Origin of the sequence: Cystobacter fuscus DSM 2262, from assembly GCF_000335475.2 — a bacterium.
GTDB classification, from domain to species: domain Bacteria; phylum Myxococcota; class Myxococcia; order Myxococcales; family Myxococcaceae; genus Cystobacter; species Cystobacter fuscus.
Window position 1 is genome coordinate 346,029 of record NZ_ANAH02000071.1, and the last position, 51,085, is coordinate 397,113.

General features: G+C 69.5%; 44 protein-coding genes and 5 tRNA genes. 22 read left to right on the forward strand and 27 right to left on the reverse strand.

Going from position 1 to position 51,085, the window contains the following annotated elements; all coding sequences use genetic code 11:
• The first annotated feature begins 446 nt into the window (after positions 1-446).
• Both D187_RS56625 and D187_RS46830 read left to right on the forward strand, forming a co-directional pair.
• Positions 447-881 (forward strand): PaaI family thioesterase, encoded by a 435-nt coding sequence (locus D187_RS56625; protein WP_002627240.1) that lies wholly within the window; start codon positions 447-449, stop codon positions 879-881.
• Positions 878-1,750 carry an alpha/beta fold hydrolase gene (locus tag D187_RS46830; protein ID WP_002627241.1) on the forward strand — a complete coding sequence of 291 codons (873 nt, stop codon included), beginning with the start codon at positions 878-880 and terminating at the stop codon, positions 1,748-1,750. The genes D187_RS56625 and D187_RS46830 overlap by 4 nt, the downstream gene beginning before the upstream one ends.
• 4 nt (positions 1,751-1,754) lie before the next feature.
• Here the strand turns inward: D187_RS46830 and D187_RS46835 are convergent, their stop codons facing one another.
• The 9 genes from D187_RS46835 to D187_RS46870 all read right to left on the reverse strand — a co-directional run bounded on the left by D187_RS46835 (position 1,755) and on the right by D187_RS46870 (position 9,360).
• On the reverse strand, positions 1,755-3,443 hold the full coding sequence (locus D187_RS46835; protein ID WP_002627242.1) for an AMP-binding protein: 1,689 nt from the start codon (positions 3,441-3,443) through the stop codon (positions 1,755-1,757).
• A 9-nt stretch (positions 3,444-3,452) separates the two neighbouring features.
• Positions 3,453-4,280 (reverse strand): acyl-ACP desaturase, encoded by an 828-nt coding sequence (locus D187_RS46840; protein WP_002627243.1) that lies wholly within the window; start codon positions 4,278-4,280, stop codon positions 3,453-3,455.
• A 19-nt stretch (positions 4,281-4,299) separates the two neighbouring features.
• The gene (locus D187_RS46845) at positions 4,300-5,175 is read right to left on the reverse strand and encodes an SAM-dependent methyltransferase (RefSeq protein WP_002627244.1); all 876 of its coding nucleotides are present in this window, start codon (positions 5,173-5,175) and stop codon (positions 4,300-4,302) included.
• Positions 5,172-5,429 carry an acyl carrier protein gene (locus D187_RS46850; protein ID WP_002627245.1) on the reverse strand — a complete coding sequence of 86 codons (258 nt, stop codon included), beginning with the start codon at positions 5,427-5,429 and terminating at the stop codon, positions 5,172-5,174. Before D187_RS46850 ends, D187_RS46845 begins: the two co-directional genes overlap by 4 nt.
• Positions 5,430-5,691: 262 nt before the next feature.
• Entirely contained in the window at positions 5,692-6,210 is a 519-nt protein-coding gene (locus tag D187_RS46855; protein ID WP_002627246.1) for a YkgJ family cysteine cluster protein, read from the reverse strand.
• A 77-nt stretch (positions 6,211-6,287) separates the two neighbouring features.
• On the reverse strand, positions 6,288-6,953 hold the full coding sequence (locus tag D187_RS46860; protein ID WP_002627247.1) for a hypothetical protein: 666 nt from the start codon (positions 6,951-6,953) through the stop codon (positions 6,288-6,290).
• 45 nt (positions 6,954-6,998) lie between these two features.
• Positions 6,999-7,727, reverse strand: coding sequence for a sensor histidine kinase (locus tag D187_RS51425; protein ID WP_245592003.1), 729 nt, complete (start codon positions 7,725-7,727; stop codon positions 6,999-7,001).
• Complete coding sequence (locus tag D187_RS51430; RefSeq protein WP_002627249.1) at positions 7,636-8,562, reverse strand: PAS domain-containing protein; 927 nt, start codon at positions 8,560-8,562, stop codon at positions 7,636-7,638. Before D187_RS51430 ends, D187_RS51425 begins: the two co-directional genes overlap by 92 nt.
• A gap of 21 nt (positions 8,563-8,583) precedes the next feature.
• Complete coding sequence (locus tag D187_RS46870) at positions 8,584-9,360, reverse strand: TerB family tellurite resistance protein (RefSeq protein ID WP_002627250.1); 777 nt, start codon at positions 9,358-9,360, stop codon at positions 8,584-8,586.
• A 53-nt stretch (positions 9,361-9,413) separates the two neighbouring features.
• On the opposite strand from D187_RS46870, the gene folD reads away from it, so the two are divergent.
• Positions 9,414-10,259, forward strand: coding sequence for a bifunctional methylenetetrahydrofolate dehydrogenase/methenyltetrahydrofolate cyclohydrolase FolD (gene folD, locus D187_RS46875; RefSeq protein WP_002627251.1), 846 nt, complete (start codon positions 9,414-9,416; stop codon positions 10,257-10,259).
• Complete coding sequence (locus tag D187_RS46880) at positions 10,259-11,191, forward strand: ADP-ribosylglycohydrolase family protein (protein WP_002627252.1); 933 nt, start codon at positions 10,259-10,261, stop codon at positions 11,189-11,191. The genes folD and D187_RS46880 overlap by 1 nt, the downstream gene beginning before the upstream one ends.
• A gap of 46 nt (positions 11,192-11,237) precedes the next feature.
• Here D187_RS46880 and D187_RS46885 read toward each other — a convergent pair whose 3' ends face one another.
• The 3 genes from D187_RS46885 to metF all read right to left on the reverse strand — a co-directional run bounded on the left by D187_RS46885 (position 11,238) and on the right by metF (position 13,508).
• Positions 11,238-12,137 (reverse strand): alpha/beta fold hydrolase, encoded by a 900-nt coding sequence (locus D187_RS46885; protein WP_002627253.1) that lies wholly within the window; start codon positions 12,135-12,137, stop codon positions 11,238-11,240.
• Positions 12,138-12,240: 103 nt separating this feature from the next.
• Positions 12,241-12,639: a hypothetical protein gene (locus D187_RS46890; protein WP_002627254.1), complete on the reverse strand. Its 399-nt coding sequence runs from the start codon at positions 12,637-12,639 to the stop codon at positions 12,241-12,243.
• Positions 12,636-13,508 carry a methylenetetrahydrofolate reductase [NAD(P)H] gene (gene metF / locus D187_RS46895; RefSeq protein WP_002627255.1) on the reverse strand — a complete coding sequence of 291 codons (873 nt, stop codon included), beginning with the start codon at positions 13,506-13,508 and terminating at the stop codon, positions 12,636-12,638. Before metF ends, D187_RS46890 begins: the two co-directional genes overlap by 4 nt.
• 109 nt (positions 13,509-13,617) lie before the next feature.
• Between metF and gcvT the strand changes: the two genes are divergently transcribed.
• From gcvT to gcvP, 3 genes are all read left to right on the forward strand, one after another.
• Positions 13,618-14,700 carry a glycine cleavage system aminomethyltransferase GcvT gene (gene gcvT, locus D187_RS46900; RefSeq protein ID WP_002627256.1) on the forward strand — a complete coding sequence of 361 codons (1,083 nt, stop codon included), beginning with the start codon at positions 13,618-13,620 and terminating at the stop codon, positions 14,698-14,700.
• A gap of 13 nt (positions 14,701-14,713) precedes the next feature.
• The gene (gene gcvH / locus D187_RS46905) at positions 14,714-15,103 is read left to right on the forward strand and encodes a glycine cleavage system protein GcvH (RefSeq protein WP_002627257.1); all 390 of its coding nucleotides are present in this window, start codon (positions 14,714-14,716) and stop codon (positions 15,101-15,103) included.
• A gap of 81 nt (positions 15,104-15,184) precedes the next feature.
• Positions 15,185-18,082, forward strand: coding sequence for an aminomethyl-transferring glycine dehydrogenase (gene gcvP, locus D187_RS46910; protein ID WP_002627258.1), 2,898 nt, complete (start codon positions 15,185-15,187; stop codon positions 18,080-18,082).
• Positions 18,083-18,101: 19 nt separating this feature from the next.
• Here the strand turns inward: gcvP and D187_RS46915 are convergent, their stop codons facing one another.
• The 4 genes from D187_RS46915 to D187_RS46930 all read right to left on the reverse strand — a co-directional run bounded on the left by D187_RS46915 (position 18,102) and on the right by D187_RS46930 (position 24,358).
• Positions 18,102-19,478 carry a sensor histidine kinase gene (locus D187_RS46915; RefSeq protein ID WP_051256840.1) on the reverse strand — a complete coding sequence of 459 codons (1,377 nt, stop codon included), beginning with the start codon at positions 19,476-19,478 and terminating at the stop codon, positions 18,102-18,104.
• Between the two features lie 149 nt (positions 19,479-19,627).
• Positions 19,628-22,318: a methionine synthase gene (metH, locus tag D187_RS46920; protein WP_002627261.1), complete on the reverse strand. Its 2,691-nt coding sequence runs from the start codon at positions 22,316-22,318 to the stop codon at positions 19,628-19,630.
• 22 nt (positions 22,319-22,340) lie between these two features.
• Positions 22,341-23,405, reverse strand: coding sequence for a homocysteine S-methyltransferase family protein (locus tag D187_RS58590; RefSeq protein ID WP_002627262.1), 1,065 nt, complete (start codon positions 23,403-23,405; stop codon positions 22,341-22,343).
• Positions 23,402-24,358, reverse strand: coding sequence for an ArsR/SmtB family transcription factor (locus D187_RS46930; RefSeq protein ID WP_002627263.1), 957 nt, complete (start codon positions 24,356-24,358; stop codon positions 23,402-23,404). Before D187_RS46930 ends, D187_RS58590 begins: the two co-directional genes overlap by 4 nt.
• Before the next feature lie 109 nt (positions 24,359-24,467).
• Between D187_RS46930 and D187_RS51435 the strand changes: the two genes are divergently transcribed.
• The gene (locus D187_RS51435) at positions 24,468-25,277 is read left to right on the forward strand and encodes an alpha/beta fold hydrolase (protein WP_002627264.1); all 810 of its coding nucleotides are present in this window, start codon (positions 24,468-24,470) and stop codon (positions 25,275-25,277) included.
• Positions 25,278-25,287: 10 nt separating this feature from the next.
• Here the strand turns inward: D187_RS51435 and D187_RS46940 are convergent, their stop codons facing one another.
• The 5 genes from D187_RS46940 to D187_RS46960 all read right to left on the reverse strand — a co-directional run bounded on the left by D187_RS46940 (position 25,288) and on the right by D187_RS46960 (position 32,359).
• The gene (locus D187_RS46940; RefSeq protein ID WP_245592004.1) at positions 25,288-26,190 is read right to left on the reverse strand and encodes a cation diffusion facilitator family transporter; all 903 of its coding nucleotides are present in this window, start codon (positions 26,188-26,190) and stop codon (positions 25,288-25,290) included.
• 19 nt (positions 26,191-26,209) lie between these two features.
• Complete coding sequence (locus D187_RS46945) at positions 26,210-27,337, reverse strand: energy transducer TonB family protein (protein WP_002627266.1); 1,128 nt, start codon at positions 27,335-27,337, stop codon at positions 26,210-26,212.
• A 235-nt stretch (positions 27,338-27,572) separates the two neighbouring features.
• A complete protein-coding gene (locus D187_RS46950; protein ID WP_002627267.1) occupies positions 27,573-29,333 on the reverse strand; it encodes a SpoIID/LytB domain-containing protein in 1,761 nt (586 codons plus the stop codon).
• A 62-nt stretch (positions 29,334-29,395) separates the two neighbouring features.
• The gene (locus tag D187_RS46955) at positions 29,396-30,124 is read right to left on the reverse strand and encodes a glutathione S-transferase family protein (RefSeq protein ID WP_002627268.1); all 729 of its coding nucleotides are present in this window, start codon (positions 30,122-30,124) and stop codon (positions 29,396-29,398) included.
• Positions 30,125-30,133: 9 nt separating this feature from the next.
• A complete protein-coding gene (locus D187_RS46960) occupies positions 30,134-32,359 on the reverse strand; it encodes a molybdopterin-dependent oxidoreductase (protein ID WP_002627269.1) in 2,226 nt (741 codons plus the stop codon).
• 319 nt (positions 32,360-32,678) lie between these two features.
• Here D187_RS46960 and purL point away from each other — a divergent pair, with 319 nt between their 5' ends.
• Complete coding sequence (gene purL / locus D187_RS46965; RefSeq protein WP_043435246.1) at positions 32,679-36,575, forward strand: phosphoribosylformylglycinamidine synthase; 3,897 nt, start codon at positions 32,679-32,681, stop codon at positions 36,573-36,575.
• 186 nt (positions 36,576-36,761) lie between these two features.
• On the opposite strand, the gene D187_RS46970 is transcribed toward purL, so the two are convergent.
• Positions 36,762-36,833 (reverse strand) — tRNA-Cys (locus tag D187_RS46970).
• Between the two features lie 173 nt (positions 36,834-37,006).
• Here D187_RS46970 and D187_RS46975 point away from each other — a divergent pair.
• The 3 genes from D187_RS46975 (at position 37,007) to fdxA (ending at position 38,982) form a co-directional block, all read left to right on the forward strand.
• A complete protein-coding gene (locus D187_RS46975; RefSeq protein WP_002627272.1) occupies positions 37,007-37,366 on the forward strand; it encodes a rhodanese-like domain-containing protein in 360 nt (119 codons plus the stop codon).
• 102 nt (positions 37,367-37,468) lie between these two features.
• The gene (gene asd / locus D187_RS46980) at positions 37,469-38,557 is read left to right on the forward strand and encodes an aspartate-semialdehyde dehydrogenase (RefSeq protein ID WP_002627273.1); all 1,089 of its coding nucleotides are present in this window, start codon (positions 37,469-37,471) and stop codon (positions 38,555-38,557) included.
• Between the two features lie 89 nt (positions 38,558-38,646).
• Positions 38,647-38,982 carry a ferredoxin FdxA gene (fdxA, locus tag D187_RS46985; protein ID WP_002627274.1) on the forward strand — a complete coding sequence of 112 codons (336 nt, stop codon included), beginning with the start codon at positions 38,647-38,649 and terminating at the stop codon, positions 38,980-38,982.
• Between the two features lie 66 nt (positions 38,983-39,048).
• On the opposite strand, the gene D187_RS46990 is transcribed toward fdxA, so the two are convergent.
• Both D187_RS46990 and D187_RS46995 read right to left on the reverse strand, forming a co-directional pair.
• Complete coding sequence (locus tag D187_RS46990; RefSeq protein ID WP_002627275.1) at positions 39,049-39,816, reverse strand: hypothetical protein; 768 nt, start codon at positions 39,814-39,816, stop codon at positions 39,049-39,051.
• A gap of 136 nt (positions 39,817-39,952) precedes the next feature.
• A complete protein-coding gene (locus tag D187_RS46995; protein WP_002627276.1) occupies positions 39,953-41,005 on the reverse strand; it encodes a hypothetical protein in 1,053 nt (350 codons plus the stop codon).
• A 118-nt stretch (positions 41,006-41,123) separates the two neighbouring features.
• Between D187_RS46995 and D187_RS47000 the strand changes: the two genes are divergently transcribed.
• Positions 41,124-41,597 carry a GNAT family N-acetyltransferase gene (locus D187_RS47000; protein ID WP_002627277.1) on the forward strand — a complete coding sequence of 158 codons (474 nt, stop codon included), beginning with the start codon at positions 41,124-41,126 and terminating at the stop codon, positions 41,595-41,597.
• A 38-nt stretch (positions 41,598-41,635) separates the two neighbouring features.
• On the opposite strand, the gene hrpB is transcribed toward D187_RS47000, so the two are convergent.
• From hrpB to D187_RS47015, 3 genes are all read right to left on the reverse strand, one after another.
• Positions 41,636-44,200: an ATP-dependent helicase HrpB gene (gene hrpB / locus D187_RS47005; protein ID WP_043435446.1), complete on the reverse strand. Its 2,565-nt coding sequence runs from the start codon at positions 44,198-44,200 to the stop codon at positions 41,636-41,638.
• 45 nt (positions 44,201-44,245) lie between these two features.
• Entirely contained in the window at positions 44,246-45,313 is a 1,068-nt protein-coding gene (locus D187_RS47010) for a hypothetical protein (RefSeq protein ID WP_002627279.1), read from the reverse strand.
• An 83-nt stretch (positions 45,314-45,396) separates the two neighbouring features.
• On the reverse strand, positions 45,397-46,101 hold the full coding sequence (locus D187_RS47015) for an HAD family hydrolase (protein WP_002627280.1): 705 nt from the start codon (positions 46,099-46,101) through the stop codon (positions 45,397-45,399).
• Between the two features lie 205 nt (positions 46,102-46,306).
• Here D187_RS47015 and D187_RS47020 point away from each other — a divergent pair, with 205 nt between their 5' ends.
• The 9 genes from D187_RS47020 to D187_RS47060 all read left to right on the forward strand — a co-directional run bounded on the left by D187_RS47020 (position 46,307) and on the right by D187_RS47060 (position 51,011).
• The gene (locus D187_RS47020; RefSeq protein WP_002627281.1) at positions 46,307-46,699 is read left to right on the forward strand and encodes a DsrE family protein; all 393 of its coding nucleotides are present in this window, start codon (positions 46,307-46,309) and stop codon (positions 46,697-46,699) included.
• Between the two features lie 125 nt (positions 46,700-46,824).
• Complete coding sequence (gene cglB / locus D187_RS47025; protein ID WP_002627282.1) at positions 46,825-48,087, forward strand: adventurous gliding motility lipoprotein CglB; 1,263 nt, start codon at positions 46,825-46,827, stop codon at positions 48,085-48,087.
• 68 nt (positions 48,088-48,155) lie between these two features.
• Positions 48,156-49,109, forward strand: a complete 954-nt coding sequence (locus D187_RS47030) for an ATP-grasp domain-containing protein (protein ID WP_043435249.1) — start codon at positions 48,156-48,158, stop codon at positions 49,107-49,109.
• A 75-nt stretch (positions 49,110-49,184) separates the two neighbouring features.
• Positions 49,185-49,634, forward strand: coding sequence for a hypothetical protein (locus tag D187_RS47035; protein ID WP_002627284.1), 450 nt, complete (start codon positions 49,185-49,187; stop codon positions 49,632-49,634).
• 6 nt (positions 49,635-49,640) lie between these two features.
• Positions 49,641-50,459 (forward strand): 23S rRNA (guanosine(2251)-2'-O)-methyltransferase RlmB, encoded by an 819-nt coding sequence (gene rlmB / locus D187_RS47040; RefSeq protein ID WP_043435448.1) that lies wholly within the window; start codon positions 49,641-49,643, stop codon positions 50,457-50,459.
• A gap of 128 nt (positions 50,460-50,587) precedes the next feature.
• A tRNA-Thr gene (locus D187_RS47045) sits at positions 50,588-50,660 on the forward strand.
• 86 nt (positions 50,661-50,746) lie between these two features.
• Positions 50,747-50,829: transfer RNA gene (locus tag D187_RS47050), tRNA-Tyr, on the forward strand.
• An 8-nt stretch (positions 50,830-50,837) separates the two neighbouring features.
• Positions 50,838-50,913, forward strand: a tRNA-Gly gene (locus tag D187_RS47055).
• A gap of 22 nt (positions 50,914-50,935) precedes the next feature.
• Positions 50,936-51,011: transfer RNA gene (locus D187_RS47060), tRNA-Thr, on the forward strand.
• Positions 51,012-51,085: the final 74 nt, after the last annotated feature.

Sequence of the window (51,085 nt, forward strand, 5' to 3'; positions counted from 1 at the left end):
AGCGGGCGTGCACGCCCGTGCGGAGGGACGATAGTGCATGACTCGAAGAGGTCTGTCAAAACGGTTTTTCGTGACAGAGTTCCTCGATCCGATGTGCTTTGAAAAAGCGCACTGCTGCTGTCAATCATTTGCCTCGCGTGAAGCATTCTGTCGTTTGTGTCTGGCTTGTGGAGTGTATGTGTCTGTCCGTCATGCACAGATCAGAAGTTCTCCGCCGATACGTGCCTCGTGCGTCACCAGCTCCACGGCCCTGTCGTGAGGGGACAGCTCCTCGGCGACGAGCCATGCCTGGACGCGGTCACCGTCCCATCCGGCGTCGACGAACGGCGGCCGGGAGGACCGCCGCGCGCCTTCTGCCCACGGCCGTGCACGGTTGCAGCGCCCCTCGAAAAAAACACCTATACTGGGCGTCCTCTTCACGTTCACTCGCCTCCGGGGGAGAGCCGATGACGTCCGAGTCACCCAACGAGTTGTACTTCGCCTCACTGCGCAGGCTCTTCGAGCGCACGCCCGCGCTGAGCTTCGTGAAGCAGACCCTCGAGGAGCTGACACCGGGGCGGGCGCGGCTCGCGCTCGAGCCGGATGACCGTCACAACAACGGCGCGGGCTGCATCCACGGAGGCCTCATCGCGACCGTGCTCGACAGCGTGGGCTGGTTCGCCTGTGCCACCCGGAGCGAGGGCTATTGGCTCGTCACGGCGGAGTTCAAGGTGAACTTCCTGGAGGTCGCCGCTCGTGAGCGGGTGATCACCACGGGTGAGCTGCTCAAGAAAGGCAGTGAGCTGTTCCACGCCCGGATGGATGCGCGGACCGAGCGCGGCCGGCACGTGGCGACCGCCCTGGGCACCTACACCCTGCTGCCGCGGAAGTTCCGGCCATGAGCGCGAGCGGACAGGTGCTGTTCATCGAGGGCCCGGGCCCTCGCCTCGCCTGTGAGGTGCTGGGAGCGGGACCGGGCGCGCCGACGCTCCTGTTCGCTCACGGCAACAGCAGTCACCGCGGCGTGTGGCGGCCGGTCGCGCGGCTGCTCCTGCGTGAGTTGGACGTGCGCGCCGTGCTCCTGGACATGCGCGGGCACGGGGACAGCGAGCATGTCCATCCGCCCGCCTACAACCCGGCCGATCACGCCACGGACCTGGAGCGTGTCGCGCGCCACCTCGCGCCGTCACGCCTGGCGGTCATCGGGCACTCGGCGGGCGCTCTCGCCGTCACGGCCTTCGCGGCACGCTGTGCGCGCGGGGAGGCGGACTGCCCGCGCCCCTCGGCGCTCGCCTGGGTCGACATCGATCCGCGAGTGCCCTCCTGGCAGGTGGAGTTCTTCCACGCGCGGGCCGACAGCATCCGGCGGAGCCACGCGGACGCGGACACGGCGATCCGCCAGCTCATCCGTGGCATCCAGAAGACGAGCGTGGGCGTGACCGAGGCGGCCCTGTGGGACTTCATCGCCACGGGCCTGAAGCAGACGTCCGAGGGCTTCTCGGTCAAGTTCGATTCCCAGACCTATGCCACGTGGAGCCCGGGGGATCTCCGTCCGCTCCTTCCGCTCGTGGACATCCCGGCGCTGCTCATCCGCGCGGCGGACAGCATCGTCACCAGCGAGCAGGGCATGGCCGAACTCCAGGCGGGCTTTCCGCGCTCCACCCGGGTGGACATTCCGGGCGGAACCCACTTCGTCCCGCTCGACCACCCCGAGGAGCTGGCGCGGGCCCTGGCCGGGTTCCTCCACCAGGAGTGGTTGTCCCGGGGGTGATGGCTCAGAGGCGCAGCTGGAACAGCAGGGACGCATCCCCCGGGCCCTGGCTCCTGCGCTTCATGACGTGGCGCTGCAACTTGCCGCTCGTCGTCCGGGCGATGGAACTCTTCTTCACGAGCAGCACCTCGAGGCTCGCGAGGCCCACCTTGCGGCGGACCACCTTGCCGATCTCCCGGGCCAGGCCCTCGAGCTCGGTGGGCTCCCGCAGCCCCGTCTCGGCCAGGCAGATGATGCGCTCCTCGCCCAGGGGCCCGCCCACGAAGGCGACACAGCCTCCCCGGTGGACGCCCTCCAGGGGACGGACCACGGCCTCGATGTCCTCGGGGTAGTAGCTCTCTCCCGCCTGTTTGAGCACGTCCTTCGCCCTGCCAACCACGTAGAGGCGGCCGTCCTTCTGGTAGCCGAGGTCTCCCGTGCGCAGCCATCCCTCCTGGAAGATCTCCGCCGTGAGCCTCGGGTTGCGGTAGTAGCCCCGCATGACGGCCGGTCCGAGGAGCTGGATCTCTCCCACCCGGTCCTCGCCCTGCACCGCTCCGTCCTCTCCCACGATGCGCAGCTGGAGGCCCTCCACGGGCCGGCCCAGGGCCACCACGCCCCGGCTCCCCGGCGCCGAGCGCTCCACCCGCCGCACCTCCCGGTCATTGCCCAGGGCCGCGCGATCGACCCAGTCCACGTGCACCGGCTCACCCACCGCGGGGAAGGTCGCGGCGAGCACCGCCTCCGCCAGCCCATAGACGGGGTAGAGCGCCTCGGACCGCAGTCCGGCGGGGGCGAACTTGTCGGCGAAGGCCTCCATCAGCCGCGCGTCCACGGCCTCCGCGCCGTTGACGGCCAGGCGCACCGAGGACAAGTCGAGCGCCGCGACCTCTCCGGGCTCCACGCCGTCACACAGCCATGCATAGGAGAAGTTCGGTCCGGTGTAGATGGTGGCCTTCACCTTGGAGAAGTAGGCCAGCCAGCCCGAGGGATCCTTGATGAAGGAGTAGGGCGACCAGATGTGCGCCTGACAGCCATTGAAGAGGCTCGTGAGCAGGATGCCCACCAGCCCCATGTCGTGGAAGTGGGGCAGCCAGCCACAGAACACGTCCTCGGAGTTGAACCCTCCACTCGCCACGATGGAGCGCAGCCCCGCGAGGGCATTGGCGTGGGTGATGGCGACGCCCTTGGGCGCGGCGGTGCTTCCGGAGGTGTATTGGATGAACGCCAGCTCCTGCGGCTCCGGCTCGAGGGGCTCCGGGCCCTCGCCCGCGCCACCTTCCGCGACGAGCTCCTCGCTGGACAGCAGGAGCAACCCCTCGGGTGGCTGCCCCGCGCCGAGTAGCTCCATCAGCGACGTCTCGACACACAGCCACTGGATGTCCCCATCCTTCAGGATGGGCGCGAGGTGCTCGAAGTAGCCCGAGAGATCCCTGCCGCCCGTCAGGGCCAGGGGAACCGGGACGCCTCCCGCACGCTGGACGCCGAAGAAGGACAGCAGGAACTGGGGGCCCGTCTTGAGCAGCAGGCCCACGGGCTGCCCGCGCTGGAGCCCCCGCGCTCGCAGCCGCCGCGCCACGACCTCGCTGCGCGTGTCCAGCGCCTCGTAGCTCAGGAAGGCGTGTTGCGCGGGATACGCATAGCCCCGCGTGGGAAACGCGCTCCGGGTCCAGCGCAGTGCTTCCACCAGCGTCGAGATGTGCTCAGGTGTCATGGCCCGCTCCTAGGTGGCGCGGACCGCTCGCACCCAATCCGCCAGTTTCTGGGATGCACTGGATGCGTCCGCGGCCCTCTGCACGACGCGCAGCAACTCCGCGTAGGCGACGGTGTGATCATAGCCGCCCGCCGCGTCACTGACTTCCAACGACCACCGCCAGTAATTGTCGAGCTGCTCGGCCAGCGGCATCTTGAAGGACTGGAGCGCCTCCTGGATCGCCGGGAGGATGTCCTGTCCCAGCTCCTCGATGTAGGCCTCGAGGATGCTCGCGTAGAAGGCGAAGTGCCGGGCCTCGTCCTTCTGGATCCGGTTGAGGAGCACCTTGAGCACGGGCTCGTCCACTGACCGGCCCAGCATCTGGTAGTAGAGCTGGGTGGCCTTCTCCTGGATGACGGTGTACGTGAAGATCTGGACGGGAAGCTCACGCGGGAAGTGCCATGTCTTGCGGCCTTGCTGGCACAGCTCGGCGTGAAGGGCTTCCTCGCTCTGGATGCCGGCGCGCACCTGGTAGCGGCCAAAGAGATCCGCGTGCCGGTCCTCCTCCTGGGCCCAGCGCATGAAGAACCGGAAGAGCTCCCGGTTGTGCATGAACTGGCTGGGAGAGACCGAGTCATCGGTGGGAAAGTGTTTCAGCACGTCCTGGATGTAGCCCGGGACGTGATCCTCGATGAGGGTGACGAAGCGGATGGCCGAGCCCTGGGCCTCGGTGAGGCGGTCCGCCTGGAGTTGCTCCCAGGGGATGTCCACCGCTCCCCAGGGTCTGGTCTCCCACCGATCGATGTAGTCGGTGACGAGCCGGCGCATGCGCTGTGGCTGGATGTGCGTCTTGTTCATAGGCCCCCCCGGGACGCCGCTAGCGGCGCTTCGATGCGACCAGCGCGTATTGCTTGCTGGTGTAACCCCAACCCGCGTTCGAGATCTCGAAGTACTTGAGCAGCCGCTCGGACAGGTTCGGCTCGATGGCGTCGAGTGCCTGGCTGTTGCGCCGCGCGTTCTCGCTCCACAAGTCAATCGTCCGGGAGTACTCCGCGGTGAGATCCACCAGCCCGCGCAGCGAGAAGCCCGCGTCCTCGAAGTATCGCACGTAGTCCGAGACGGGGAGCAGCTCCGCCCAGCCGAAGGTGTCCTGGAGCACGAACTTCGTGCCGGGCCGGGACTCGAACTCCCGCCGCTTCGCCGCGTTGCCGAAGCAGGTCTCGGAAAGATAGACGTTGCCGGTGGGCTTGAGCAGCGACCAGGCCTTGGCGATCGTCCCCGGCTTGTCCTGGAAGTGGGTGATGGAGCCAACGAAGCTCATGCCCTGGAAGGCGCCCGGGGGAAGTGAGACCTCGTGGAAGTGGCCGACCTCGACTCGTACCTTCCCGGCGACGCCGAGATGCTCCGCGCGCGTGCGGATGTAGTCGGCCTGGCGCGGAGCGGGCGTCACGCCCACCACCTCGCAGCCATACTCCCGCGCCAGGAAGCAGACGAGACTGCCCCAGCCACACCCCACGTCGAGCACGCGCTCTCCGCCCTGGAGTCCGAGCTGCCGGGCAATGAAGTGCATCTTCTTGTGCTGCGCCGTCTCGAGATCCTCGTTGCCCTCTGGAAACAAGCCCGGGCTGTACTTCATCGAGGGATCCAGGAAGAGCTGGAAGAGACGTGGATCCTGATCGTAGTGCGTGTTGGTGACCCCGTGAGACCAACCTTCCCCCGCCCGAGGCGTCTCATGCTGGTCGGTGGTGTTCACAGCGCTTGCCGCTCCTCGACCAGCTTCGACACCGCGCCCGCCAGTTCCTCGATGGTGTTCACCCGGAACACGACCTGATCATCCAGCCGGACGTCGAACTTCTTCTCCAGGCTGGCGACGATGCGGAGGATCTTGATCGACTCGACTCCAGGCAGATCCCGAAGATTGGTGGACGACTCGATTTCGCCCTCGGGCAGATTGAGCGTGCTACGCACGATCTTCTTGATGGCGTCTTCGATACCCGGCTGGATCATGGGTGGAAAAGGTATGGAAATAAATACCGCCATGTCAAGCTATACACGTTTTGCAGATTAGTGCTCACCCGCGAGGAGGAGGTGTATGTCAGCCACCTCACAGGGATGGTCCCAGCGGATTTCCGCTCGTATTGGAGTTGGGAATGGCATTGGACTCCAGTACGATACAGCGGGGCTTGTCGACCGTGAGCTATCGGAGCAGCGCCACGGCCAGCGGGAAGACGGTCTTCATGGGAGACATTGGCCGGGTGAGCGGAGTGCCTCAGCCGGGGTGGGCGGAGAACCATTGGAACAACGAGAGCGGGGGACCACTCAGCCGCTCCAGGGTGGCCTCCACGGCGTCGTGGTTGCCCCAGAGGATGTCCCCCTCTCCGTGCTGCTCGAGCAGCGCCTGGATGAAGTGGCACCAGGTGCCCACGCCCCGGCTGACGTAGAAGCCATACGTGCGGCAGGCCAGGGGCCGGTGTGTGTACACCCGGCACCCTCCGGACTCGCGATCCAGGAAGGGACAGGTATAGGGCCGCCGCGTGCCCTCCAGCTCGGCCACCCGCGTGCGGATCTCCTCCCGCGCGGCGGGGGCCAGGGCCTGGAAGGCCTCCCAGAGGTAGGTCCATTCCCATTCGGAGACGGTCAGCGGCTCCGCCAGGTGGCGGCAGCAGTGATCGCACCCCTTGCGGCAGGGCCACCCGTCATGGCCCTCGGAGATGGAGGAGGCCCGCGCGTCGACACGCCGGTAGACGTCCTCCAGGGTGGCTCGTTGTTCCTCGGTGAGTGGCTTCATGGACCGCGCATCATGCCCCACGCCAGGACATCGCCGTCAGGGCTCGCCGCGCGCCATGCGGACAGGAATGTCGCGTGTCAGAAGCGGCCCGCCAGTCCGAGCATTCCCCCCCGCGTGTCGAGGGACAGGAGCGGTTGGACGCTCGGGCGCGCGGCGGACAATTCGTAGCCCAGGGAGGCGCCCACCATGGCGAGCAGGGGAATGGCGATGAGGGATTCGCCTCGACCGGTCTGGGCGATGAGGACTCGCGAGCCGAGGTACCCCGCCGCGAGCCCCAGGCCTCCGCCCAGGAGCGAGGCCCACAGGCGGCCATCTCCCCCCACAACCTCTCCGCCCCACCAGACGCCCACGGGATAGCCCACCGCCATGCCCGCCATGGCGCCGAAGAGGAGCGCGTAGAAACAACCGCCTTCCGTGGCGTACAGGACGCCCGTGGCCTGGCACAGCCCGAATCCCCCGATTCCCGCCACGAGCCCTCCCGCCGCGGCCGTCGCCACACCCGCTCCTACCTCCGCGAGCAGACGAAGCCCCAGGGGCGCCCGGCCTGGCGTGAACACCCAGCCGGTCGACTCCTCCATCGAGGGCGCGTGCTCATCGCCCTCCAGGGTGAGGCTCCTTTCGGTGGGGGAGGGCGCCTCGGCGGCCAGGGGCGCATCCCCGGCGGCGAGGCCCGCTCGGGGCGCGAGCAGCAGGAGAAACAGCAGCAGGGCGGACATCGGGACACGGGAAGAGAGAAGGGTCATGGTGCGCGCTCTTTGCAACGCCTGGACCAGGGCCCGGCTCCGGGGTCAGCCCTCGCGCGGCAGGCGCACGGCGAAGAGGGTGCCCTCGCGCGCGGTGGAGTTCACCTGGATGCTGCCCGCGTGCGCGCGCACGATTTGATCCACGATGTACAGGCCCAGGCCCACGCTGCGGCTCGTCTTGTCGGGGCCCCCCACGGCGCGTTGCAGGGGTTGAAAAAGCCGGGGCAGCGCCTCGGCGGAGATGGGCTCCCCCAGGTTGTGCACCTCCAGCCGGACGTCCTCGGGCCCGCCCTGGTTGCGCACCGTCACGACGCTGTTCGCGGGGCTGTACTTGAGCGCGTTGCCCACCAGGTTGCCCACCAGTTGCGCGAGCCGGTCCCCGTCCCACTCCCCCTGGCCATCTCCCCGTGTCTCCAGTCGCAGCTCCCGCTCGGGGTGCGTCGCCTGCAACTCCTCCACCGCCGCGCGCACCACCTCGTGCACGTTCACCGGCTCGCGCTCGATCTTCAGTCTTCCGCCCAGGCGCGCCTGAGTGAAGTCCAGCAGGTCGCGCACCATGCGCACGGCGCGCTCGGTGCTCGAGTGCAGCCGTTCGAGGCTCTTGACGGTGCGCGCGTCCAGATCCTCGCGGCGCAGCAGTTGCCGCACGCCCAGGAGGATGGCGCTCAGGGGGTTGCGCAAGTCATGGCTGACGATGCCGATGAGGTGCTGCTCGAAGTCCCGGCGGCCCCGCTCCTCCTCGGCCAGCCGTTGGGCCTCCTGTCGCAGGCGCACCTGCTCCGTCACCTCGAAGTGATGCCAGCTCGGGGAGGGCCTCCAGCGCTTTCATGCCCACCACGTCCCGGCCCACGAGCTGGTGGTAGACGGGATTGGCCGTCTCGAAGACATGGTCGGGGCCGCGCAGGTAGCACACGGCCACGAGCGTCTGCGCGGCGAGCGCGTCCATCATCGCGGCGCGCGCCTGCTCGGACTCCTGGGTGCGCTGGAGCAGGGTCTCCACCTGCTGGCGGGTGAGCACTCCCTCCGTCACCTCCGTGGCGACGGTGATCACGCCCTCGATGTGGCCCCGCTCATCGCGCAGGGCGTCGTAGACGATGTTGAAGTACGCGGTCTCCAGCGCTCCGTCCGTGCCCCGCGCGAGCCGGACCGCCTGCTCCTTGGCCACGAAGGCCACGCCCGTGGTCATCACCTCGTGGATCAGGTCGTCCAACCCCACGCCCTCCAGTTCTGGCAGCGCCTCCAGCAGGGGCTTGCCCACCACCTGCTCGGGGAGGCGCCCGCAGAAGCGGCAGAACTGGGGGTTGGCCAGGTCGATGACCATCTGCTGGCCCCGGATGATGCCAATGGCCACGGGCGCCTGCAGGAAGGCGGCATTGAGGCGGGCGCGCTCTTCCTCTCCCGGGAACCGGTGGCGCCGAGGGTCCCGTCCCTCCTCGCGCCGCGCGCGCTTGCTGGCGGGCGTGCTCCTCCACCGCCTCGGCGGTGGCCGTGGCCACGAAGCAACAGGTCGCTCAGCAGGCCGTACTCGCGCACCAGCTCGCCCAGTGTGAAGCCCACCCGGAAGCGCTGGGCGCCGTGCTCGCGCCCGACGTCTGGGGGGAGCCTCCACCCGGCCGCGCCTCGCGGGGACTCAGCCGCCGCGCAGCTGGCGGATCTTCTCGTAGGCCTCGCGAATCTCCTGGAAGCGGCGCGACGCCTGTTCGACGGCCCCGGGGCCGAGATGGGCGACCCGGTCCGGGTGGTGGATGGCGGCGAGCTGGCGGAAGGCCCGCTTCACGTCCGCGTCGGTCGCCTCGGGGGTGAGGCCCAACCGGGTGTAGTGCGCCTGGGCCTCGCCGAAGTGGCGCGCGGTGACGGAGCGTATCTGCGCCTCGGACAACCCGAGCCCCTGGGCGATCCGGCGCAGTGTCTCCTGCTCGGCGCGGTGCAGCTGGCCATCCACGAGCGCCAGTCCGTACAGGGCGTCGAGCAGCAGCAGCCGCGCCGACATGGTCAGCTCGTCGCGGCACGCGGCGGCGGAATCCTCCAGGGTGGGCGGACGGGCGAGGTGTTCCTTGAGGTAGCGGCGCACGAGCTCGAGCGACTCGGGGCCGTAGCGCAGCTGCTCGGCGAAGTACTCGCGCACCACGCGCACCTCGTCGCGCACCAGGTCGCCATCGGCCCGGGCCACCTCGATGAAGAGGGCGCACAGGTGGCGGGCGAAGTGTTGCTGGGCGGCCAGTTCCCGGGGCTCGGCAGGGGCGGGCGCGCTCGTGCCGGCCGCGCGGGGAGGAGGCTGGAGCAGCCCGTCGAGCTGATGGCCCACCAGGACTCCGGCGAGCACGAGCACGACGACGGGCCAGAGGCCGCCGATCAGCAGCCCCACGCCCAGCCCAAGCATCGCTCCGAGAACTTTTCCAGGTGCCACGCGTGCGTCACTCCCTAGACCGGCGGGAAGTTTCGCATAGAGTCCGCCGCGCTATGGGCCAGTTGATCGACGGAAAAGCGGTGGCGGCGAGGGTGCGCGCCGAGGTGAAGCAGGAAGTGGAGCGGCTCAAGGCCGAGCGCGGCCTGGTGCCGGGGCTGACGGTGGTCCGGGTGGGGGAGGATCCCGCCTCGAAGATCTACGTCACCGGCAAGAAGAAGGCGGCCGAGGAAGTCGGCTTCAACTCGTGGGAGGAGCACCCGGACGCGAGCATCACCGAGGAGGAGTTGCTGTCGGTGGTGGAGCGGCTGAACGAGGACCCCGCGGTCCACGGCATCCTCGTGCAGTTGCCCCTGCCCAAGCACATCGACGCGGAGCGGATCATCTCGGCGGTGCGTCCGGAGAAGGACGTGGACGGCTTCCATCCGATGAACGCGGGCAAGCTGTCGCTCGGCAAGCCGGGGCCGCGGGCGTGCACGCCCTTCGGGGTCATGCGGCTCTTGCGCGAGGTGGGGTGTGACCCCGCCGGCAAGCGCGCCGTGGTGGTGGGGCGCAGCAACATCGTGGGCAAGCCCATGGCGTTGATGCTGTTGCAGGCGGACGCGACGGTGGTCATCTGCCACCGCAAGAGCAACCTGGCCGAGGAGGTGTCACGGGCGGACATCGTCGTGGCGGCGGTGGGCGTGCCCGAGCTCATCAAGGGCGAGTGGATCAAGCCCGGCGCGGTGGTCATCGACGTGGGGATGAACCGGATGCCGGATGGGAAGCTCAAGGGGGACGTGGAGTTCGCGGCCGCCCTGGAGCGCGCCTCGTTCATCACCCCGGTGCCCGGCGGCGTGGGGCCGATGACGATCGCCATGTTGATGCGCAACACCCTGGACGCGGCCAAGGGAGGAGCTTGATGCCGACGCGGCGCGAGCGGCTAGAAGGCGGGCTGTATGGGTTGCTCATCGGGGATGCGCTGGGCGTGCCCTACGAGTTCCATTCTCCGGACCGGATTCCCCCGCCCGCGCTGATCGAATTCACGCCTCCGGCGGACTTCTCCCGGGCGCATGCCCAGGTGCCGCCGGGGACGTGGTCGGATGATGGCTCGCAGGCGTTGTGCCTGCTCGATTCGCTCCTGTCCCGGGGGATGCTGGACCTGGAGGACCTCGGGCGGCGGCTCGTGAACTGGTTCGAGCGGGGCTACCTGGCGGTGGACGGCGAGGTGTTCGACGTGGGCATCCAGACGCGCACGGCCCTGTCGAACCTGCGCGAGGGAGCGCCCGCCCTCAAGGCGGGTCCGGCGGGCGAACGGGACAATGGCAATGGCTCGCTGATGCGGGTGATGCCGCTGGCGCTCTGGCACCGGGGAGATGATCAAGCGCTGGCGCGCGACGCCATGCTCCAGTCCCGGGTGACGCACGGGCACGTGCGCTCGCAGGTGTGCTGCGCGCTCTACTGCCTCTGGGCGCGGCGGACGTTGGAGGGTTCTTCGCGGGCGTGGGCCGATGCGTTGGCCTCCTTCCGGGCGCTGTACCCCGAGGGCCTGGAGCAGCGCACGGAGCTGGAGTCATCGGTGCGGCCGGACGTGCCCTACCGGGGCAAGGGGACGGGGTACGTGGTGGATTGTCTGCTCTCGGCGCGCGATTGCCTGGAAGCGGACTCCTTCGAGCGGGCGGTGAAGGCGGCGATCGCGCTCGGGCATGACACCGACACGACGGCGACGGTGGCGGGAGGCATCGCCGGGCTGCGCGAGGGAATCGACGCCATCCCCAGCCGCTGGCGCAACGCCCTGCGTGGCCAGGAACTGGTGAAGCCCCTGCTCGACAAGCTCCTCGCGTCCGCGGCCTGAGTGCCCGGTCTCCCCACCCCCGTGGGGAAACCTTCCCTCCCGGGATTCAGGGGGCGGGGGTGGTGCTCAGGAAGTTGCGGATGAGCTGGCTGACTTCCTTGGGCTTCTCGAGGGTGGCCCAGTGGGTGGCCTCCGCGAGGCGCTGGATGGAGATCTGCGGCACGAACTCGCGCAGTCCCCGCTGTCCGTCCGGCAGCAGGTAGGTGTCCTGCTCGGCGTGGATGAAGAGCACGGGCTTGTTCACCACGAGCTGGTCCGGCCGCATCCCCTCGGTCAGGTTGCTGCCGCCCACGTGGCCCTGGTGATCCGGCGGGCCCATCTTCGCCGCCCGGTAGTAGTTGAGCGCGCCGGTGATGGCGCCCGGCTGCTTCCAGGCGCTGACCCACTCGGCCATGTCATCCTCGGACAGGATGGCGCCGTGCGCCCGGGCGTCGTTGAGCACGGCCTGCCGGGCCCACGCGTAGTCATCGCCCACGATCTGCCCTTCGGCCTGGGGCGTCTGGAAGACGAGCATGTACTGGGCCGCCAGTTGCTGGCGGGGGTTCTCGCGCAGCTCCCGGTCGAACAGGGCGGGGTGGGTGATGTTGATGGTGACGAGCCGGTGCACGTACTCGGGCAGACGCAGCACGAAGCTCCAGCCCACCAGCGCGCCCCAGTCCTGGGAGACGATGTTCGTCTTCTTGAGGCCCAGGTGCTCCAGCAGGCAGCGCAAGTCCTCGACGAGGTGCCGGATGTGGTAGGCCTCGACCTCCTTGGGCTTGGAGGTCAGGTTGTAGCCACGCATGTCCGGGGCGATGACGAAGTAGTCCTTGCCCAGATCATGAATCTGCTTCTTCCAGACACCCCAGTACTCGGGGAAGCCATGGATGAAGAGGATGGGCTCCCCCGCACCATGCGTGACGTAATGCATGCGGATGCCGTTGATGTCCGCGTAGTGATGATCCATGGACCACTCTCCCCATCGGGTGAATGCCCCGCGAGAATAGGGCGCGGGGCGGGGGAGAGAAAGATCGCTTTCGCGGTGACCGGGAGCACCCGACAAGCGCACTTCAGGTGAAGTGTTTGCGGACTTCCGCGTCGTTGAGCACGAACAGCATCCAGGCGCCCACCGGCACGCCGAAGCAGCACGCGGGGGCGAGCGGCAGCATGACGGTCAGTGAGCCCACCATGCCTATCCCCCATTTCCGCAAATTCACGATGTTGAGCGCGGCCCAGATGGTGATGCCGCGCGCCACGAGCGCTCCCATGATGTTGAAGAGGAATGGCCACAACTGATCCGCGGGCACGGTGAAGTCGCCCACGCCCGAAAGATGCAGCGTCACCATGATGATCCAGAAGAGGATGTCCAGGATTCCCGTACAGAGCAGCAGGAAGGCGGGAGGACGCACCCGGCGCAGCGTGGGCAGGCGGGGATCGTTCAGGGGGACATTGAGACCGGGACCACTCATGTACGGGCCCTCAAGGCGCTCACGATCATCCGCGTGGCGGGTGATTTGTTGAGCGTATAGAAATGGATTCCCGGCACACCCCGCGAGAGCAGTTCCATGCACTGCACCGTGGCGTGCGCCACGCCCAGTTGCACCAGGGCCTCCGGCTGGTCCTTGAGTTGTTCCAGTTGGAGCGCCAAGCGCATGGGGATGGTGGCGCCGCACAGGCGGGTGAAGCGCTGGATCTGCTCGTGGTTGGTGATGGGCATGATGCCCGGGACGATGGGGACGTTGATGCCGACGCGGCGCGCCCGCTCGACGAAGTCGAAGTAGAAGGCGTTGTCGAAGAAGAGCTGGGTGATGACGAAGTCCAGGCCGGCGTCCACCTTGGCCTTGAGGTGCAGGAGATCCTCGTCCCGTGAGCGCGTTTCCACGTGGCCCTCCGGATAACACGCCCCACCCAGGCTGAAATCGAAGTCCTCCTCGCGGATGAAGCGCACGAGATCCGTGGCATGACGGAAGTCCGTGTTCGCGAGGGTGTCGGCAGAGGCGCCCTGGGGCACGTCGCCGCGCAGCACCAGCACGTTGTCGATCTTCGCCGCCTCGAGCCGCCGCAACAGCTCGCGCAGCTCCTCGCGCGTGTGACCCAGGCACGCGAGGTGGGCCATGGCCTCGATGCCCGTGTCGCGCTTGATGCGCGTGACGAGATCCACCGTGCGATCGCGCGTGCTGCCTCCCGCGCCATAGGTGACGGACACGAACCCCGGCTCGAGTGGGGCCAGGTCCTCCAGGGTCTGCAGTAGGTTGGCGGTTCCCGCGTCCGTCTTCGGCGGGAAGAACTCGAAGGAGAAGCAGGGGTTGGACGGGTTCAGTCGATTGCGGATCTTCATGACGCGAACAGTCTAGAACGTCTCCGGTGGCTTCCCGAGAACCTTGATTGAGGGAGGTACGCGGTTATAGTCCGCGCCGTTTTCACCCCCCCTCCCAGGAGAGACGAACATGACCCGGCGAACGCCGCTCAATGACGCCCACCGTGCGCTGGGCGCCCGGATGGTGGACTTCGCCGGCTGGGACATGCCGGTGCAGTACAGCTCCGTCATCGCCGAGCACGAGGCCGTGCGCAACGCGGTGGGCCTCTTCGACGTGTCGCATATGGGGGAGATCGAGTTCCGCGGCCCCGGCGCCCTGGAGACCGCCAACCGGCTCATCACCAACGACCTCTCCAAGTGCGCGGATGGCCAGGCGCTCTACGCCGGGCTGCTCAACGAGCAGGGCGGCTTCGTGGACGACGTGGTGGCCTACCGCTTCTCGCCCGAGCACATCCTCATCGTCGTCAACGCCTCCAACAAGGACAAGGACTTCGCCTGGATGCTCGCGCGCGCCGAGGGCGTCAAGCCGGTGGACCGCAGCGACGACTACGCGCAGATCGCCGTGCAGGGCCCCAAGGCCGCGGCGCTCGTGCAGCGGCTCACCCCGGTGGACCTGACGAAGATCGGCACCTACCGCTTCGCGCAAGGGCCGGTGGCGGGCATTGACTGCATCGTCTCGCGCACCGGCTACACGGGCGAGGACGGCTTCGAGCTGTACTGCGCGCCCGGTGACGCGGAGGCGCTCTGGAAGGCGCTGCTCCAGGAGGGGCAGGCCGACGGAGTGAAGCCCTGTGGCCTGGGCGCCCGCGACAGCCTGCGCACGGAGATGAAGTTCGCCCTCTACGGTAACGACATCGACGACACGCACACCGCGCTGGAGGCCGGGCTCGGGTGGATCTGCAAGCTGGACAAGGCCGGGGGCTTCATCGGCCGCGACGCGCTGGCGAAGCAGAAGGCCGAGGGCCTCGAGCGCAAGCTGGTGGGCTTCGAGGTGACCGGCTCGGGCATCCCCCGGCATGGCTACCCGCTGCTCAAGGACGGTCAGCGGGTGGGCGAGGTGACGAGCGGTACCCAGGGACCGTCGGTGAAGAAGCCCATTGGCATGGGCTACGTCCCCGTGGAGCTGTCCACCGAGGGCTCGACCTTCGACGTGGAAATCCGGGGCCGCGCGGTTCCCGCCGTGGTGGTGAAGACCCCCTTCTGGAAGAAATAGAGGAGCGACGCACATGGCTGGCAACATTCCCCCCGATCTCAAGTACACGCAGGAACACGAGTGGGCCCGGCAGCAGGGCTCCGTGGTGGTGGTGGGCGTCACGGACCACGCCCAGTCGTCCCTGGGTGACGTGGTCTACGTGGAGCTGCCCAAGGTGGGCGCCACCCTCACCGCCGGCAAGCAGTTCGGCGTCATCGAGTCCACCAAGGCCGTCTCCGACCTCTTCGCGCCCCTGACGGGCAAGGTCGTGAAGGTCAACGAGGCGCTGCCCGACAACCCCTCCGCCATCAACACCGACCCCTACGGGGCGGGGTGGATCCTCGAGCTCGAGCCCTCGGACAGCAGCCAACTGGCGGGACTCCTGGATGCCGCCGCGTACGGGAACCTGGTGAAGAATTCCTGATGCCTTTCGGACTGGACCGAACGAGGCCGGATGTTATCCACGGCCTCTCGGCTTCACCCGCACCGCGAGTGCTCGATACCTATGTCCTTGAACTGGAAATACCAGGAGTCTTTCGCCGACCGGCACATCGGTCCGGATGAGAAGGAACTGCAGGGGATGCTGAAGACGATGGGCGTGGGCTCGCTCGACGAGCTCATCGACCAGACCGTCCCCCCAGCCATCCGCTCGAAGGAGCCCCTGTGGGTGGCCGGCGGTTGGTCCGAGACCGAGGCGCTCTCGGCGCTGGAGTCCATCGCGGCGAAGAACCAGCTCTTCCGCTCGTTCATCGGCATGGGCTACCACGACACCCAGACGCCGCTCGTCATCCTGCGCAACATCCTGCAGAACCCGGGCTGGTACACCCAGTACACGCCCTACCAGGCGGAGATCGCCCAGGGCCGGCTGGAGGCGCTGCTCAACTTCCAGACGATGGTGATGGACCTCACGGGCCTGGAGGTCGCCAACGCCTCGCTGCTCGACGAGGGCACGGCCGCCGCCGAGGCCATGGCGCTCGCCGTCGCCCAGTACAAGGGCGAGGGCAAGGGCGTCTTCTTCGTGTCCGAGGCGTGCCACCCGCAGACGCTCGACGTGGTGCGCACGCGCGCCCAGCCGCTGGGCGTGGAAATCGTCGTGGGTGATCACCGCACGGTGGACCTGTCCGCGAAGAAGTACGTGGGCGGGCTCGTGCAGTACCCGGCCACGGATGGCGTCGTGCACGACTACCGCGCCTTCGGCGAGAAGCTGCACGCGGTGGGCGGGCTCTTCATCGTCGCCACGGATCTGCTGGCGCTCACGCTGCTCACGCCCCCGGGCGAGTTCGGCGCGGACGTGGCGGTGGGCAGCGCCCAGCGCTTCGGCGTGCCCATGGGCTACGGCGGTCCGCACGCGGCCTTCTTCGCCACGAAGAACGCCTTCACCCGCATCATGCCGGGCCGCATCATCGGCGTGTCCGAGGACGCCCAGGGCCAGCGCGCCCTGCGCATGGCGCTGCAGACGCGCGAGCAGCACATCCGCCGCGAGAAGGCCACGAGCAACATCTGCACCGCGCAGGTGCTGCTGGCCATCATGGCCGGCATGTACGCGGTGTACCACGGGCCCCGGGGCCTCAAGGCCATCGCCGAGCGCGTGCACGGCCTCACGGTGCTGCTCTCGCGCGGGCTGGCGAAGCTCGGCTACGGCGCCGCCCACGAGCACGTCTTCGACACGCTGCGCGTGGACGCGACGCCCCCGCAGGTGCGCGCCATCCTCTCGGCCGCCGAGGCCAACCGGATGAACTTCCGCCGCATCGACGAGCGCACCATCGGCCTGAGTCTGGACGAGACCACGCGCCCCTCGGACGTGGAGGCCATCCTCTCCGTGTTCGCCGGCGGCAAGGCCCTGGGCTTCTCCCTGGACGAGCTGGGCCAGGGGCTCGACACCCCGCTGCCCGCGAGCCTGCGGCGCTCGAGCGCCTACCTCACGCACCCCGTCTTCAACAGCTACCACTCCGAGACGGAGATGCTGCGCTACATCCGCCGCCTCGAGTCGCGTGACCTGTCGCTCACGCACTCGATGATTCCGCTCGGCTCGTGCACGATGAAGCTCAACGCCACGGCGGAGATGGTGCCGGTGACGTGGCCGCAGTTCGGCAAGCTGCACCCGTTCGCGCCCAGCTCCCAGGCCTCCGGCTACCGGCTCCTGTTCGAGCAGCTCGAGGGGATGCTGGCGGCCGTGACGGGCTTCGCCGGCGTGTCGCTCCAGCCCAACGCGGGCAGCCAGGGCGAGCTCGCGGGCCTGCTCGTGGTGCGCGCCTACCAGCAGCACCGCGGCCAGGGCCACCGCGACGTGTGCCTCATCCCCTCGTCGGCGCACGGCACCAACCCGGCCTCGGCGGTGATGGCGGGCTACAAGGTCGTCGTCGTCAAGTGCGACGAGAGCGGCAACATCGACGTGGCCGACCTGCGCGCCAAGGCGGACGAGCACAAGGCGAACCTGGCTTGCTTGATGGTGACCTACCCGTCCACGCACGGCGTGTTCGAGGAGGACATCAAGGAGATCTGCGCCGTGGTGCACGAGCGCGGCGGGCAGGTGTACATGGACGGGGCGAACCTCAACGCCCAGGTGGGGCTGACGAAGCCGGCGGAGATCGGCGCGGACGTCTGCCACATCAACCTGCACAAGACGTTCTGCATCCCCCACGGCGGTGGCGGCCCCGGCATGGGTCCCATCTGCGTGGCGAGCCACCTGACGCGCTTCCTGCCGGGCCACCCGGTCATCGCCACGGGCGGCAATGATGGCATCGGCGCCATCTCCGCGGCCCCGTGGGGCAGCGCGAGCATCCTCGTCATCTCGTGGATGTACATCGCGATGATGGGCGGGGACGGGCTCACCCGGGCCACCAAGACGGCCATCCTCAACGCCAACTACATCGCCGAGCGGTTGCAGCCTCACTACCCGGTGCTCTACCGCGGCAAGCGCGGCCGCGTGGCGCACGAGTGCATCGTGGATCTGCGCCCGCTCAAGAAGACGTCGGGTGTCGAGGTGGAGGACGTGGCCAAGCGGCTCATGGACTACGGCTTCCACGCGCCCACGGTGTCCTTCCCGGTGTCGGGCACGTTGATGATCGAGCCCACCGAGAGCGAGTCCCAGGCGGAGTTGGATCGGCTGTGTGACGCGCTCATCGCCATCCGGGAGGAGATCCGCGAGATCGAGGACGGCCGGATGCCCCGGGACAACAACGTGCTGAAGAACGCGCCGCACACCGCCCGCGTCATCACCGCGCCCGAGTGGAACCGTCCCTACTCGCGCGAGAAGGCGGCCTTCCCGGCGCCGTGGGTGAAGGATCACAAGTTCTGGCCCTCGGTGGGTCGGCTCAACAACGTGCTCGGCGACCGCAAGCTCGTGTGCTCGTGCCCCCCCATCGAGGACTACCTGCCGCCCGAGCCGTCCAAGGCGGCGTAGTTCCGGCGAGTACGGCCGTTCATCCCAGGGCCTCGGGGGAACCCGGGGCCCTCTTGTTTGGGACGGCGTAGGCGGCGGGGGAGGAGGCGTCCGAGGCCGCCGGCAACATCAGGACGAAGCAGGCCCCGTTGGAGTGGTTCTCCGCGTGGAGCGTGCCCCCGACGCGCGCCACGTAGTCGCGGCACAGGGCGAGCCCCAGTCCCGTCCCTTGGCCCGGGGGCTTGGTGGTGAAGAAGGGCTCGAAGAGGCGGGGCAGCACGTCCGGAGGGATGCCCGGCCCGTTGTCCTCCACACGCAGGCACACGCCTCCCGCCTCCCGGTGCGCGCTCACCTTGATGTGGGGACGGCGCGGGGGCCGGGCCGACTGCGCCGCGTCCGCCGCGTTGATGAGCAGGTTCACCAGCACCTGCACCATGTGCCGCTGCCCCAGCCGGACCGCCGGCAGCTCCGGGGCGAGCGCCAACGAGACCTCGCCGCCCTCGCGCAGGCGCACCGAGGCGAGCCGCTTCGCCTCCTTCAGGGCCTCCTCCAGCACACCCGGTTCCTGTTCCGTCAAGCCGTCCGCGCGCGAGAAGCCCCGCAGATCCGTGACGATCTGCTGGATGCGCATCACTCCCTGCTTCGTCTCGTCGAGCACGTCCCGGAACTCCTCGCGCTCGATCTTCCACGTCTCGTCCGCGGTCTCCCGCTGCAGGTAGCTCAGGTTGGCCTTCACGAAGGCCAGGGGGTTGTTCACCTCGTGCGCCACGCCGGCGGCCAGTTGCCCCACCAGCACGAGCCGCTCCACCTCCGCGCGCTCGAGCGCGGCACGCGCGCGCAGGCGCTCGCTCTCCGCGAGTTGTTCGAGCGCATGGAGCCGCGCCCGGTGTGCTCCGAGCTGCGCCTCCAGCATGTGCCGGTACATGCGCGTGCCCACGAGCGCCAGTCCCAGGAAGGTGCTGTAGCTCGTCACCTGGAGGATCACCCGCGGCAGGGGCACGTCGGCCATGGCGTTCACGATGACGATCGCCACGAGCGACACGCTCCCGCTCAGCAGCGTCGGCAGGCGGCTGTCGGGGGTGAACACCGCCAGGATGAAGGGCAGGGCGGCGTACATGCTGAAGTAGGGACTCTCCGGGCCTCCACTCAGGAGGATGAAGCTCGTGAGGGACACGAACCCGATGACCGAGGCGATCACCCCCGCCCACTTCATCGACAGCCAGCCCGCGCCCACGCAGAGGCCCATCAGCGCGAAGAGCGTGGACCATGTGACCTGCAGGCCCACGAGCAGTCTGGGAAAGGACTGCATCACCACGCAGTGCAACACGAGCCCGAGCGTCAGGCAGCCCGCACCAATGAAGTAGTTTCGGCGCTGCATCCGCAGCAGGGCCTTCAAACCCGAGGAGTCGGCCGTCATCGCGCGCGGATGCTAACCCCCGGGGGATCCCGGTGCCGGGCGAGCCCCCCCGGCGCGCCGCTCTCCTCGCGCGTGTGTACGGAAGTCGACCTTGAGCGGGCGCCTTCGTTACGGCCCTGAACACGTGGTGGGTGTCCGGGCCGCGCGACTCAGGCCGCCACGCTCGTCGCCGGGGCCTTGTCCTCGTCGAGCTGGGGGCCGAGCCACCGCGCCGCCTCGTCGACCGACATCCCCTTGCGGCGCGCGTAGTCCTCGAGCTGATCCCGGCCGATCTTCCCCAGCCCGAAGTACTTCGCCTCGGGGTGGTTGAAGTAGAAGCCGCTGACGCTGCTGGGCGGCGTCATCGCATAGCTCTCCGTCAACGACACTCCCGTCGCCTTCGTGGCCTCGAGCAGCGCGAAGAGCGTGCCCTTCTCCGTGTGCTCCGGACACGCGGGATAGCCGGGCGCCGGACGGATGCCGCGGTACTTCTCGCGGATGAGCTGCTCGTTGGACAGATCCTCGTGCCTGCCGAAGCCACAGAACTCACGGGCGCGCTTGTGCATCAGCTCCGCCATCGCCTCGGCGAGGCGGTCTCCCAGCGCCTGCACCATGATGGCCGAGTAGTCGTCGTGCTTCTGGCGGAAGCGCTCGGCGAAGGACTCCACGCCGTGCCCCGCCGTCACCACGAAGCCCCCGCAGTAGTCGATGCGGCCGCTGTCCCTCGGCGCCACGAAGTCCGCCAGGCACAGGTGGGCCTGCTCCGGCGGCTTCTCGGCCTGCTGCCGCAACATGCGCAGCGTGCCCAGCACCTTCGAGCGCGTCTCATCGGTGTACAGCTCGATGTCATCACCCGCGGAGTTGCAGGGCCAGAAGCCCAGCACCGCCCGCGCCGTGAAGCGCTTCTCCTCGACGATGCGCTTGAGCAGGACCCGCGCGTCGTCGTACAGCTTGCGCGCTTCGGCGCCCACCACGGCGTCCTCGAGGATGCGCGGGAAGGCCCCGTACAGCTCCCAGGCGTTGAAGAAGGGGCCCCAGTCGATGAAGGGCACCACCTCCGCGAGCGGCACGTCGTCGAACACCCGCGTGCCCAGGAACTCGGGCCGGGGGATGTCGACCTGTGCCCAGTCATACGTGGCGCGGCGCCGACGCGCCTCCTCGAGCGTCAGCAGCTTGCGCTGCACCCGGCGGGCGGCGAAGTCCTCGCGGGCCCGGTTCTGCTTCTCGACCACCTCGGCCAGGAAGCCCGGCTTCTGCTCGGGGGACAGCAGCGCGCTCACCACGTTCACCACGCGCGAGGCGTCCAGCACGTGCACCACGCCGGGTGCGTACTCCGGCGCGATCTTCACCGAGGTGTGCGGATGGCTGGTGGTGGCGCCTCCGATGAGCAGCGGGACGTCGAAGCCCAGGCGCTTCGCTTCCTTCGCCGCGTTCACCATCTCGTCGAGCGAGGGCGTGATGAGCCCCGACAGCCCGATGACGTCCACCTTCTCCTGCCGCGCCGTGGTGAGGATCTTCTCGGTGGGCACCATCACGCCCAGGTCGATGACCTCGTAGTTGTTGCAGGCGAGCACCACGCCCACGATGTTCTTGCCGATGTCGTGCACGTCGCCCTTCACCGTGGCGAGCAGCACCTTGCCCTGCGTGCGCGCCTCGCCTCCCGCCTCCACGTGGCGCCGCTTCTCTTCCTCCATGAAGGGCGTCAGCCACGCCACCGCGCGCTTCATCACGCGCGCCGACTTCACCACCTGCGGCAGGAACATCTTGCCCGCGCCGAAGAGGTCTCCCACCACGCGCATGCCGTCCATCAGCGGGCCCTCGATGATGTCCAGCGGGCGCTTGTACTGGAGCCGCGCCTCCTCGGTGTCCGCCTCGATGAAGGCATCGATGCCCTTGACGAGCGCGTGGCTGAGCCGCTCGGCCACCGGGGCGTTGCGCCAGGCGAGGTCTTCCTTCACCTCGAGCTTCGAGTCGCCTCCCTGCCGCGCCTTGAGTTGCTCGGCGTGGGCGATGAGCCGATCCGTCGCGTCCGGGCGGCGGTTGAGCAGCACGTCCTCGACGTACTCGAGCAGCTCCTTGGGAATCTCCTCGTACACGCCGAGCATGCCGGCGTTGACGATGCCCATGTCCATGCCCGCGGCGACGCCGTGGTACAGGAAGGCGGTGTGGATCGCCTCGCGCACCGGGTTGTTGCCCCGGAACGAGAAGGACACGTTGGACACGCCGCCCGACACCTTCGCGTGGGGCAGGGTGGCCTTGATGATGCGCGTGGCCTCGAAGAAGTCCACGGCGTAGTTGTTGTGCTCCTCGATGCCCGTGGCCACGGTGAGGATGTTGGGATCGAAGATGATGTCTTCCGGCGGGAAGCCCACCCGGTCCACCAGCAGCCGGTAGGCGCGCGTGCAGATGCGCACCTTGTCGTCACGCGTGGCCGCCTGCCCCTGCTCGTCGAAGGCCATCACCACCGCGGCGGCGCCATAGCGGCGGATGAGCCGCGCGCGACGCAGGAACTCGGCCTCTCCGTCCTTGAGCGAGATGGAGTTGACGATCCCCTTGCCCTGGATGCACTTGAGGCCGGCCTCCAGCACGCTCCACTTCGACGAGTCGAGCATCAACGGCACGCGCGAGATTTCCGGCTCGGCGGCGATGAGGTTGAGGAACTTCACCATCGTCGCCTCACCGTCGATGAGCGCCTCGTCGACGTTGATGTCGAGGATGTTGGCGCCCGACTCCACCTGCTGCCGGGCGATGGAGAGGCAAGCATCCCAGTCGCCCGCCTTGAGCGCCTTGGCGAACTTGGGAGAGCCGGTGATGTTGGTCCGCTCGCCAATGATTTGAAAACGCGAGGCCTGGTTGGTCACGGCGGTGTCCTCCTTCATTGGACTAGGGGACGACGAGTGGCTCGAGACCGCTGAGCCTCATGGTGTGTGAGGGGACAATCGCGGCGCGAGGCGCGAAGGACGACATGGCGGAGGCGATGGCGGCGATGTGGTCCGGCGTCGAGCCACAACAGCCCCCCACCATGTTCACCCAGCCCTGCTGGGCGAAGTCGCTCAGCGCCCTCGCCATGTCGGCGGGCGTCTCGTCGTAGCCGCCGAACGCATTGGGCAGGCCGGCGTTGGGGTAGCAGGTGACGTGGCACTCGGCGATCCGCGCCAGCTCTTGCATGTAGGGCCGCATGTCCTTGGCGCCGAGCGCGCAGTTGATGCCCACGCTGAAGGGCCGGGCATGGCGGATGGAGTGGTAGAACGCGCTGATGGTCTGTCCGGACAGCGTGCGCCCGGAGGCGTCGGTGATGGTGACGGACACCATGACGGGCACGCGCGTGCCCAGCTCCTCGAAGCAGGAGTCGATGGCGAAGAGCGCGGCCTTGGCGTTGAGCGTGTCGAAGATGGTCTCCACGAGCAGCGCGTCCACTCCGGCCGACAGCAGCGCGCGCACCTGCTCCGCGTAGGCGTCCACCACCTGATCCCACGTCACCGCGCGGTAGTCGGGGCGGTTGACGTCGGGCGACATCGACAGCGTGCGGTTGAGCGGCCCGATGGCCCCGGCGACGAAGCAGCGCCGGCCCGGGGTGGCGGCCTCGGCGGCCAGCGCGGCCCGGCGGGCGCACGCCACCGCGGCCACGTTCAGCTCGGTGACGATGGAGCCCAGCTCATAGTCCGCCTGAGCGATGGACGTGCTGCTGAAGGTGTTCGTCTCCGCCATGTCGGCCCCCGCGGCGAAGTAGCGCGCGTGGATGTCCTCGATGACGTCGGGCCGCGTGAGGCACAGCAGATCGTTGTTGCCCTTGAGATCCTTGGGGTGCGCCTTGAAGCGCTCGCCGCGGAAGTCCGCCTCGGTGAGCGGATAGGTCTGGACCATGGAACCCATGGCGCCATCCAGCAGGGCGATGCGCTGGGCGAAGAGCTGCTCGAGTTCCTGGGCGGTGTGGTGGGGCCGGCTCATGGGGCTCTGGGGGCGAGGGAAGAGGGACGGGAGGGGGAGGGGAGCGGCAGGGCCGGCGCCAGGGGGCGCGTGCCCGTGAGGAGGAAGGCCTTGAACGGAGACGCGGCGTCGCGCGGCGCGGCCACCAGCGTGGGCGTCTCGAGCCCCGCCGCGCGCATCGCGTTCTGGAGCGCCGCGGGCTCGAAGCCCAGGTGCTGGTGGCCCAGGCGCGAGCGCACCCACTGCTCGTCATGCGGCATCAACTCGAGCACCACCATGCGCCCACCGGGCCGCAGCAGCCGCGCCCCCTCGGCGAGCACGCGCTCACTCGAGTTCACGTGATGCAGGCTCTGCGAGAGCACCACCAGATCCTGCGCCCCGCTCTCGAGCGGCAGCGCCTTGAGGTCGGCCTCGAGGAAGGTGATGTTGCGCAGCCCCAGGCGCCCGGCCTCGGCGCGGGCCTTGTCCAGCGCGACCGGGTTGTGGTCGATGGCCGTGACGTGCCGCGCCCAGCGCGCCAGCTCCACCGTGAGCACGCCCGTGCCACAGCCGAAGTCCACCACGTCCAGGGGTGGCAGCAGGCTGGCCAGCGCCGAGGCCCACAGCCGCCAGGACTGCCCCGGCTCGAGCAGCTTCTCGTTGAGCGTGAGCGCGTCTTCCCGGCGCTGCAGCAGCTCCGTCAGCCGGGCCAGGTCGCCATGCTCGTCGGGCGCGTCCTTGGCCAGGCGGATGAGCGGCCACAGCGGTGCCTTCTCGTCCACCATCAGCGAGTAGTAGGTGAACCCACCCTGGCGCTCCTCCCGGATGAGCTCCAGCGCCTTGAGCTTCGTCAGATGGTGCGACACCGACGACTGCGCCACTCCCACCAGCGACACCACCTCGGACACGTTGAGGCGGGCCTCGCCCACGAGCCGCAGGATGCGCAGCCGCGTCGGGTCTCCCAAGGCCTTGAAGGTTTCAGTCAGTTCGAGCATCTCGACGTATGTCGATATATCGATGCCAATGTCCCATAGCAAGGCCCGAGCCGTTTTCCGGGTTATACCGTCAAGGCGCGAGCTCGCTCGCCCGCGAGGGAGGGGCCTCATGGACATGCCGCTGGTGACGAAGGGGGACCCGGGGCATCCGGCCATCCTGTTCCTGCATGGGGCCGGCGTCAGTGGCTGGATGTGGGAGCCCCAGATGGAGCCGCTCTCGAGTCGCTACCACTGCCTCGCGGTGGACCTGCCGGGATTTGGCAAGAACACGGCCGCGCCCTGGGGGTCCCTGGCCCATACGGCCGAGCAGCTCGCCCGGCTCGTCGCCACCCGGACGCGGACGGGCTCCGCCCATGTCGTGGGCCTGTCCCTGGGGGGACACCTCGCCCTGCGGCTGCTGGCCGATCATCCGCGGGTCTGCGGCGACGTCATCGTCAGCGGGGTCACCACCCAGCCCTTCTCCTCGCCTCGGGCGATGCGGCTGATGTACGCGGCCCTGATGCGCCTGAGCACGACGAAGGTGGTGCTCCAGATGAGCGCGCGGGCGATGAAGATCCCCGCCGCCTACATGGAGCGCTTCCTCGAGGACATGCGCACCTCGTCGACCGTGGTGATGAAGGCGGTGTTCGAGGAGCTGCTGGGCTCGCGGCTTCCCGATGCGCTGGGGGCGGCTTCCGGTTTCGACGGTGCCGCCCATCGGGTGCTCGCCGTCGCGGGCTCGCGGGAGCATCCGAAGATTCGCGCCGAGCTGCCGGACTACACCCGGCTGATCTCCGGCGCATGGGCCGCCCGTGTACCGGACGCGGGCCACACCTGGAACGTGGAGCACCCGGAGCTGTTCACGCGGATGATCGACGACTGGTTCGGCGGGCACCAGTTGACCCCGGGCCTCGTCCGTGTGGAGGGGAGCGCGGCGTAGCGCTCCCCGGCTACGTCTTTCCAGGAGGAAGGGCGGCGCGAGCGCGCGCCGGCTCGACGTGCACCACCACGTCCACCACCTCGGGGAACTCCGCCTGGAGCCGTGCTTCCACCGCGTCCGCCAGCTCATGGGCGTGGGCCGTGGACATCTGGGGATCCACCTCGATCTTCAGGTCCACGTACACCGTGCCCTCCATGCCCCGGCTGCGTACGTCGTGGCAGGAGCGCACCCCCGGCACCTGGAGGGTGAGGGTGGCCACCTTCTGTTTGTCCAGCCGTGCGGTGTCCGAGAGGATGCCCACCGCCTGCTTGACGATGTCCCACGCCACCCGGGCGACGAAGACCATCACCCCGAGCGTCACGAGGCCATCGGCCTTCGGGAAGCCCAACCACACGAGCCCGAGCGAGGCGAGCACCGCCAACGTGACGCCCACGTCCGAGAGCGTGTGCCGGGCGTCCGCGAGCAGCAGGGGACTCTGGAGCTTGCGTCCCCAGCGCTGCTCCACGCTCGTGACGCCCAGGTTGACGAGCAGGGTGCCGACCATCACGCCCACCATGAGCGGCGTCACCTCGGGGTGGCGGCCGTGGAGCAGCGAGTCGAGCGCCATGCGGCCCAGCTCCAGCATGGAGGTACCGATGAGCGCGCCAATGCCCAGGGAGGCGAGGGCCTCGAACTTGCCGTGGCCGTAGGGGTGATCCTCGTCCGCGGGCCGCGAGGCCACGGACATGGCCACGAGCGCGAGCACGTTGGAGCCACCGTCGATGAAGGAGTGCACGCCGTCGGCCGTCACCGCGGCCGAGGCGCTCTTCAAGCCCAGGATGAGCTTGAGCAGGGCCACGGCCCAGTTGGCCACGAGGATGGTGGCGAGAACGGTGCGCACCTTGCGGTTGCGCGCGAGCGGGGAGGCGTCCACGCGGCGCACCCTAGTGCCATCAGTTGGGCTGGCGGAAGAGTCTCATCCGGGGGCCCCCGCCCATGTCCATGAAGAAACCAAAGGAGAAGCGCACCTTGGCGTCATCCTCCAACAGGCCCGGCGGAGGATTGGGGAAGGGCTGGGCGCGGCGGAAGGACTCGACGGCCTCCATGTCCAGGAAGTCCAGGCCGCAGCTCTTCTCGATGGTGATGTCCGCCACCTTGCCCTGCTCGTCCAGGGTGACGCGCACCAGCGTGTGGCGATCCCTGCCGGCGTAGGTGGCGCCCGTGGGATCCCGGCGCATAAGCGCCATGTTCGGATTCCAGTGCGTGCCCACGCTCTGCTTCACCCGGTTGAAGAAGCTCGCGTACTTCCACTCGCGCGTGTTGAGGAAGGTGCCGTCCCCCTCGTCCACGTCCTTGAGGTGATCATTCGGGGCGCCGCCGATGATCTGATCCATCACCGCCTGCGAGGGCATGAGCCGGGCGAGTCCCGAGCTGCCCACGCGGCCCTCGGAGCCCTCTTCGCCGTCGCCCGAGCCCTCCTGGATGCGCAGCCGCTTCGCGTTGCCGACGACCTCGTCGCTCTCGTCGCGGTTGGACACGTCCATGCCGGGCCCGCGGTTGTTCGGATCCTGCCGCATGGCGATCTCCTGCTTGCGCCGGGCATCGGGCAGCTCGAAGGCGGACTTCTTGCCGCCCTCGCTCAAGGGCCGGTCATCCGCGCCCCGGCCGTTGTTGCCCGCCACGTGCCCCGCCTGCTCCTCGCTCACGCCGGAGCCCTGGCGCGCCTCGCGCGCCGTCGTGCGGGGCTGGGCCGTCTTGTAGTGGGCCGTCTGCTCGCGCGCGCGCGTCTCCTTCTCCACCTTGTTGTCCTGCTCGGCGAGGTACTTCGCGTCCGGCGCTTCCTGACGGTTGCCGGGCGCCACGTCCACCACCTGTCCGTCCGGACGCTTCTCGGGCTTCTTCTCCTCCTTCTTCTTCGGAGGCGGGGCCTTCGCGGTGGAGGGGGTGTTGGACAGGGGACCCCGGTTCTTCTCCCACTCCTGGGCCGTCATGGGCCGCAGCGCCACGGCGCTCGGAGGCTTGGGCTTGGGCTCGGGGGGCAGGTTCACCTGGATGTACGCCAGGAGGGCGAGCAGGCCCACGAACGCTCCCTGCAACAGCAGGGCCAGGAGCGTGGCAAGGAGGTAGCGGGCGGGGTGTTCCCGCCGACGCCGACGCCTGGATGGCGGCTCTGGATGCGATGGACCCGTCGACACGCGCGTGGATGATAACCCTTGGGTGGGCTGCTTACTCCCGAACCGTCGCCGGGACGACAGGAGATCCGAGGAGGGGCTCGGGTCCGGGGGAGCCCGGGCCGGGTGCCCTCACCGGGTGCCCTCAGTAGATGGGCGCGACCTCGGCGCCGTTGAAGTAGAAGCGCAGGATGTCCTGATAGCGCTGGCCCGCCTCGGCCCGGCCGATGGCGCCCGTCTGGCACATGCCCACGCCGTGGCCCCAGCCGCCGCCCCGGAAGTGCCAGCCGAGGAGGTGGCCCTCCGCGTCACGCTCCTCGTCCACCAGCGCCATGGAGCTGTTGAGCATGCCGAAGAGGCGGCGGATGTTCAGCTCGCCGCGCACCTGCGTCACCCCGCGCTCGCCGGCCACCGTGAGGGTGCGGGCCCGGCCGGACACGCCCCGCTCCCCGAGGCTCAACGCCCGCACGGGGCCCACCCCCAGGCTGGCCGTGAAGGCGTTCACCTGCTCCACGCTGAAGCGCTTCTCCCAGCGGTACTTGCTCGGCTGCGCGAAGGTGGAGAGTCGGCAGGCCGTGGGCAGCTCCGCGCGCAGGTACTCGGAGAGGGAGTCCGGGCCGGGCAGCCCTTCGGTGGGGCCCAGCACGTCGGGACGCCCGCGCAGGTTGGGGTTGGGGGGGCCGCCCCAGACGACGTCGTTGTCCTCCGTGTGGCCCCCGCACACCGCGCTGTACACCGAGTCCACCAGCCGCCCCTGCTGGGAGAAGAGTCCCTCGCCCCGGGTGGCCTCCACCGCCGCCGTGGTGCTGGCCGCCTCGCCCGTGCGCCCGCGGTACACCGCGCAGTGCTGCTCGGAGCACAAGAGGAAGGGATCCGCCAGGTGTTTGATGCCCACCTTGGCCAGTACCTCTCCGCGCGCCGTCACCGCCTGCGCCTTGAGGGCCTCCGGGTGTGCCCGCGCGTAGATCTCCGAGGGCACCAGCCCCTTGAGCAGATCCTCCAGCCGCACCAGGTTCACCGCCGCGAGCGTGCCGTGGCGATCCACCGTGAGCTGGAGCGTGCCCCGGAAGCTCCGGTCCTCGAAGCCGTGGTTGTCGTAGCCCACGTCGTGCTCCACCTGCCGCACGTCGAAGCCGGACTCGTCCAGTGTCTCCGCGAGGACCGAGTCCTGGGCGAGCCCCACCACGCCGCCGGACTCGTCACGCACCTCGAGGATGGCGCGCGAGGGGACGCGGACCTCCTCGAAGAGGGTGGTGCGCGCGCCGTACTCGCGCAGCAGCTCCGCCTGACGCGCGGGCGCCTCGGTGGGAGAGAGCTGCTCCTGGGACAGCAGCAGGTAGCGCCGGTTGTCGATGACCTTGCCGGCGATGCCGTAGAGCACGCCCAGCACGTGCACGCGTACCGCCACGCCCCGGGCGCGCCACTGGGCCTGGGCCTCGGCCAGTCCCGCCTTGTCCGGGAAGGGCACCTCCGCGAGCTGGAGGTACGAGGACAGCTCGGCGGGTGAACCCTCCGTCACCCGCACCGTCCACACCGAGCCCGCGGGGGCCTCGAGGACCCGGCCCTCCTCGCCGCCGAAGCGCAGCCGCATCCGCCCCCGGGGCGAGAAGCGCACCTCGCGCCGGCCCTGCATCAAGCCGATGGGCACCTGGGGCTCGCCGCCCCGGAAGTCCAGGCGCCGGAGCGTGTCCGGCGCGGGCAGCAGCTCGTCGACGGATTTGAGATCGGGCTCGGCGGAGAGCCCGTGGGCACCCGCGGCGGGAGCGGACGCTCCGCCGTCCAGGGCGTGGGGCCCGGGGCGGGGCTCCACGGTGGCGGCGGGCGAGGGCGCCGCCACCGGAGGGGGACGGGGCGTGGCGCAGGTGACGAGGACGAGCGCGAGGAGGGCGAGGACGACTTTGTGCAAAGCCCCCCGACGCTAACCGTGGACCGCTCCGCCCGCCATTCCCTGGTCGCGCGCGCGCGACTTCAGGCGGCCTTGAACTCGGGCGGCTTCCAGTTGGCGAAGTAGCGCGACTTGAACTTGGCGCAGTAGCGCACCAGGTTCGTCTGGCTCAGGGTGTACTGCTTGAGGTCCGTGTCCACGGGGTTGGCGATGATGCTCACCAGGAACGAGTACACCACCGCGTCGAACGACGAGGGCGTCTCGCTCAGCAGGTAGGACTTGTTGCCCATGATCGTCGCGATCGAGAAGATGTCCGCCTTGGCCAGCTCCTGCACCTCGTCCATGGCGTGGCGTCCCGTGCCCTGGTCATGGAGGATCTGCAGCATCTTCTGGCGCAGATCCGACAGCGGCACCTGTCCGCCCACGACGCGGGGCACCATCGTCTCGGCGACGGGCAGATAGGCGAGCCAGCCGGCCTCGTCCACCCAGCGCATGTACACGATGTACCAGTAGGTGCACTCCTCCAGCATGCGCCGCACCGCGTGGCCCACCGCCACCTGCTCCGGCGTCAGCTTCGAGTCGAGCGGATCCCCATACTGCTTCTTCAGCCGCTCGATGATGAACTGGGAGTCGCCCATCACCGTGCCGTCGATGTCGGCGTAGGGCGCCTTGCCCTTGGGGGCGTAGCGGAGATCCGCCAGCTTCACCTCGTAGGGCAGGTCCACCATGCGCAGGTAGGCCTCCAGCTTGAAGCAGAACGGGCTGAGGTTCGGGGTCCCCCAGGCGACGGGGGTTTGATACAGGGTAATCATGGCGTCGTCTCACTCGATCGCGGATTGCCGCGGTTGCACGTTCGTGGTCATCGATTGTAACGGTTGAACCCGCACCTGAATCCCGCTGAATGCGGCGTTTCCACCGATTGCATCCAAAACCTGATCATCAGTGACATCATTGATGCTGACTCCGGCATGTGCGCCGGCCACCTGCATCTGGATGCCCTGGCGCGCGTGGCCGTAGCCGTGAGGCAGGCTCACCACGCCGGGCATCACCTCGTCCGTGACGTTCACGGGGGCCTTGACCTCGCCCACGCGGGAGGTGACGAGGGCCTCCTGCCCCTCCTCGAGGCCGAGGCGCCGCGCGTCCTCGGGGTGCACCATCAGCGTGCAGCGCGGCTTGCCACTGACGAGCTTGGGCACGTTGTGCATCCACGAGTTGTTGTCGCGCACGTGGCGCCGGCCGATGAGCAGCAGCGCGTCCTGGGAAGCGGAGGCCGGGGGAGCGGCGGGGAAGGCCTGGCGCAGCCGGTCCACGTCGGCCACCAGCGGCTCGGGGGCGAGCTGGAGGCGGCGGCCGCGCGTGGCGAGTCGCTCGGGGAAGCAGGGCTCGAGGGGGCCCAGGTCCACCCCATGGGGCGCGGCCTTGAGGCTCGCGAGGCTCAGTCCCCGGCGCCAGGGCCGCAGCCGCATGCCGTAGGGCCCCCCGCGCAGGCCGAGGTCGAGGATACCCTCGGGGCCGAGCGCCTTGAGGGCCCGGTAGGGCAGCTCGCCGCGCGTCAGGGGCTCGCCGCGCAGCGAGTCCAGGCGGTGCTTGAGCTCCAGGAAGATCTCCCAGTCCTGGAGCGCGCCCGGCGGCGGCGTGAAGAGGGGCGCCGAGTACTTCACGGTGTTGCGCACCGCGAACGTGTTGAAGATGAGATCGAAGTGGCCGCGCTCGAGCTGCGTGACGGGCGGCAGGATGATGTGCGCGTGCCGGGTCGTCTCGTTGATGTACGGGTCGATGCTCACCATGAAGTCGAGCGAAGCGAACGCCTGGTCGAGCTGCCGGCCGTTGGGGGTGGAGACCACGGGGTTGCCCGCCGAGGTGACCAGGGCGCGGATCTGCCCCTCGCCCGGGGTGAGGATCTCCTCGCCGAGCACGGACACGGGCAGCTCACCGGAGAACTCGGCCAGCCCGCGCACGCGGCTCTTGAAGCGGCCCATGCTGCCGCGGCCAGCCGTCAGGGGGCGGGGGCCGTGGATCAGATCGAAGGCGGGCAGGGTGAACATGGCGCCGCCCTCGCGATCCATGTTGCCCGTCACCACGTTGATGACGTTGATGAGCCACTGGCACAGCGCGCCGAAGGGCTGGGTGGACACGCCCACGCGGCCGTAGCAGACGGCGGAGGACGAGGCGGCCAGCTCGAGCGCGAGCCGCCGCGTGGTGTCCGCGGGGATGCCGGTGTGGACCGCGGCGCGCTCGGGGGTGAACTCGCGCGCGAGCTCCTTCACGTGCGCCAGGCCGTCGGTGAAGTCCGCGAGCCGCCCGAGCTTCGGCTCCGCGCCCAGCAGCACGTGCAGGAGCGAGAAGAGCCAGAGCGCGTCGGTGCCGGGGCGGATGAAGAGGTGCTCGTCCGCGATGCGGGCCGTCTCCGTGCGGCGCGGGTCCACCACCACCACCTTGCCGCCGCGCTGCTGGATGGCCTTGAGCCGGCCGCGCGTGCCCGGCGCCGTCATCAGGCTGCCGTTGGAGGCGAGCGGATTGGCCCCGAGGATGAGCATGAAGCGCGTGCGGTCGATGTCCGGGATGGGGATGAGCAGCTGGTGCCCGAACATCAGGTAGGAGGCGATGTGGTGGGGGAGCTGGTCCACCGACGTGGCCGAGAACTTGTTGCGCGTGCGCAGCGCCTTCAGCAGGAAGGGCAGCAGGAGCATGGCGCCGTGGTTGTGCACGGTGGGATTGCCCACGTACACGCCCACCGCGTCCCGGCCGTGCTGCTGCTGCACTGCGTGCAGGCGCTTCGCCGTCTCGTCGAGGGCTTCCTTCCACGACAGGGGCTGCCAGCCCGAGGCGGTGCGCCGCACGGGGTGCCGGAGCCGATCGGGATCCTCGTGGAGATCCTGGAGCGCGACGGCCTTGGGGCAGATGTGGCCCTGGCTGAAGGGATCCTCGTCATCTCCACGGATGGAAGTGACTCGGCCCCCGGCGGTCTCGATGCGCAGGCCGCACATGGCCTCGCACAGGTTGCACGTGCGGAAGTGGACGGCGGAGGGGGAAGCAGAAGGGCTCATCGGGAATCTCTCGGAGAAACCACGGAGGCGGAGAAGGGATGTCCTGGCGACCGGCGGAGGACTGGAGGGGGGGCTACCCTACTCAAGCCCGAGCATCCGTGTGCGGCGGAGTGGTGGACCGCGGGCGTGTGTTCACGCCGGTCCCCCGCTGTCCTCGACGCATCGGCCCCCTGGATGCCTGCTCGTGCTGAATCCCACCCCATGGCCGCGCATTCAACCACAATTCGGCGCGAGATCTCCTCGAATGAGGATGGCGCCTCGGTGATAAGACGCCCGCGTTTTGAACCCTTCCCCTCGGCCCCCCTCTCCCAGAGATTCCATGCTCACCCTGCGTGGTGCCCCCGCCCTCTCCGAGTTCCGTCTGGCCAAGCTGCTCGCCCTCTGCCGTGAGCGGGAGCCCTCCGTGGGCTCCGTCTACGCCGAGTTCGTGCACATCCTCGATGTCCCCGCTCCCCTGTCTGCTTCCGAGCGCTCCTTGGTGGACAAGCTACTGGAGTACGGTCCCCGGCTCGCCCGGAAGGAGCCGCGGGGCAGCCTCCAGCTCGTCATCCCCCGGCCCGGGACGATTTCCCCCTGGTCCTCCAAGGCCACCGACATCTTCCAGAACTGTGGCTTGTCGGGTGTCCGGCGCATCGAGCGTGCGATCGCCTATTGGATCTCCGACGAGGCGGGCAAGGCCCTTGCTCCCGGGTCGCTCGTCCGGGTGCAACCGGTGCTGCATGACCGGATGACGCAGGTGGTGGTGGGGCGCGAGGAGGACGCGGCCGTCCTCTTCTCCGCGCACACCCCTCAATCCTTCACCCGGGTGGGGGTGCTCGAGGGAGGCCGGGCGGCGCTCGTCACCGCCAACCGTGCGCTGGGCCTGGCGCTGGCGGAGGATGAGATCGACTACCTGGTGGCGCGCTTCACCGAGCTGAAGCGAGACCCCACCGACGTCGAGCTGATGATGTTCGCCCAGGCCAACAGCGAGCACTGCCGGCACAAGATCTTCAACGCCTCGTGGACGGTGGATGGGGTGGCGCAGGAGCGCTCGCTCTTCCAGTCCATCAAGAACACCTACGCGGCGCACCCCGAGGGCGTGCTGTCGGCGTACAAGGACAACGCGGCGGTGATGGAGGGCTTCGAGGTGGAGCGCCTCTTTCCGGATCCCGACAGCGGGGAGTACCGCTTCCACCGCGAGCCCACGCACATCCTGATGAAGGTGGAGACGCACAACCATCCCACCGCCATCTCCCCCCATCCGGGGGCCTCCACGGGCGCGGGCGGAGAAATCCGCGACGAGGGTGCCACGGGGCGCGGTGCCAAGCCCAAGGCGGGCCTGAGCGGCTTCTCCGTGTCGAACCTGCGCATCCCCGGCCACGAGCAGCCGTGGGAGACGCCCTATGGCAGGCCGGAGCGCATCGTGTCCGCGCTGGACATCATGATCGACGGGCCCCTGGGCGGCGCCGCCTTCAACAACGAGTTCGGCCGGCCCAACCTGTGTGGCTACTTCCGCAGCTTCGAGGTGCAGGTGCCCACGTTCGAGGGCGTGGAGGTGCGCGGCTACCACAAGCCCATCATGATCGCCGGCGGCCTGGGCAACATCCGGGCGGGGCACGTGCGCAAGGGCACGCTCCAGTCGGGGGACCGCATCGTCGTGCTGGGCGGCCCGGCGATGCTCATCGGCCTGGGCGGCGGCGCGGCGTCGTCGATGGCGCAGGGCTCGAGCGCGGCGGACCTCGATTTCGCCTCGGTGCAGCGCGACAACCCGGAGATGGAGCGGCGCTGCCAGGAGGTCATCGACCAGTGCTGGGCCCAGGGGGAGAAGAACCCCATCCGCTCCATCCACGACGTGGGGGCGGGCGGCCTGTCCAACGCGGTGCCGGAGCTCATCCACGACAATGACCTCGGCGGGCGCTTCGAGCTGCGCGAGGTGCCCAACGCCGAGCCGGGCATGTCGCCGGTGGAGATCTGGTGCAACGAGGCGCAGGAGCGCTACGTGCTGGCGATCGCGCCGGAGGATCTTCCGCGCTTCACGGCCCTGTGCGAGCGCGAGCGCGCGCCCTTCGCGGTGCTGGGCGAGGCCACGGCCGAGCAGGTGCTGACGGTGGGGGACAAGCAGTTCGGCAACGCGCCCATCGACATCCCCATGGACGTGCTGTTCGGCAAGCCCCCGCGCATGCACCGGGACGTGAAGTCGCGTCCGCTCGCGCACGCGGAGCTGAAGCTGGACGCGCCGGTGAAGGAGCTGCTCGGGCGGGTGCTCGCGCACCCCACGGTGGCGGACAAGGGCTTCCTCATCACCATTGGGGACCGGACGGTGTCGGGCCTGACGGCGAGGGATCAGATGGTGGGCCCGTGGCAGGTGCCGGTGGCGGACTGCGCGGTGACGCTGTCGGCGCACGCGGGCTACACGGGCGAGGCCATGGCGGTGGGAGAGCGCACCCCGGTGGCGCTCATCGACGCGGCGGCCTCGGCGCGCATGGCGGTGGGCGAGGCCGTCACCAACATCGCCGCGGCGCGCGTGGCCCAGCTCGGCGACGTGAAGCTGTCGGCCAACTGGATGGCGGCCGCGGGCAGCCCGGGCGAGGACGCCAACCTCTACGCCGCGGTGAAGGCGGTGGGCATGGAGCTGTGCCCGGCGCTCGGCCTCACCATCCCCGTGGGCAAGGACTCCATGTCCATGCGCACCGTCTGGGAGGAGCAGGGCCAGCGCAAGGCGGTGACGGCGCCCCTGTCGCTCATCGTCTCGGCCTTCGCGCCGGTGCTGGACGTGCGCCACTCGCTCACCCCGCAGCTGCGCGATCCCGGCGTGGACACCCGGCTGGTGTTCGTGGACCTGGCGGGAGGCCGGCAGCGCCTGGGCGGCTCGGTGCTCGCCCAGACGTACTCCCAGGTGGGCCCGCGCTGCCCGGACGTGGACGACCCGGAGACCCTCAAGGGCTTCTTCGCCGCGGTGCAGGCGCTCAACGAGACGGGCGCGCTGCTCGCCTACCATGACCGCTCCGACGGCGGGTTGATCACCACGCTGGTGGAGATGGCCTTCGCCGGGCACTGCGGCTTCGAGGTGGACGTGACGGGCCTGGGGGCGGACGCGGTCGCGGCGCTCTTCAACGAGGAGCTGGGCGCGATCCTCCAGGTGCGGGTGACGGATCTCCCGCGCGTGCGCGAGGTGATGAAGGTGCACGGGCTGGAGGCGCACTGCCACGAGCTGGGCCGCCCCCAGACGGACCTGACGGCCCGGGTACGCCACGGGGAGCGGGTGCTGCTGGAGGAGGACGTGATGGGGCTGCGCGCGGTGTGGTCGCGCGTCAGCTACGAGATGCAGAAGCTGCGCGACAACCCTCGCTGCGCCGAGCAGGAGTACGCCGCCAGGTGCGACCCGGCGGATCCGGGCCTGTCCGCGCGGCTCACGTTCTCGCCCTCGGAGGACGTGGCGGCGCCGTTCATCGCCAAGGGGGCACGGCCCCGGGTGGCCATCCTGCGCGAGCAGGGGGTGAACAGCCAGTTGGAGATGGCGCGGGCCTTCGTGCGCGCGGGCTTCAGCGCGGTGGACGTGCACATGAGCGATCTGCTCACCGGGCGGGTGTCCCTGAAGGACTTCACGGGCCTGGCGGCGTGCGGCGGCTTCTCGTACGGAGACGTGCTGGGGGCGGGAGGCGGCTGGGCGCGCTCCATCCTGTTCAACGCGCGCGCCCGGGACGAGTTCGCCGCGTTCTTCGCGCGCGCCGGCACCTTCAGCCTGGGCATCTGCAACGGCTGCCAGATGATGGCGCAGCTGCGTGAGCTGATTCCCGGCGCCGAGCACTTCCCGAACTTCGTGCGCAACGTCTCCGAGCAGTTCGAGGCGCGGCTGGTGCAGGTGGAGGTGGCGCCGAGCCCCTCGCTGTTCTTCCAGGGCATGGCGGGCAGCCGCATCCCCATCGCCTCGTCGCATGGCGAGGGTCGCGCGGAGTTCTCCACCGCCGAGGAGGCGGCGCGGGTGGACGGGCTGGGCGTGGTGCCCGTGCGCTTCGTGGACAACCACGGGCGGGTGACGGAGACGTACCCCTCCAACCCGAGCGGCTCGCCGCACGGCATCGCGGGCCTGACGTCCCGGGACGGGCGGGTGACGATCATGATGCCGCACCCGGAGCGCGTGAGCCGCAGCGTGCAGTACTCGTGGTGCCCGCCGGAGTGGGGCGAGGACAGCCCGTGGATGCGGATGTTCCGCAACGCCCGCGTGACGCTGGGCTGATGATCCGAGGTCGGTGACGGGGGCTGCTCCACCGGGCCCCCGGTTCCGTTGGCGGGGGCGCGGAGAGGGTCTCCCACGAGGCAAGGGGGGCGACGAGCCTCCTCCCGCCCGCTCGTGGACGATGCGGTCAGCGCAAACACGAAGGCCCGATGAGGACCGGAGTCCACATCGGGCCTTGTCTTGATGAGGCGCCACCCGGATTCGAACCGGGGAATGAGGGTTTTGCAGACCCTTGCCTTACCACTTGGCTATGGCGCCGCGAACCGTGCGTACGGCCTTATATGGACCTGAATCCGCCGGGTCAAGACAGGAGCGTGGGGTTCCGGGGCGGTTCCGGGCTCGTAGAGCACCCAGGGCGGCTGCCTGCCTCCGGGATGGGATTAATGGGGCTCCGGGTTGCCCCTAATAGACACCGCAACAGGAGGTTCCGGGTGGTGGATGCCCGTATGCCCTGTGCCGAGCTGTACGTGCGGCTTGGAGATGATGAGGTGCTCGTCCTCGACTGTCGCGAGCCCGAGGATTGGGCTCGCTACGGGCACCATGTCCCCGGCGCCTTGTGGATGCCCTTCGAGGAGATTCTTCGGGAGGGGTCGGTGCTGCCCGACGACGAACTCATCGTGGTGTGTGGGTGTGCTCCAGATGGCTCCGACGCCCGTCGGGTCTGCCGGCTGTTGCAGCGCCTGGGCTTCAACGCGGTGTGCCTGGAGGGGGGTCTCCAGGGGTGGCTGAGCCAGGGGATGCCTACCGAGAGCCATCATGTCCCGCAGGTCATGGCCAGCGGGGCTTGTTGAGAATCCGGAGCATCTGGTGCACCCCCGGGCAGTGGGTCGTGTGGTGTCAAAGCATGTAAAGACGCGGGGCAATCCACGCCCCACACCTAAGGATGTCTCGTCATGGCCAAGCTTCGTGCCGTGCTGATCGGTGCCACCGGACTCGCCGGCCAGCAGTTCATCTCCGCGCTCAAGGAGCACCCCGACATCGAACTCACGGGCCTGGCGGCCTCGCCGCGCTCGGCGGGCAAGTCCTACGTGGAGGCGTTGCGCGCCGCCAATGGGATGACGGCCTGGTTCGTCCCCGAGCCGCTCCCGGAGTCCGTCGCGAAGCTGAAGGTGATGGGCGGGGAGCAGATCAACGCCCGGGACTATGACATCGCCTTCTCGGCGGTGGAGTCGGATGTGGCCAAGGAACTCGAGCCCCGGCTCGCCCGCGACATCCCCGTGTTCTCCGCGGCCAGCGCCTTCCGCTACGAGGCGGACGTCCCGCTGCTCATCCCTCCGGTCAACGCCTCCCATGCGCCGCTCATCCGCGCGCAGCAGAAGCAGCGGGGCTGGAAGGGCTTCATCGTCCCCATCCCCAACTGCACCACCACGGGCCTGGCCATCACCCTGGCCCCGCTCGCCGAGCACTTCGGCGTCAAGTCCGTGCTGATGACCTCGCTGCAGGCCATGTCCGGCGCGGGCCGCTCACCGGGCGTCATCGGCCTGGACATCCTGGACAACGTCATTCCCTACATCCCCAAGGAAGAGGAGAAGGTCCAGGTGGAGACGAAGAAGATCCTGGGCACGCTCAACGCCGGGGGCGCCGCCCTGACCCCGCATGACGTGAGCGTCTCGTGCACCTGCACCCGGGTGGCGGTGATGGAGGGCCACACCGAGTCCGTCTTCGTGTCGCTCTCCCGCAAGGCCTCCGTGCAGGAGGTGGTGGCGGCGATGCGCGAGTGGCGGGGCGCCGAGGTGGCGCGTCAGCTTCCGTCGGCTCCGCCGCGCTGGATCGAGGTGCTCGACGAGCCGTTCCGGCCCCAGCCCCGCCTGGACCGGGACACCCACGGGGGCATGGCCACCACCGTGGGCCGGGTGCGCGAGGACTCGGTGTTGGAGAATGGCTTCAAATACGTGCTGGTATCCCACAACACCAAGATGGGAGCGGCCAAGGGAGCGATCCTCGTGGCCGAACTGATGCGTGCCCAGGGGCTCCTTGGATGAGGTAGAGGAGGGCACTCAATTTAGGAGTGCCTCCCCCGTGACAACCCACTACTGTGGGTGCGCACGGTCCTGTCCTATCGGAGATCTCAATGGCTTATGTAGTTGCCGAGCCTTGCATCAAGTGCAAGTACACCGACTGCGTCGAAGTCTGCCCCGTCAACTGCTTCTATGAGGGGGCCAACTTCCTGGTCATCCACCCGGACGAGTGCATCGATTGCGGTGCGTGCGAGCCCGTCTGCCCGACGAAGGCGATCTTCCCGGAGTCGGAGCTGCCCAAGGAGTGGAAGGAGTACCAGAAGATCAACGCGGACTACGCCCCCAAGTGGCCGAACATCGCCGAGAAGCGCGCGGCCCTGCCGGAGGCGGAGGAGTTCAAGGACAAGAAGGGCAAGCGCGAACTGCTGGATCTCAATCCCGGCAAGTAGTCATCCCGCGGGCATCCAAGGCCCCGTGCCGTGAGGCGCGGGGCCTTTCCTTTTGCCCGTGGGGGCTCAGGCGCTCGACAGGGCCTTGAGCCTCAGTCCTCGCGCGGCCAGCTCCTCCTGGATGCGGGCCAGGTTCTCCCGGGGGAGGGGCCCGCGGTGGCCCTGGATGCGCAGCGCCACCTCGCGGGGGCCCGTGCGCTCCACCTCCACCGTGGTCTCCAACGCCCCGCCCAGCCGCATCGCGAGCGCGGGCCGCTGCGAGCGCACGAACACCTCGATCTTCTCGATGAGCTCCAGGGTGGCCTGGACGCGCGTCTCCTCGGGCGGGGCGGCCCCGGTCGTCGCCGGGCCCGAGCCCCCTTCCAGGCGTGTCCCGGGTGGGGTGGGGCGGGCGTCTGGCGGTTCAGCCGGGAGGAGCTCCGCGCCTCGGGCCGCCGACTCCCCTTTGCCCGTCACCGGTTCCGGGGGCGATTCCCGCGCCAGTTCGCGGGCGATGAGCGCCGTCAGACGGTGGTGGACCCGTTCCTGGTTCGTCTGGTGGGCTTCCCCCCGGACCTCTCCCAGCCGGTGGGCCTCGGCACTCAGCCCCTGGCGCACCCGTCCCAGTTGCTCGGCGCTGGCGAACGCTCCTCGGGGAGCGATCTGGAGGGAGCCGGGGGCGGCACGGACGCCGAGGCTTCCCCGGGCGAGCACTCCGGGCGGGCGCACCCCCTGCGCCCCCGGCGGCGGGCGCTTCGCCGGCTCGGGCGGAGCCCTCTTCATCAGTTCCTGGAAGCGGTCCTTCTCCGGGACGGACCGGGTGGGTGGGGTGTCTGGGCGATCGTCGACCTTCATGCTCCCTCGCGGCGTGGGGGGAGCCTCTCCGGGAGCACGGGGTGTGCCATGGAGGGCCGCGGGGAGACTTCGCGGCGAGCCCTCTCCCGTCATGGACGGGGGACTCGCCGCCGGGATGGTGCGGGTCCCGCGAAGCCTAGCGGCGGGGCTGTCCGAAGGCCCCGGCCTGGGTGGGCGCCGCGCCCATCAGATCATTGATGGCGACGGGGCACTGCGCCACGGAGGCGGGGTCCACCAGGAGGTTGCCCTGGGACCAGTCGCGATCCTGGAAGATGAGGGCGTCGCGCAGCTCCAACTCGTCCACGCCCTTGGCGAAGGACCAGAAGCGCCCGCGCACCATCAGCCGGGTGCCCTTGGGAATGCGGCTCAGGTCCAGGTACTGCTGGGCGGCGAGCTTCGCGGTGATGCGCACCTCGAGGGGCTTGTACTTGCTGAAGGGATCGATCTTCCCGGCGTTGGGGTCGGGCGGATACCACAGCAGGCGGGCCACGGCGGTGGGCGGTGGGGCTTCCTCCTCGGGCTGGCCCTTGCGCTTCTTGGGCTTCTTGGGCTGCTCCACCGTCACGTCCACGAGCCGCAGGTCACCAAAGGCCACCTGACGGTCGAGGTAGTTCTCGCGGAACATCTTCTCGGCGGAGCGCGCGGCGGTGGCGGTGGCGCGCCGGACCTCGATGTCGTAGCGCTCGCGCAGGGTCGGCAGGGTGAGGAAGAAGCTGTCGATGGGCTGGAGGCCCTCGGCCAGGAAGCGCAGCTTGCCCACGTCGATGGTGAGCACCAGGGGCCCGAGGGTGGACGCGGTCTGGAACCAGCTCTCGGGCAGCTTTCGATCGATCAACACGCGCCGCACCATGGCCACCAGGTACGCGTTGGCCTGGAAGCGCGGGGTGCTCAGCTGGGTGTTGAGCGCCTGGACGAGCAGGGGATCCAGGTAGAAGTTCTCGTCGCGCTTGTGCAGCAGGGGCGCGGTCTCGCCGAGCAGCGTGAGCATGCCGCCGAGCAGCCGGGCGCAGTTGGCGTCGTTCGTTCCCCGAGAGAGCGCCTGGTAGAAGCCGGAGCGGAGGAAGCGGCGGTCGAAGTCCTCCTCCTTGAGGTTGGGCGCTTCGCGGTTGGGGCCGAAGAAGACCTCCGGCTGGGCCGCGGCGGGAAGGGAAGAGAGCGAGAGGACGAGTGCGAGGAGGGCGGATCGCATCACGTGTCAGGGTAGCACGGCGGGGAGTACTCGTTGGGATAAGACGGAGAGTGCACCCGGGCGAGTCCGCCTTTTGGTCTGTTTGAGCCGCCGGGATTTGTGTACCTTGCTCGGCGATATGTCGAACCCGGACAACCCCCAGCCGGTCACCATCGCCCAGATTCGCTCCGAAGCGGAGCTGTTCCAGGCGCTCGCCATCCGCGAGGTGGTGTTCATCGAGGAGCAGCACGTTCCCGAGGGCATCGAGCGCGATGCCGAGGATGCCAAGGCCTACCATGTGCTCGCGTTCCAGGGCGGCCACGCCATTGGGACGGGGCGTCTCGTGATGTTGCCGGAGCCTCCTCCCGGAGAGAAGGGGACGTGGGCGAAGGTCGGCCGCATGGCGGTGCTCAAGGCGCACCGCAAGGCCAACGTGGGCGGAAGCCTGCTGGCGGCGCTGGAAGAGGAGGCGCGCAACCGCGGCGTCCAGGGCATCGTGCTCAACTCGCAGCTCTACGCGCTCGAGTTCTACAAGAAGAAGGGCTACACGCCCTGGGGCGAGGTGTTCGACGAGGCGGGCATCGAGCACCTGGAGATGCGCAAGAAGCTCTGAGTCTTCCCGGGGCGCCTGGCGCGCCCCGCCGCGCCTCGTCAGATTCTCCGTCCGCGCTCGGCGGGCGTCTGCGCGTGGCGGGGATCCTCGGGCCAGCTGTGCTTGGGGTACTTGCGGCACAGCTCCTTGCGCAGCGCGGGGTAGTGCCGCTCCCAGAAACCGGCGAGGTCGGTCGTCACCTGCACGGCGCGCATGTTGGGCGCGAGCAGGTGCAGCACGAGCGGCACCCGTCCGGCGCAGACGCTGGGCCCCTGGGCCATGCCGAAGAAGTCCTGGAGGCGGGACTCGACCCAGGGCGGCTTGCCGGGCTCGTAGTTCACCTGGGCCTGGCGGCCTCCGGGCAGGGAGACCTTCGACGGGGCATGCTGGGACAACAGCCGGGCCTGCTCCTGGGTGAGCCGGGCCTGGAGCGCATCGAGCAGGGACACGCCCTCGAGGTCCGCGAAGCTCCGGGCCCCGGCGCACAGGGAGGCGAGCGCGTCGCGCATGAAGGCGTCGTCCACCTGGGGGAAGCCCGCCTCGGGGAAGGCCTGGGCGAGCAGCGCCACGCGGGTGCGCCAGTGCAGCAGGGCCTCGGGATTGGCGAAGCGGCCCGGGCCCGCGGCGAGCGCCTGTTCCACGAGCACGCGCGCGGTGGCCTCGGACGGGGGCGCGGGGGCGCGGGTCTCCTCGAGCACGAGGTTGCCGTAGGCCAGGCGGGTGATGCGCTCGACGCGCCGCGCCTCGGCGTTCCACTGCAGGGTGTCCACCTCCTCGAGGGCATCGGGGTAGAGATCGAGCAGCCACTCGGGCTCCACGGAGCTGGCGAGCCGGACGATGACGCCCCGGCCCGGACGCTCCTCGATGTCCACGGCGACGAGCAGCTCGGGCTCCTGGACGGTGCTGTTCTCGGAGAGCTGCGCGGTGCCGCCGCCGAAGAGCAGCAGATCGGGCGCGCGGGGCTTGCGGCGCCGGGCCACCCGGTCCGGATAGCCCGCGAGCACGCTGAGCATCAGCGCCTGCTCCTGGGCCTCGGGGGTGGGGGGCTTCGCGCCCTGTTCGCGCACGGCACGCCGCAACTGGCGCTGGACCCGGTCCACGGCCTGCACGGCGCCCGGCTCCAGGGAGAGGGACTGCACGCGGCCGGAGGCGAACTGGGCGCGTTCGGCCTGACGGAAGCGCTCGCTCAAGTCCAGCAGGTCCGAGGGCCCGGCGACGACGTGGGCGGCGCGGCCCGGGCCCGACATCTGGGTGCGTGCCTCGCGGCGGATGTCGCGCTCGCCCACGAGCGCGGCGAGCAGGGCCGCGTCGGCGCCAACTCCCCGGCGCTCGCCCTCGACGATGATGCGCGCCTGGCGGGGGTGGAGGGGAAAGCGCAGCAGCCGCTGGCCGATGTCGGTCACCTTGCCCTTGGGGTCCACGGCGCCCAGGCGGCGCAGCAGGGTCTCCGCGGCCTCGAGCGAGGCGGCCGGTGGGGCCTCGAAGAAGGGGAAGGCGCCCAGGTCCTGGATGCCGGCGGCGCGCAGGGAGAGCACGGTCTCGGCCAGGTCCATGCGGCGGATTTCGGGGGCGTCCTGCTCGGGACGGCCGTCGAAGTCGTGCTGGGTGTAGAGGCGCAGGCAGTGGCCGGAGCGGGTGCGGCCGGCGCGGCCGGCGCGCTGGGTGGCGGAGGCGCGGCTCACCTTGGCGAGCTTGAGGATGGGCAGGCCGGACCAGGGCGAGTGCGAGGCCACGCGCGCCAGGCCACTGTCGATGACGGCGGCGACGCCGTCGATGGTGACGGAGGTCTCCGCCACGTTGGTGGAGAGGATGATCTTCCGGCGCGAGCTGCGGCGCACGGCGCGATCCTGCTCGGCGGGGGGCAGGTCGCCGTGCAGGGGGAGCAGCTCCATGTCGTGGCGCTCGGCGAACTCGGCGCAGGTGTCGCGGGCGCGGCGGATTTCGCCGGCGCCGGGGAGGAAGACGAGCACGTCGCCATCGAGCCCGTTGGCGTGCAGCCGCTTGATGCCGGAGAGCACCTGGGCATCGAGGTAGCGCTCGTCGGGGGCGGGGAGGTACTCGAGGCTGACGTCGAAGCGGCGGCCCTCGGAGCGCAGGGTGGGGCACTGGCCGAGGTAGGCGCTGATGGGGGCGGCCTCGAGCGTGGCGGACATCACCACGATCTTCAGATCGGGCCGGGGGCCGAGCTGGAGCCGGCGCAGCAGGGCGAGCGAGATGTCGGCGGAGAGGTGGCGCTCGTGGAACTCGTCGAGCACGACGACGGACACGTCGCGCAGGGTGGGGTCCGACAGGAGGCGGCGGCCGAGGACGCCCTCGGTGACGAAGGACAGCCGGGTCTTGGGGCCGCGCACGTCCTCGAAGCGCACCTGGTAGCCGACGGTCTCGCCCACGCGCTCGCCGATCTCCTCGGACACGCGCTGGGCGGCGAGCCGGGTGGGGAGGCGGCGGGGTTGGAGGACGACGATTTCCTTGCCCTGGCCGATGCCGGCCTCGAGCAGGGCGCGGGGCACGCGGGTCGTCTTGCCCGCGCCCGGAGGGGCCTCCAGCACGAGCGAGGAGGCGGCGCGCAGGGTGGTGACGAGCTGCGGCAGGAGCGGATCGATGGGGAGGGCGACGTCGGCCATGGCCAGTTCCTCGATGACGGGGCCCGGGGCCACCGCGTTTCGGATCTACTCCGGAGTGGGAGCCTTGGATTCGGCCTTCTTGCGGCCGCGCTTGGTGGGAGGCCTGGCGGCCTTCGGCTCGGGAGCGGGCGGGGCCTCGGGCGGCGCGGAGTCCTCGGCCGAGGAGGCGGAAGGCTCGGCGGTCAGGGGAGAGGCGGGAGGCTCGGGCTCTGGAGGCGCGGGCGGCGGCGGTGGGACGGGCTCGGCGGACCCGGCCGGGGGTGGGGCGGAGCCGGAGAGCGCCGCGAGTTCCGCCAGCTCGGCGGCGCTGGGCTCCTCGGAATCCGGCTCGCGGGGAGGAGCCTCGCTGAGCTCGGCGGCGGGCTCCTGGGACTCGGGGACCGTGAGCTCACCGGACTCCGCGAGCGGCAGTCCGCGTGCGGCGCGCCTGCGCGGCTTGGCGGCGAGGCCGGAGTTCTCGAAGGCGTCGGGGAGGGGCGCGAGGGCGGCCTCGGCGAGGCAGCGGGCCTGGCGCAGGGCGAGGTCGAGCCGCTTGCCGAGCGCGATGAGCTCGGCGCGCAGGGGAGCGGCCTGCTCGTGGGGAAGCTGCACGGGGGCGAAGCAGGACTGCCAGTGGGCGTAGGCGGTGGCCACCTGCTCCAGCACGGGGCGCACGAAGGCGAAGTCGTCGCGGGCGAGGATGCGCGAGACGTAGGAGGACTTCAGCCGGCGCTCGTAGCCCGCGACGAACTCCTGGAGGGCCTCGCGGGAGGCGCGGCGCAGCTGGGGGAACTTGAGGTGGGGGAAGAGCGCCTCGATGACGGGGGCGCGGCTGCTCGCGCAGAAGGTGATGCCGGCGTGGACCTTCTCCAGGGTGTCGACCCAGGCGTTCTGGAGGGTGTAGGCGAACTCCTCGCGCACCTCCTCCAGCTCGGGCAGATCGCGCACCTTCTCGAGGACGGCCTGGGCGGGGGCGCGCTCGGTGCGGACGATCTGGAGGGCGGTGGCGAGCCACTCCTTCTCGCGCTCCAGGCCCGAGCGGCCCGCGAGCAGCTCGTCGGCGGAGGCGAGGCGCGAGTCGAAGGCCTCGGCGAAACGGACGAGATCGTAGGCTTCGAGGGTGGACAGCGACATGGGAGAGGGGCCTCCAGCGGTACCCGGGCGGGGGGCCGGAGATACCACAGCCGGGGAGAGGGGGTGCCGGAAGTACCGGGGGCTCAGGGGCCGTCGAGCAGGGTGGAGAGGGCTTCGCGCGCGGTGAAATCGGCGTAGGCGTGGTCGGCGCCCGCGGCGAGCAGGTCCTCGGGGGAGAAGTTGCCGGTGCCCACGCCGATGCAGCGGGCACCAATGCCCTTGGCGGCGTCGACGTCCTTGGGCGTGTCCCCGATGACGACGATCCGGCACTCCTCGAGGGGGACGCCGAGCCGGGCGGCTCCACTCCGGGCGCCATGCCGGATGAGCTCGACGCGGTTCTCGTGGTCGCAGCCGAAGCCACCGAAGGCGAAGCGATCATGGATGCCCACGCGGCTGAGCTTGATGCGGGCGCCCTCGCGCACGTTGCCCGTTCCGAGCCCCACGGCGACGCCGGGGCGGGACAGGGCGGCGTCCACGGCCTCGCGCATGCCGGGGTGGAGGCGGTAGGTGCTGTCATCGACGCGGAGGACCTGCTCGGCGAGGTGCTGGAGATAGGAGTCGATGACGGCGGAGATGGCCCCGGGGGTGGGCTCCACGCCGATGACGGTGAGCGCCTTGCGGACGATGGCCTGATCCGTCATTCCGGACAGGCTGATGGAGTCACAGGCATCGCGGCGCTGGTACAGCGCGTGGAAGGCGAGTTCCAGGGAGCGGCGGCCCGAGCCGCCACTGGTGATGAGGGTGCCGTCGATATCGAAGAGGAGCACGGTGGGGCGCATGGCCTCCATCTAATGAATGGAGGGGCGCGCGTGAAGCGAGGATCACCTCCAGGTGCGTTGTCGCACAGTCCCGGCGGGAGGGCGCCCGGACGTCCGGGTGCTTTTCGCGGGGGCCGTGCCGGAGATGGAAACCGGGCGAGAGGCGGGAGGCCTGGACGGACCCGGTGCACTCCGCGTCCCACGCGCGGGGGCATGCCGCTATTGTGCGGCGGCCATGGCCGGACGCGTCTTCTTCTTCTTGCAGCACGCCACGTATGAGCCTGCGTTCCAGGCCGCCTCGATGGGAGTCACCGCGGCGGCCCAGGGGGACGAGGTGTATTTCGTCTTCGCCTTCGACGCCCTGCGCGCGCTGATGAGGGGCCGCTTTGGCCTGCCGCACAGCGAGCGGGAGCAGGTGGAGAGCGAGCGGGCGGAGCGACTCGGAGTGCCGGTGCCCGAGCGGATGCTCGCGGAGGCGCGCGAGTTGGGCGCTCGCCTGCTGGCGTGTGACACCACGGTAAGAATCTGTGGATATACGCCGGAGGAGTTGAGGGGGACGCTGGACGAGGTGATGGAGCTGGCGTCGTTGTGGAAGCTGACGGATGGAGCACGCACCCTCACCCTGTAGGGAGGCGGTGCGTTGAGGCTGGCCGTGCGGACCTGGGAGAGGGTATTGTGGGTCCCATTTCGTGGCCGGACACATTCAGGCGCGGGGTTCCCTCGCGCCCGCCTTACGAGGAGCGACTTCAACATATGCGCGCCAAGCTGACCTTTCTGCGAGCGCTGGTGGTGGGCACCCTGAGCGGTGTTCTCACCTCGGCTTGCCAGACCTATGACTTCGAGCCGGTGGAGCCGCTCGCCATTTCGCAGACGACGGAGACGCGGACCATCGAGGCGCGGGCGCTCAAGCCCAACCTGATGCTGCTGGTGGACACGTCCGGCTCCATGACCGCACCGGTGAACCCCACCCTGCCGGCGTGCAGGGTCAACGGCACGGTATGTGGCTCCACGGCCAATCCCTGCGACGTCACCAAGTGCCCCACGCGCTGGAGCGATCTGCAGGACGCGATGTCGTCCTTCCTCGATGAGAGCGGGACCATTGCCCGCATCGGCCTCGCCACCTATCCGGAAGGGGATAGCTGTGGGGCCTCGTCCGGCATCAGTGTCCCCTTGCCGGAGGACGAGAAGGAAGACGACGCCACGCTGAAGGAAAATGCCCGCAAGGTGAAGGCCTCGCTGCTGGCCATCAAGAACTCCGGGCCCGCGGGCTCGCTCGTGCCGCAGGGAGGCACGCCCACCAGCAGCAGCTTGGCGTACGTGGGGAGCCGTCCCGAACTCCGGAAGGATAATCGCGCCGATTTCGTGGTGCTTCTCACGGACGGTCTGCCCAACTGCAACGAGAACTATCCGACCCCCGGCCCATCCCAGGACTGCTTCTGCATCCTGTCGAGCTGCGCCCCCGAGTCGGGTACGGAACGCATTGGCTGCCTCGACACGAATGCCTCCGTGGCTGCGGTGAAAGCGCTGCGCAACAGTGACGAAAAACTGGACATCCAGACGATCGTCATCGGCTTCGGCACGGACTTCAAGGCCAACACCGAGGCGGGAATTCGGGGCGCGGCGACGCTCCAGGGCATGGGCGTGGAGGGTGGATTCGAGCGCAAGTGCTCGACGAACGCGGATTGCGGCACGGACGACACCTGCACCGCCGGCAAGTGCAAGCGCAGCTTCTTCGAGGCGGAGAACAAGACGCAGCTGTCGCAGGCGCTCCGGGCGATCGCCGAGGAAGTCATCGCCGAGGCACCGTGCGAGCTGCGCATCGATCCCGCCGAGCGGCCCACCTCCGAGGAACTGATGGTGGTCTACCTCAACGGAGAGCGGCTGTCGCCCGGGCCGGATACGTGGGTGATGAAGGAGCCGGGCATCGTGTTCCAGGGCTCCACGTGCGATCGCATCGAGGCGTCCTCTCCGTCGGCGCCCGCGAAAATCGAGGTTCGCGCCGTCCAGAGGAGGTAGTTCCCAGGGGTGGCTTTACGTGGTGAGGGGGTGGGGCTATGTCTGCGCCGCCTCCGGCCCGGCCCCCCATGAAGATCACCGTCCTCTCGCGCTCCGCCTCCATTTCATCCACCAAGCGTCTGGTCGAGGCCGGACGCGCGAGAGGGCATCAGGTGCGTGTGCTCAACCCGGTGCGGGTGGAGATGCACCTGGATGGGCGGCGCGCCAACCTGTACTACCGGCGCCGCAAGCTGTCGCCCTGCGACGTGGTGATTCCGCGCATCGCGCAGTCCATCAACAACTACGGCCTGGCGGTGGTGAACCAGTTCGCGATGGGCCGGGTTCCGCTGGTGAACACGGCGCGCGCCATCTCCGAGTCGCGCAACAAGATGCGCTCGCTGCAGTTGCTGTCGGCCCACGGCATCGACATCCCGGCGACGGTGATGGCGCGGGACGCGGCGGACCTGAAGGCCATGGTGGGGCTGGTGGGGGGCGTGCCGGTCCTGGTGAAGTTGCTGCAGGGCCAGGAGAAGCGCGGGGTGATGGTGTGCGAGAGCCTCCAGTCCCTGGAAGCCGCGCTCGAGGCCATCCTGGGCCTGGGACACAACCTCATCGTGCAGCAGTACGTGCAGCACTCGGGCAAGGACGTGCGGGTGCTGGTGGTGGGCGGGCGGGCGGTGGCGGCGGTGCGGCGCCGGCCACGGGTGGGGCGGCTGTCCTACACGCTCAACCGGGGCGCGCGGCTGGAGGCGCTGCAATTGACCGAGTCCCAGCGGGTGGCGGCGGAGCGGACGGCCATGCTGGTGGGGCTGGAGGTCGCGGCGGTGGATCTGCTCGACGTGCCAGAGGGTCCCCCCAAGGTGTTCGAGGTCAACAGCTCGCCGGCCCTCGCGGAGATGGAGTCGGCCACGGGGCAGGACCTGGCCCGCGTCATCATCGAGCGCGCCGAGCAACTGGCGGCGGGGAGCTCCGGGGTGGAGTCCTCCGAGGCGTGGCCGACGGCCGTGCCGCGGCGCAAGCGGGCATCCAAGGCCGAGGGTTGAGCCGTAAAGAGGCCTGCGAGCGGGGGAGGGTGGGTGATATAGGGGCGGGCGCTGGACAGCCCAGGAGACCGCGCCATGCCGCACATCCGACCCCTCTGCACCCTGGCCGCCGCAGTGGTGGCCCTTGCCTGCACCCAGGGCCACGCCGAAGGCCCCGTGGATCCCGCCACGCTCTACGAGGTGAGCACCGCGGGCTCGTCCACGCAGCTCAAGACGGGCGGGCAGGGCACGTTCGTGCTGACCATCAAGAGCAAGCCGGGCGCGCATGTGTCCGACGAGGCGCCGCTGAAGCTGGAGCTCGAGGGGGCGCAACTCTCCTTCCCCCAGAAGACGCTCGCGTTGAAGGACTCGGTGGCGAAGAAGGCCGAGGGGCAGGCCTTCGTGGATCCCCGCTTCGAGGTGCCGTTCTCGGCGACGGCCGCCGGCAAGGGCACGGTGGAGGCGAAGCTCACCTTCTTCATCTGCACGGAGCAGTTGTGTGCCCGGCAGAAGAAGACGTTCTCCGTGCCCGTCGAGGTTCTCTAGCCCGTGGTGCGCCAGCGTCCTTCGTCGAGGGGAAGTGAGCGGGGAGCAGAGCGCGAGCGCGCCGAGCAGCGCTACGTCTACGGGGTGAATCCGGTCCTCGAGTCGCTCCGTGCTCATGCCCAGAGGGTGGAGCGGCTCTTCATCACCGAGGGACAGCTGGCGGCGAAGGCCGCGGCGGAGATTCTCAGCCGCGCCAGGGAGGCGGGGCTCCGGGTGGAGCGGGTGCCGCGCGAGCGCCTGGCGGCGATGGCCGAGGGCGGCGTGCACCAGGGCGTGGTGGCCGAACTGAGGGGGTTCGAGTACGCGGAGTTCTCCGACCTGCTCGAGTCGGCCGCGCAGAGCGAGCAACCCCCCTTGTGGGTGGTGTTGGACGGCATCCAGGATCCACACAACTTCGGGGCCATCATCCGCTCGGCGCATGCGCTGGGGGCTCATGGCGTGGTCATCGCGAAGGACCGGGCGGTGCCCGTGACGGGCGTGGTGGCCAAGGCGTCCGCGGGGGCGGTGGAGCATTGCCCCATCGCGCGGGTGGTCAACCTGTCGCGCGCCCTGGAGGAGTTGAAGGAGGCGGGCGTGTGGATCGCCGCGGCGGACCCCCACTCGAAGGTCCCCTTGTGGAGCGCGCGTCTGGATGGGCCCCTGGCGGTCGTGGTGGGGGCCGAGGGGGCGGGAGTGCGCCCCGGCGTCCTGGAGCACTGCGACTTCCGCCTGCAGATTCCGATGCTGGGCCAGGTGGGCTCGCTGAATGCGTCGGTTTCGGCGGCGATTCTGCTATACGAGGCCGCCCGGCAGCGGGGCAGCGCGCGTCCGGGTGCCACGAAGTGAACCCCCTGGCGCAAACTGCTTGACTTGGATGACGGGGGCCTCTACAAGGGCGCCCCTCGACGGGGACGGCAGGTGGCTCCCCGGCGAAGGGACGGGCGGGTCGGGGAAGCAGCCGGGCAGTGCAGGATGCCGGTGTAGCTCAGTCGGTAGAGCAACTGATTTGTAATCAGTAGGTCGCGGGTTCAAATCCCGCCGCCGGCCAGGTGATGAGGGCCGCGGGTGAGGGCCCGGAAGCGAAGAAAGCAGTAGGAAGAAACAGTGGTTGTGCGGTAGTTGAAGAGCGGTACGGAGGGGTACCCAAGCGGCCAAAGGGAGCAGACTGTAAATCTGCCGGTTCACGCCTTCGTTGGTTCGAATCCAACCCCCTCCATCAGAATCGCGGGAATAGCTCAGTTGGTAGAGCGTCAGCCTTCCAAGCTGAATGTCGTGGGTTCGAATCCCATTTCCCGCTCCAGTTGTTGCAGTCGCAAATACAAGCCCTGATAGCTCAGTTGGCAGAGCGCATCCTTGGTAAGGATGAGGTCACCAGTTCAATCCTGGTTCAGGGCTCCATTTTTCGAGGTGCGTTATGTCCAAGGAAAAGTTCGACAGAAGCTTGCCGCACGTCAACATCGGCACCATCGGCC

Coding starts and splice junctions, on each gene's coding strand:
- D187_RS46830 (WP_002627241.1), top strand. CDS start 878: ATGAGCGCGAGCGGACAGGTGCTGTTCATCGAGGGCCCGGGCCCTCGC.
- D187_RS47010 (WP_002627279.1), bottom strand. CDS start 45,313: ATGTCGCTGTCCACCCTCGAAGCCTACGATCTCGTCCGTTTCGCCGAG.
- D187_RS47020 (WP_002627281.1), top strand. CDS start 46,307: ATGGCCGGACGCGTCTTCTTCTTCTTGCAGCACGCCACGTATGAGCCT.
- D187_RS47030 (WP_043435249.1), top strand. CDS start 48,156: ATGAAGATCACCGTCCTCTCGCGCTCCGCCTCCATTTCATCCACCAAG.
- gcvT (WP_002627256.1), top strand. CDS start 13,618: ATGACCCGGCGAACGCCGCTCAATGACGCCCACCGTGCGCTGGGCGCC.
- gcvH (WP_002627257.1), top strand. CDS start 14,714: ATGGCTGGCAACATTCCCCCCGATCTCAAGTACACGCAGGAACACGAG.
- D187_RS46990 (WP_002627275.1), bottom strand. CDS start 39,816: ATGAAGGTCGACGATCGCCCAGACACCCCACCCACCCGGTCCGTCCCG.
- D187_RS46890 (WP_002627254.1), bottom strand. CDS start 12,639: ATGAGTGGTCCCGGTCTCAATGTCCCCCTGAACGATCCCCGCCTGCCC.
- D187_RS46915 (WP_051256840.1), bottom strand. CDS start 19,478: ATGACGGCCGACTCCTCGGGTTTGAAGGCCCTGCTGCGGATGCAGCGC.
- D187_RS46960 (WP_002627269.1), bottom strand. CDS start 32,359: ATGAGCCCTTCTGCTTCCCCCTCCGCCGTCCACTTCCGCACGTGCAAC.
- D187_RS46835 (WP_002627242.1), bottom strand. CDS start 3,443: ATGACACCTGAGCACATCTCGACGCTGGTGGAAGCACTGCGCTGGACC.
- D187_RS47000 (WP_002627277.1), top strand. CDS start 41,124: ATGTCGAACCCGGACAACCCCCAGCCGGTCACCATCGCCCAGATTCGC.
- D187_RS58590 (WP_002627262.1), bottom strand. CDS start 23,405: ATGAGCCGGCCCCACCACACCGCCCAGGAACTCGAGCAGCTCTTCGCC.
- D187_RS46885 (WP_002627253.1), bottom strand. CDS start 12,137: ATGGATCATCACTACGCGGACATCAACGGCATCCGCATGCATTACGTC.
- D187_RS47035 (WP_002627284.1), top strand. CDS start 49,185: ATGCCGCACATCCGACCCCTCTGCACCCTGGCCGCCGCAGTGGTGGCC.
- D187_RS51435 (WP_002627264.1), top strand. CDS start 24,468: ATGGACATGCCGCTGGTGACGAAGGGGGACCCGGGGCATCCGGCCATC.
- purL (WP_043435246.1), top strand. CDS start 32,679: ATGCTCACCCTGCGTGGTGCCCCCGCCCTCTCCGAGTTCCGTCTGGCC.
- D187_RS46955 (WP_002627268.1), bottom strand. CDS start 30,124: ATGATTACCCTGTATCAAACCCCCGTCGCCTGGGGGACCCCGAACCTC.
- asd (WP_002627273.1), top strand. CDS start 37,469: ATGGCCAAGCTTCGTGCCGTGCTGATCGGTGCCACCGGACTCGCCGGC.
- D187_RS46855 (WP_002627246.1), bottom strand. CDS start 6,210: ATGAAGCCACTCACCGAGGAACAACGAGCCACCCTGGAGGACGTCTAC.
- folD (WP_002627251.1), top strand. CDS start 9,414: ATGGGCCAGTTGATCGACGGAAAAGCGGTGGCGGCGAGGGTGCGCGCC.
- metF (WP_002627255.1), bottom strand. CDS start 13,508: ATGAAGATCCGCAATCGACTGAACCCGTCCAACCCCTGCTTCTCCTTC.
- hrpB (WP_043435446.1), bottom strand. CDS start 44,200: ATGGCCGACGTCGCCCTCCCCATCGATCCGCTCCTGCCGCAGCTCGTC.
- gcvP (WP_002627258.1), top strand. CDS start 15,185: ATGTCCTTGAACTGGAAATACCAGGAGTCTTTCGCCGACCGGCACATC.
- D187_RS56625 (WP_002627240.1), top strand. CDS start 447: ATGACGTCCGAGTCACCCAACGAGTTGTACTTCGCCTCACTGCGCAGG.
- D187_RS46860 (WP_002627247.1), bottom strand. CDS start 6,953: ATGACCCTTCTCTCTTCCCGTGTCCCGATGTCCGCCCTGCTGCTGTTT.
- D187_RS46850 (WP_002627245.1), bottom strand. CDS start 5,429: ATGATCCAGCCGGGTATCGAAGACGCCATCAAGAAGATCGTGCGTAGC.
- D187_RS46880 (WP_002627252.1), top strand. CDS start 10,259: ATGCCGACGCGGCGCGAGCGGCTAGAAGGCGGGCTGTATGGGTTGCTC.
- D187_RS47015 (WP_002627280.1), bottom strand. CDS start 46,101: ATGGAGGCCATGCGCCCCACCGTGCTCCTCTTCGATATCGACGGCACC.
- fdxA (WP_002627274.1), top strand. CDS start 38,647: ATGGCTTATGTAGTTGCCGAGCCTTGCATCAAGTGCAAGTACACCGAC.
- D187_RS46930 (WP_002627263.1), bottom strand. CDS start 24,358: ATGCTCGAACTGACTGAAACCTTCAAGGCCTTGGGAGACCCGACGCGG.
- D187_RS46840 (WP_002627243.1), bottom strand. CDS start 4,280: ATGAACAAGACGCACATCCAGCCACAGCGCATGCGCCGGCTCGTCACC.
- D187_RS46995 (WP_002627276.1), bottom strand. CDS start 41,005: ATGCGATCCGCCCTCCTCGCACTCGTCCTCTCGCTCTCTTCCCTTCCC.
- cglB (WP_002627282.1), top strand. CDS start 46,825: ATGCGCGCCAAGCTGACCTTTCTGCGAGCGCTGGTGGTGGGCACCCTG.